General features: G+C 42.7%; 45 protein-coding genes and 1 pseudogene (1 of these 46 running past the window's edge). 13 read left to right on the forward strand and 33 right to left on the reverse strand.

Annotated features, from left to right (window positions below; translation table 11 throughout):
- Positions 1-24: 24 nt before the first annotated feature.
- Both QVP90_RS06645 and QVP90_RS06650 read right to left on the reverse strand, forming a co-directional pair.
- Positions 25-360, reverse strand: a complete 336-nt coding sequence (locus QVP90_RS06645; protein ID WP_224206334.1) for a DUF4907 domain-containing protein — start codon at positions 358-360, stop codon at positions 25-27.
- Positions 347-1,387: a Kelch repeat-containing protein gene (locus QVP90_RS06650; protein WP_406566619.1), complete on the reverse strand. Its 1,041-nt coding sequence runs from the start codon at positions 1,385-1,387 to the stop codon at positions 347-349. The genes QVP90_RS06645 and QVP90_RS06650 overlap by 14 nt, the downstream gene beginning before the upstream one ends.
- A gap of 222 nt (positions 1,388-1,609) precedes the next feature.
- Between QVP90_RS06650 and QVP90_RS06655 the strand changes: the two genes are divergently transcribed.
- The 3 genes from QVP90_RS06655 to QVP90_RS06665 all read left to right on the forward strand — a co-directional run bounded on the left by QVP90_RS06655 (position 1,610) and on the right by QVP90_RS06665 (position 5,403).
- Entirely contained in the window at positions 1,610-2,932 is a 1,323-nt protein-coding gene (locus tag QVP90_RS06655; protein WP_021935987.1) for a DUF4270 family protein, read from the forward strand.
- 19 nt (positions 2,933-2,951) lie between these two features.
- Positions 2,952-4,151, forward strand: coding sequence for a hypothetical protein (locus tag QVP90_RS06660; RefSeq protein WP_021935988.1), 1,200 nt, complete (start codon positions 2,952-2,954; stop codon positions 4,149-4,151).
- Positions 4,152-4,215: 64 nt separating this feature from the next.
- Positions 4,216-5,403 carry an aminopeptidase C gene (locus QVP90_RS06665; protein WP_007481432.1) on the forward strand — a complete coding sequence of 396 codons (1,188 nt, stop codon included), beginning with the start codon at positions 4,216-4,218 and terminating at the stop codon, positions 5,401-5,403.
- Between the two features lie 97 nt (positions 5,404-5,500).
- Here the strand turns inward: QVP90_RS06665 and QVP90_RS06670 are convergent, their stop codons facing one another.
- From QVP90_RS06670 to QVP90_RS06695, 6 genes are all read right to left on the reverse strand, one after another.
- Positions 5,501-6,223 (reverse strand): LytR/AlgR family response regulator transcription factor, encoded by a 723-nt coding sequence (locus tag QVP90_RS06670; protein WP_005929534.1) that lies wholly within the window; start codon positions 6,221-6,223, stop codon positions 5,501-5,503.
- The gene (locus QVP90_RS06675) at positions 6,223-7,461 is read right to left on the reverse strand and encodes a sensor histidine kinase (protein ID WP_021935989.1); all 1,239 of its coding nucleotides are present in this window, start codon (positions 7,459-7,461) and stop codon (positions 6,223-6,225) included. The genes QVP90_RS06670 and QVP90_RS06675 overlap by 1 nt, the downstream gene beginning before the upstream one ends.
- Before the next feature lie 99 nt (positions 7,462-7,560).
- The gene (locus QVP90_RS06680; RefSeq protein ID WP_195333662.1) at positions 7,561-9,426 is read right to left on the reverse strand and encodes a carbohydrate-binding domain-containing protein; all 1,866 of its coding nucleotides are present in this window, start codon (positions 9,424-9,426) and stop codon (positions 7,561-7,563) included.
- Between the two features lie 24 nt (positions 9,427-9,450).
- Entirely contained in the window at positions 9,451-10,191 is a 741-nt protein-coding gene (locus QVP90_RS06685; protein WP_021935991.1) for a DUF2490 domain-containing protein, read from the reverse strand.
- Positions 10,184-10,855 carry a DUF4956 domain-containing protein gene (locus tag QVP90_RS06690; protein WP_021935992.1) on the reverse strand — a complete coding sequence of 224 codons (672 nt, stop codon included), beginning with the start codon at positions 10,853-10,855 and terminating at the stop codon, positions 10,184-10,186. The genes QVP90_RS06685 and QVP90_RS06690 overlap by 8 nt, the downstream gene beginning before the upstream one ends.
- A gap of 185 nt (positions 10,856-11,040) precedes the next feature.
- Positions 11,041-11,799 carry a polyphosphate polymerase domain-containing protein gene (locus QVP90_RS06695; RefSeq protein WP_005929519.1) on the reverse strand — a complete coding sequence of 253 codons (759 nt, stop codon included), beginning with the start codon at positions 11,797-11,799 and terminating at the stop codon, positions 11,041-11,043.
- Between the two features lie 297 nt (positions 11,800-12,096).
- Here QVP90_RS06695 and QVP90_RS06700 point away from each other — a divergent pair, with 297 nt between their 5' ends.
- The 4 genes from QVP90_RS06700 (at position 12,097) to QVP90_RS06715 (ending at position 16,620) form a co-directional block, all read left to right on the forward strand.
- A complete protein-coding gene (locus QVP90_RS06700) occupies positions 12,097-12,780 on the forward strand; it encodes a hypothetical protein (RefSeq protein WP_021935993.1) in 684 nt (227 codons plus the stop codon).
- Positions 12,781-12,948: 168 nt separating this feature from the next.
- Entirely contained in the window at positions 12,949-13,821 is an 873-nt protein-coding gene (locus QVP90_RS06705; RefSeq protein ID WP_005929512.1) for an electron transfer flavoprotein subunit beta/FixA family protein, read from the forward strand.
- A 69-nt stretch (positions 13,822-13,890) separates the two neighbouring features.
- Positions 13,891-14,910: an electron transfer flavoprotein subunit alpha/FixB family protein gene (locus QVP90_RS06710; protein ID WP_005929509.1), complete on the forward strand. Its 1,020-nt coding sequence runs from the start codon at positions 13,891-13,893 to the stop codon at positions 14,908-14,910.
- A gap of 3 nt (positions 14,911-14,913) precedes the next feature.
- Positions 14,914-16,620 (forward strand): acyl-CoA dehydrogenase family protein, encoded by a 1,707-nt coding sequence (locus tag QVP90_RS06715; protein ID WP_005929506.1) that lies wholly within the window; start codon positions 14,914-14,916, stop codon positions 16,618-16,620.
- Positions 16,621-16,722: 102 nt separating this feature from the next.
- Here QVP90_RS06715 and QVP90_RS06720 read toward each other — a convergent pair whose 3' ends face one another.
- The 19 genes and pseudogenes from QVP90_RS06720 to QVP90_RS06810 form a co-directional block, all read right to left on the reverse strand.
- Positions 16,723-17,037 carry a chaperone modulator CbpM gene (locus tag QVP90_RS06720; RefSeq protein WP_005929503.1) on the reverse strand — a complete coding sequence of 105 codons (315 nt, stop codon included), beginning with the start codon at positions 17,035-17,037 and terminating at the stop codon, positions 16,723-16,725.
- Between the two features lie 16 nt (positions 17,038-17,053).
- The gene (locus QVP90_RS06725; protein ID WP_005929500.1) at positions 17,054-17,992 is read right to left on the reverse strand and encodes a DnaJ C-terminal domain-containing protein; all 939 of its coding nucleotides are present in this window, start codon (positions 17,990-17,992) and stop codon (positions 17,054-17,056) included.
- 100 nt (positions 17,993-18,092) lie between these two features.
- Positions 18,093-19,703 carry a PAS domain-containing sensor histidine kinase gene (locus QVP90_RS06730; RefSeq protein ID WP_021935994.1) on the reverse strand — a complete coding sequence of 537 codons (1,611 nt, stop codon included), beginning with the start codon at positions 19,701-19,703 and terminating at the stop codon, positions 18,093-18,095.
- A 184-nt stretch (positions 19,704-19,887) separates the two neighbouring features.
- On the reverse strand, positions 19,888-20,901 hold the full coding sequence (locus tag QVP90_RS06735) for a threonine aldolase family protein (RefSeq protein WP_005929494.1): 1,014 nt from the start codon (positions 20,899-20,901) through the stop codon (positions 19,888-19,890).
- A 145-nt stretch (positions 20,902-21,046) separates the two neighbouring features.
- A complete protein-coding gene (locus QVP90_RS06740; RefSeq protein ID WP_021935995.1) occupies positions 21,047-23,320 on the reverse strand; it encodes a family 20 glycosylhydrolase in 2,274 nt (757 codons plus the stop codon).
- Positions 23,321-23,356: 36 nt separating this feature from the next.
- Positions 23,357-25,964 (reverse strand): annotated as a pseudogene (locus tag QVP90_RS06745) (glycoside hydrolase family 3 N-terminal domain-containing protein).
- A 16-nt stretch (positions 25,965-25,980) separates the two neighbouring features.
- A complete protein-coding gene (locus tag QVP90_RS06750) occupies positions 25,981-28,167 on the reverse strand; it encodes an alpha-N-acetylglucosaminidase (RefSeq protein ID WP_021935997.1) in 2,187 nt (728 codons plus the stop codon).
- Between the two features lie 108 nt (positions 28,168-28,275).
- Positions 28,276-29,109: an endonuclease/exonuclease/phosphatase family protein gene (locus tag QVP90_RS06755; RefSeq protein ID WP_005929482.1), complete on the reverse strand. Its 834-nt coding sequence runs from the start codon at positions 29,107-29,109 to the stop codon at positions 28,276-28,278.
- A 30-nt stretch (positions 29,110-29,139) separates the two neighbouring features.
- The gene (locus QVP90_RS06760; RefSeq protein ID WP_021935998.1) at positions 29,140-30,240 is read right to left on the reverse strand and encodes an endonuclease/exonuclease/phosphatase family protein; all 1,101 of its coding nucleotides are present in this window, start codon (positions 30,238-30,240) and stop codon (positions 29,140-29,142) included.
- 78 nt (positions 30,241-30,318) lie between these two features.
- Positions 30,319-31,614, reverse strand: a complete 1,296-nt coding sequence (locus tag QVP90_RS06765; protein ID WP_021935999.1) for a T9SS type A sorting domain-containing protein — start codon at positions 31,612-31,614, stop codon at positions 30,319-30,321.
- 70 nt (positions 31,615-31,684) lie between these two features.
- A complete protein-coding gene (locus QVP90_RS06770) occupies positions 31,685-33,493 on the reverse strand; it encodes a RagB/SusD family nutrient uptake outer membrane protein (RefSeq protein WP_021936000.1) in 1,809 nt (602 codons plus the stop codon).
- 15 nt (positions 33,494-33,508) lie between these two features.
- Positions 33,509-36,991 carry a TonB-dependent receptor gene (locus QVP90_RS06775; protein ID WP_021936001.1) on the reverse strand — a complete coding sequence of 1,161 codons (3,483 nt, stop codon included), beginning with the start codon at positions 36,989-36,991 and terminating at the stop codon, positions 33,509-33,511.
- An 816-nt stretch (positions 36,992-37,807) separates the two neighbouring features.
- Positions 37,808-40,225, reverse strand: a complete 2,418-nt coding sequence (locus tag QVP90_RS06780; RefSeq protein ID WP_021936002.1) for a hypothetical protein — start codon at positions 40,223-40,225, stop codon at positions 37,808-37,810.
- Positions 40,226-40,348: 123 nt separating this feature from the next.
- Entirely contained in the window at positions 40,349-41,359 is a 1,011-nt protein-coding gene (locus QVP90_RS06785) for a FecR family protein (RefSeq protein ID WP_021936003.1), read from the reverse strand.
- Between the two features lie 69 nt (positions 41,360-41,428).
- On the reverse strand, positions 41,429-42,037 hold the full coding sequence (locus QVP90_RS06790) for an RNA polymerase sigma-70 factor (protein ID WP_025819883.1): 609 nt from the start codon (positions 42,035-42,037) through the stop codon (positions 41,429-41,431).
- 116 nt (positions 42,038-42,153) lie between these two features.
- Positions 42,154-42,459 carry a hypothetical protein gene (locus QVP90_RS06795; protein ID WP_021936004.1) on the reverse strand — a complete coding sequence of 102 codons (306 nt, stop codon included), beginning with the start codon at positions 42,457-42,459 and terminating at the stop codon, positions 42,154-42,156.
- A 265-nt stretch (positions 42,460-42,724) separates the two neighbouring features.
- On the reverse strand, positions 42,725-43,093 hold the full coding sequence (locus tag QVP90_RS06800) for a YkvA family protein (RefSeq protein ID WP_007481396.1): 369 nt from the start codon (positions 43,091-43,093) through the stop codon (positions 42,725-42,727).
- Between the two features lie 8 nt (positions 43,094-43,101).
- A complete protein-coding gene (locus QVP90_RS06805; protein WP_025819878.1) occupies positions 43,102-43,464 on the reverse strand; it encodes a hypothetical protein in 363 nt (120 codons plus the stop codon).
- The gene (locus QVP90_RS06810; protein ID WP_021936006.1) at positions 43,445-44,017 is read right to left on the reverse strand and encodes an RNA polymerase sigma factor; all 573 of its coding nucleotides are present in this window, start codon (positions 44,015-44,017) and stop codon (positions 43,445-43,447) included. The genes QVP90_RS06805 and QVP90_RS06810 overlap by 20 nt, the downstream gene beginning before the upstream one ends.
- A 238-nt stretch (positions 44,018-44,255) precedes the next feature.
- On the opposite strand from QVP90_RS06810, the gene QVP90_RS06815 reads away from it, so the two are divergent.
- Positions 44,256-44,669, forward strand: a complete 414-nt coding sequence (locus QVP90_RS06815) for a DUF6249 domain-containing protein (RefSeq protein ID WP_005929447.1) — start codon at positions 44,256-44,258, stop codon at positions 44,667-44,669.
- A 131-nt stretch (positions 44,670-44,800) separates the two neighbouring features.
- On the opposite strand, the gene QVP90_RS06820 is transcribed toward QVP90_RS06815, so the two are convergent.
- From QVP90_RS06820 to QVP90_RS06830, 3 genes are all read right to left on the reverse strand, one after another.
- Positions 44,801-45,019 (reverse strand): winged helix-turn-helix domain-containing protein, encoded by a 219-nt coding sequence (locus QVP90_RS06820; RefSeq protein ID WP_025819875.1) that lies wholly within the window; start codon positions 45,017-45,019, stop codon positions 44,801-44,803.
- 338 nt (positions 45,020-45,357) lie between these two features.
- Positions 45,358-46,995, reverse strand: coding sequence for a chaperonin GroEL (groL, locus tag QVP90_RS06825; RefSeq protein WP_005929441.1), 1,638 nt, complete (start codon positions 46,993-46,995; stop codon positions 45,358-45,360).
- 40 nt (positions 46,996-47,035) lie between these two features.
- Positions 47,036-47,308, reverse strand: a complete 273-nt coding sequence (locus QVP90_RS06830) for a co-chaperone GroES (protein ID WP_005929439.1) — start codon at positions 47,306-47,308, stop codon at positions 47,036-47,038.
- Between the two features lie 202 nt (positions 47,309-47,510).
- On the opposite strand from QVP90_RS06830, the gene QVP90_RS06835 reads away from it, so the two are divergent.
- Positions 47,511-48,758 (forward strand): DcaP family trimeric outer membrane transporter, encoded by a 1,248-nt coding sequence (locus QVP90_RS06835; protein WP_044094066.1) that lies wholly within the window; start codon positions 47,511-47,513, stop codon positions 48,756-48,758.
- Positions 48,759-49,173: 415 nt separating this feature from the next.
- Here the strand turns inward: QVP90_RS06835 and QVP90_RS06840 are convergent, their stop codons facing one another.
- On the reverse strand, positions 49,174-50,193 hold the full coding sequence (locus QVP90_RS06840) for a lysylphosphatidylglycerol synthase transmembrane domain-containing protein (protein ID WP_021936008.1): 1,020 nt from the start codon (positions 50,191-50,193) through the stop codon (positions 49,174-49,176).
- Positions 50,194-50,204: 11 nt separating this feature from the next.
- Entirely contained in the window at positions 50,205-51,353 is a 1,149-nt protein-coding gene (locus QVP90_RS06845) for a glycosyltransferase (protein WP_005929428.1), read from the reverse strand.
- 144 nt (positions 51,354-51,497) lie between these two features.
- Here QVP90_RS06845 and QVP90_RS06850 point away from each other — a divergent pair, with 144 nt between their 5' ends.
- From QVP90_RS06850 to hydF, 4 genes are all read left to right on the forward strand, one after another.
- Positions 51,498-52,964 (forward strand): monomeric [FeFe] hydrogenase, encoded by a 1,467-nt coding sequence (locus QVP90_RS06850; RefSeq protein WP_021936009.1) that lies wholly within the window; start codon positions 51,498-51,500, stop codon positions 52,962-52,964.
- A complete protein-coding gene (hydE, locus tag QVP90_RS06855; RefSeq protein WP_021936010.1) occupies positions 52,948-54,003 on the forward strand; it encodes a [FeFe] hydrogenase H-cluster radical SAM maturase HydE in 1,056 nt (351 codons plus the stop codon). Before QVP90_RS06850 ends, hydE begins: the two co-directional genes overlap by 17 nt.
- A 10-nt stretch (positions 54,004-54,013) precedes the next feature.
- Positions 54,014-55,444: a [FeFe] hydrogenase H-cluster radical SAM maturase HydG gene (gene hydG, locus QVP90_RS06860; RefSeq protein ID WP_007481381.1), complete on the forward strand. Its 1,431-nt coding sequence runs from the start codon at positions 54,014-54,016 to the stop codon at positions 55,442-55,444.
- Between the two features lie 99 nt (positions 55,445-55,543).
- Positions 55,544-56,731: a [FeFe] hydrogenase H-cluster maturation GTPase HydF gene (gene hydF, locus QVP90_RS06865; protein ID WP_021936011.1), complete on the forward strand. Its 1,188-nt coding sequence runs from the start codon at positions 55,544-55,546 to the stop codon at positions 56,729-56,731.
- Positions 56,732-56,880: 149 nt separating this feature from the next.
- Here the strand turns inward: hydF and hisS are convergent, their stop codons facing one another.
- Positions 56,881-57,671 carry the 3' portion of a histidine--tRNA ligase gene (hisS, locus tag QVP90_RS06870; RefSeq protein ID WP_005929417.1) on the reverse strand. Its footprint extends 574 nt past the window's final position, so only the last 791 of its 1,365 coding nucleotides appear in the window; the start codon falls outside the window, past its right edge; the stop codon is at positions 56,881-56,883.

A 57,671-nucleotide genomic window follows, 5' to 3' on the forward strand; every position in this document is an offset into this window, starting at 1 on the left:
GCTTTCCTGCTGAAAAAACAACTATCATTTCTTTATTCCCAAACTCTTTAAATCTTCTTCCGTCACACTGAAATCTTGCCCCGATTCCAATCGCTCTAATACTAAATCTCCAACTTTAGCAGCCTCATCCGGAGTATTAAATGGTTTTCTTTGTGACAAAACAGGAACAAACGGTTGATAGATAACCGTCTGTTTCCCTTGTTTGATTGTATATCCATATCCCTGATCCTTATCAAGTTTTATCACTTCCAGACAATAACGATTTCTTTTCTCTGCATAATAATAAGACCACCACATTCCAGACAACAAGATGACAACCAATCCGATAAAAAGCAATGTGCGTCTTTTATTCTTCTTCATACTCATATGGAGAAAGTTCCCAAGTATCGTCATAATAAGAACTGCTGGCTTGTCCGGTTACAACAAAACCTCGCGTGCCGGTAGAAAAAGCAACTGCATTTTTACGGACAGAGCCCTCGAAGGCAGTCAAATCTTCTCCTTCCCAAAGATCGGTAGCAGGATCATAAATCCAATAGTTACTCAATAAAGAACCATATTCTCCCGTCACCAAATAGCCTTTACCGTCAATTACAAAACTGACAGCATTAGCCCGGACAATAGAAGTGTAATCATCATCATAATCATCATCACTCGTATCAGCAATATCCCGCAGTTGAGTAAAAACTCCCGTTGAAGGATCGAAGCACCAGAAATCATATACATAAGAGCCGTTATTCACCCCACAGCAAATATATGCTTTGTCATCGATCACGAAAGAAGTACCTCCCTGACGCTTCTGTCCACCGAAACCGTTTACAATCTCCCACTGTTGTCCGGCAGCAGCCTGAGGATCGAAACGATAAAAATCCTTCTGATAATTTCCATTATACCCTGTTCCCACATAACCGTATTGGCCTATACCGAATGCAATGGCACTAATACGCGCACCTCCCTTATAGTCATCTTTTTGCGTCCAGGTATCAGTAGCCGGATCGTATTCCCAGGTATCAGCCAGATAATTCGAACTATTGTCCTGACCTAAAGTGATATATCCTTTCTCGCCTATGGCAAAACCGGAAGCACCGGTTCGCGCTGTTGCCGCATCGGGCATAGAGGCACATTGTGTCCAGTAACCACCCTGAATGTCGTATTCCCATAAATCGGTCACACGCTTATAGGTAGTACCGGTATATCCACCGCAAACATATCCCTTGTCAGCTATTGTAAAACCCGCAGCGCTGCCACGTGCCAGTCCGTCAAAATCGGAACGACGATGCCATACGCCTAACGTATAAGATTCATCATCTCCACAAGCACAGAAAGCAAAGCCCATCATAAAAAGTAAAAACAGCTTTTCAACTATGTTCTTCGCTGAATAACAAGTCATAACATTCATTTCCTATCAAGTTTTAATCGTTAATTATTAGTCCGCAAATATAGAGGCGAAAGTAACAGTGAAGAAAAACTATCGACCAACACCTCCATTTCGACGACTAACAAAAATGAAGTCGATAAATGCCGGACATTAGTCGATACTTTTTGGGAAGGGGCTTCAAATGACCTTGTTTTGCAAAAGAATTTGATCATAAACATACTTATAACAAACCTTATGAGACGACTCATTCTTTTCTTTTCATTTTCATTGTGTCTGCTTATTCTCCTCTCCTGTCGTGACGAAATGTCCACCGCAGGAAGCAAATGGGTGGAAAGCGCATTACGAAACATCATAACAGACACATGCACTGTATCCCTCAGTACGATTCTGAGCGATTCTCTCGCAACCTCCGGCGATAGTATATGTCAGATAGGACACCATAACAGTTCTCTTTGGGGAGACATCCGAAGTTCTTTTTATGTAGAATACGATGTCCACACTTTATCTATAGATGACGAGGCTATTTATCAGTTCGATTCCATCACTTGCCGTTTATATGCTTCGGGAAATTATCTGGGGGACACGCTCTCCGGTGCACAACGCATCTACCTGCATCAACTCACGGAAAATATGGAATTAAACAACAACTATCTATATAGCACCTCTACCGTACCCTACAATCCTACCCCGCTCGCATCCTTCAGTTTCACTCCTCATCCGGGACAAGACAAAGAAGAAATATCCTTCCGCCTACCCGATGAATTGGGTAAAGAATGGTTGACCCTGTTGCAAGAGAATTCCGATAATATGAGCTCACAGGAGAAATTCCGGCTATATTTCAAAGGACTCGCCTTCGTACCCGATGCCGGAGGAACCTGCGTCAATGGGTTTCAGGTAAATGATTCGAGCCTCTGCATTCGGTTGCACTACCATATAATAACAGAAACGGCAAGCGAACAGACTTTGACATTCACCCCAAGCAATACACTGAAATTCACTCAAATCAAACATGACCGAAACGGTACGGTACTGTCGCTACTGCAAAGCGGTACGGATAATGCCCTGTCAAGTGAAAAAACAGATAACCAGAGCTATCTGCAAGGAATGACCGGTCTGTATATAAAAATAGAATTTCCCCACTTAAACAATCTACTTTGGGAAGGAGACCTGGTAACCATCGAGAGTGCAACCCTCCAACTTTATCCGGTGAAAGGGACTCACGGGGATCAGTACCCATTACCCGAAACCCTCATACTCTATACCGCCAATGAGAATGATGTGACAGAAGACGTGATCACCGATTTGTTAGGAACCTCCGTACAAAACGGTAGTTTGGTCACCGATGAAATGGCTCCGGAAAATACTTATTACTCTTTCGATATCACCTCTTTCCTGCAAAATAATCTGGGAGCTATCGGTTACAACCGGAAAAACCTGAAACTTATGTTGCCTGACGATCTGTTTTTTACCACTCTCAAAGGGGTTGTATTCGGAGATATGCAGCATACAACAAATCCGGTAAAACTTACACTCAGATATAAAGTATATAATTACTAATTCCAAAAATCAATCCAGCATGAAAAGAGTTCTTTTTATCCTTGCCTTTTGCAATCCTGCATGGCTGATAGCACAAAATATGACAAATTCCCCCGGATCCATGTTTGGTTTGGGAGAACTTTCTACCGGAGAAGGTGGTCAATATGCAGGTTTTGGCGGTACCGGCATCGCACTACGGGGCAGTTCGTTTATCAACCCCTCCAATCCGGCATCTCTGACAGAACTCACCGAACAGCGTTTTGTATTTGACGCCGGTCTTATGGGTGCTTATAATTCATACACACAAACCGGTGTCACCAACAACTCTATTGTGGGCAATCTGAATAATCTAAGTATCGGTTGCCGGATCATTCCTCGATGGTATGGTGCCGTTTTCCTAACTCCCGTCAGCAGTGTAGGATATGCCATCACTTTGGATCAAGAGATAGAGGGCGCATCCGGCTCTACCATCTCCTCTTTCTTTGAAGGTACGGGATATCTATCCAAAATAGGCTTCAGCAATGCCTTTCTAATCGGTAAAAATATTTCGATCGGTGTAAATCTCTCTTATATCACAGGAACTATCACGCAAAGTGAAACTCAAGGAAGCACCATTATAGAGGAAAGTTCATCCAAACATGCATTTTATGCCGACTTCGGAATGCAATACAAGCTACCTTTAACCCGTGACAAATATTTCCTGATGGGAGTTACCTACGGTTACTCGCAACATCTTACCCAAGACAATGATCTCACCGTAAGCAGCACCTCAAGTACGGAAACAATTGAAAAAAGTCCCAAAGTATACAGCCAATACCTACCGCAATTTATCGGCGTAGGACTCTCTTATAATTCTTTACGCTGGATGGCCACCACTGATTATAAATACGTTGATTGGAGCCGGATGAAATCTTCAAAATCATCTGTCAGCTTTGCCAATCAACACCGTTTGGCTGCCGGAATAGCCTATACAATAAACAATCCGTACAAAAAATCTATAAAATTGCTATTAGGAACAGGATTAAGCAATCCTTACGTTGCCATTAACAAACGAAAAGCAAAAAACTACTATATCAGTACGGGAGCCAATTTTACCACCCGCAATAGTAATATTATCTCTATCGGGTTGAAATACAGCGACCAATTCAAGATTCCTTCGGGATTGCCGCGAGAAAAAGGAGTCAGTCTCTTCTTCAACATCTCTTTTTCCGAACGAACCTACCGGGCAAAACTACAATAATTATTTCTTTTTTAAAGATATTGCTGTATCTTTGTCGCATAAATATAACAAAAACAGCATAATAATGAAAAAGACAATTCTTATTGCAGCAACACTCTGCTTTTGCAGTATGAACATGAAGGCTCAAGACACCACAAAAGAAGAAGGCTTCGTTTTCACTACGGTCAAGGAAAACCCGATTACCTCTATCAAGAATCAGAACCGTTCGAGTACCTGTTGGAGCTTCTCAGCCCTCGGTTTCCTTGAATCGGAACTGCTCCGTATGGGAAAAGGCGAATACGACCTCTCGGAAATGTTCGTCGTTCACCATACAATGACCGACCGTGCACGCAACTACGTTCGCTATCACGGGGACAGTTCTTTCTCACCGGGTGGAAGTTTCTATGACATCATGTACTGTCTGAAAAATTACGGACTCGTACCGCAGGAAGCCATGCCGGGCATCATGTACGGTGATTCATTACCAGTACACAATGAACTGGACGCTGTGGCCGAAGCATATACAAATGCCATTGCCAAAGGTAAACTTACTAAGCTGACTCCGGTATGGCAACAAGGCCTTAGCGCTATTTACGATACTTATCTGGGACAATGCCCGGAAAAATTCACTTATAAAGGTAAAGAATATACTCCGAAAAGTTTTGCAGAATCATTGGGTATAAACCCGGACGATTATGTATCTCTGACATCTTATACCCATCATCCGTTCTATACCCAGTTTGCTATTGAAATTCAAGATAACTGGCGCAACGGACTGTCATGGAACCTGCCACTGGACGAATTCATGGCTGTAATGGACAATGCCGTCAAAAAGGGATACACCTTTGCATGGGGTAGTGATGTAAGCGAACAAGGCTTTACCCGCGATGGTATCGCTGTAATGCCGGATGCTGCTAAAGGTGCTGAACTGACAGGTTCCGATATGGCCCGTTGGACCGGTTTGACAGCTGCCGATAAACGTAAAGAATTAACTTCACGCCCTTTGCCGGAAATGAACGTTACACAGGAAATGCGCCAACAAGCTTTTGACAACTGGGAAACCACCGATGATCACGGCATGGTAATCTATGGTATTGCCAAAGACCAAAATGGCAAAGAATACTTCATGGTAAAGAACTCTTGGGGTCTCAGTGGTAAATACAAAGGAATCTGGTATGCTTCAAAGGCATTTGTTGCTTACAAGACGATGAACATCCTGGTACATAAGGATGCACTTCCGAAAGATATCGCTAAAAAGTTGGGTATCAAATAATATCCTACCCATATATATCCATCAAAGGGGTACAGAAAATCATCAGATTCTGTACCCCTCTTTCTTTAGCTATACAATTCTATTAACCGATAACCGTTTACATCAACTTCTCAATATACTGCGTAAACCGCTCTTTATAATTCTCCCCTACCGGAATATAAGTATTACCATTAAAGATAATACGCAAACGGGAAATTTCCGTAATTTTATGAAGGTTGACAATGTAAGAGCGATGTACACGCATAAATTGTTGAGCAGGTAACCGTTCTTCCAACTTATGAAGACTCATAAGAGTAACGATCGGTTTTTCTTCCCCTTCTACAAAAATACGTACATACTCGCTCATCCCTTCTATATATTTTATCTCCGCAATATCAATACGTACCACCCGGTATTCGGATTTCACAAACAGTGACCCGTTTCTAACCTGAGACGTTGTCTCCGTATCACCCTGATCCATCCGCCGATATTCATATTGCTTACGTGCCTTGTCCGCAGCTTTCAGCAAATCCTGAAACTCAAAAGGTTTTAACAAATAATCTACCGCATCTGCCTTAAACCCCTCAACGGCATATTCCGAATAAGCAGTAGTAAACACAATCAGTGGTTTTACCACCAGCGAACGGACAAAATCAAGCCCATTAAGATCGGGCATATTTATATCCACAAATATCAAATCGACCTCTTCCCGTGCCAATACATCCATAGCTTCGAATGCATCGTGGCAAGACTTCACTAAGGACAAAAAAGGAACCCGGGAAATATATTCCGATAATTGTGCCAACGCCAACGGTTCATCATCAATAGCCAGACATTTCATCATAAAAGAGGTATTATAAGTAAAACACTAAAACAGTCGTCCGTCTCATCAATAGAAAGTGTATAATCGTTTCCAAAAAGTAACCGGAGACGTTTACGAATATTCTCAAGACCGATACCGTGATACTGTCCACCTTCTTTCCGCCGATTACTGTTGCTACATCGGAAAAGGAGCTTGTCTCCATCCAGTTCCATAGAAATATGGATGAACGAATCTTTACGGTAGCTGACACCGTGTTTGAAGGCATTCTCTATAAAAGAGATAAAAAGTAAAGGCGGAATCTGTACTTCCGGCACCTCATGCGGTAAAGAAACTTCAATACCCACCTTATTTATATACCGGAGTTTCATCAATTCGATATAATTATCCAAAAACTGTATCTCACGAGAAAGCAAGATGGTCTTATTACTGGTCTCATACAGTACATAACGCATCAGCTTAGAAAGTTCTACCAATGCTTTTTTCGCTTTCGTTGCATCGATGTCTACCAGAGCATGGATGTTATTGAGCGTATTCATAAAAAAATGGGGGTTTATCTGATATTTCAGATATTCCAGTTCTGATTGCAGGCGTTTATGTTCCAGTTCTTTCAAAGTCTGTTCATCGCGCAGAGATTTAAACATCAATTTGATGGCGATATTGAAACCGACCAGTAGGACGGCCATAGCCATACGTACAAGCGCAGGTCCCGGCAAAGGAAAAGGAGCATGTAAGTCAAAATCATTGGGAGCCCGGCGTTCCATTCTGTCACGCGGTCCCCTCCCTTTGTCCGCACGATCATTTCTTTCCGAAGGATGCTGCATAGAAGACGCAGAATCCTCCCCTTGTAAAAATGGTTCCTGCATCGCAGGGTGCTTCGTTAATGAATGTTCTTCCGGCATCCGCTGCTCCATAGGAGGAGGGTTCTGTTGTTTGAAACGATTGTCATAAGGAGGACGGGCAAGGTGCGGATAAATACCAAAAAGTAAAACAATAATGACAAGCAAAGAAGATGCATATGCCACATATTTTTTACGAAACAGTAGATATGGAACCAAAAGATAATTATTAGCTACAAAAAGTAAGAAGAAAGGAAGCATCATCAGCCAGGCCACCCGAACGAAACTCCAGTTAAACGTAACCTTCGTGCTGGTTGCGGCATTATAGTAGTCACCCACAATCGGCACAAGAAATACAATAAGCCAGATTACGAGATAAATAACCTGCTCCGGTAAATGCTGTCTGTTGATTCGTCTCATCACTTAATAAAATAAGAATGATACAAATATAAGCCCTTTATCCGCTTTCTGCAAAGAGAATAGACAAAGGGCATGTTTTTATCGCTAATCCGGCTGTTATTACCATCCCCAACCGCCGGGTCCCCCACCAGGCCCACCGCCTCCACCGGGATTACCACCACCGGAAGCAGAACCGATCTGAGTAACCATTGAATTAGCAGTAAAAGTTGCCGCTTGCGTACCACCGTCATAAATCGCTCCGGTATACAATCCGTAAAACGAAGAACCATCGGTCACAGAACCACCCGTATAAATGGTATAACTACCGTTTTCCAACTGCGGACTGCTAAAAAGCAATGTCATCTGCTGATAAGTACGCGGAATCATGTAAGTCATCAGATTTGTACCATCCGAAGACTGGATACCGATATATTGCCCCGCCGAACCGGAACCACCGTAAATTACACTTCGTTGGGTACAAGAATTGGCTGTAGGCGTGCTTGTTCCTCCTCCAATACCTAAAACAGTGCCACCCGTTATTTTAAAGGTATTCTGATCACAATCAAACCCGTCTTCGGGCGAGGCCGTACCGGAAGCAACAACCGTTCCACCGGTGATGGTTAACGTTCCATTGGAATCGACACCGTCATTGCCAGTGCTATAACAATAGACACTTCCTCCGTTTATGGTAATATTGTTGCTGGCATTTAAGCAATCGTCATAGGCATATACGGCTATGTCACCTCCATTAATAGTCATCACATTTTTACTTTCGATGCCCTCACTGCCTTCGCCACCGGTCGCTCTCACCCATATGGTACCGCTTTCTATAGTCAGACTGCTTTTACTTTTAATGCCTTTAGCCGAAGAGTCGAGCCGCCCGTATACGTATTGTTTCCCGGTAGTGACAACTCGCAACGTACCTCCATAAAGATATATCTCACCATCGCAGTTCAGGCCTTTCCCGGCCGATCCGCTACTCTTCAGAAGCACAGTGCCGGCAGTCATGGCAAACGTCGTGCCGCCATTGATGCAGGAAGAGGAAGAAATATCGCTATCTTCATAAACAGCATTACCCGTAGTAATAACCGTAGTCCGTCCTCCAGTGACACTTATCGGACCTTTCTCACACTGAATACCATCGTCTGTGGCCGTAATATTCAATATTCCTCCCCCAATAACGACGGCATCGTTGACGTGTATACCGTCTTTCACCGCTCCTACAACTGTCACACGGCTCCCTTGCCGGAACCTGACATAATCGTCACTGCATATACCATGTTTATAATTACCGGTAACACGCAGTTTGCCTCCTCCACTAAAAATAAGCTGTCCTTCGCTGAAGAAGCATCCTTTCATATCTTCGCCATCGGTCAACACATAAGAAGAACCATCAACAAGTGTATTCTCCGTCCCGTCCGGAGAAACCACAAATACTCTCTTTCCACTCTGAATATTGATAGCAGCTCCGGAAGGATTCACAATATTCACCCCGTTCAGAGTCAACTTGAACTTATTGTCGCTATATACTTTAAATGAGCCATCGGTGGTTACACCGGAAAGTATATATTCTACTTTCTTCACAGTAGAAGTTACCACCACATGCGCCCCGTCCTGAGAGATATCAACCCCTTCAACATTGCTTATCACCGTTGCTGATGTGCCGGAATAAGCTATTTCGACCGTAGAAGAAAATTCCGAGTTCTCAATGAAATCATCATAGTTCTCATTATTCTTGTCCGCTACAATGGTTTCATCTATATCATCACCACTCATATCCGTATCGTCGATGACAACCTCAAAATCAAATAACGTGCCTGTCCCGTCAAAGGAGCCACTTCCCCCATCCGATGTATCCGTACCATCCGGAAGTACCGGCTGACCGCTTTCGGTTTCAGTCCCCCAGTCGGCAAACGGATCGGTAGAGCAACAGGTAGATACGGCCAACCATGCAGCTATACCAATGAACAATTTTATCTTTTTCATTTCTATCATCATAGTTACTTCTCCTTAAAACTTAAACGAATATCCCACTCCTATCACATGTCCGTCGGCCTCATCTTCATCCGCCTCATTCTGATAACGGTAGCATAAATCAAACGTATTCTTCTTGTTCAATTTGTAAGATGTCCCAAGCGTCCAACGTATCTTCTTGAACCCCTCACCATTCAGCGAATGATACCATTCACAGGAAGTATAGGGTTTAAAAGGGCTCTTCCTTATATCATATTCCACCTGCAACCGGGAACGAAGAACATGAACGGACTTTGCCGGAATTTCTTCATTCTCTTTCCGTATCTGTTCTTCAAGATTATACTTGGGTACGGAAAGTCCCACCCGATAGGTATATTGATACCGTTCACGCAGTGAGAATTCAAACCTGTTCCATTTGTAACTTCCCGTCAATGCCACGCTCACGCGATGTCTGGGCGACCCGTATTCGGGAATATAGTTTTCCTTCTTGGTCGTTTTATCCGGATGATTATAATAAATATAGGTATACCCAGCACTTGCTTTCAGAAAAGAAAACAGCTTGTAAGAAAGTCCTGCCGTCCCTCCCCAGCGATCTATTGTCCTCATGTTATCGCGTAAACGAAATTCTCCTTCAAGAGAAGCATCCAGCCCCGGAAAGATTTTCTTTTTTACTTCCGCGTTCGCCCATAATCCGAGATCATCACTCTGTGCGCACAATTGCCCCACACCGGTACACAAAAAAACGATGACTATCCCTACAAGCTGCCACCTACTCATCGTCACGTGGTATTTTGATAAGCGCATCGATCGTATTGACTTCATCACTCACCGGTTCATAATAAAGTTTCAGTATAGCCGAGTCGCGCAAGAAATCGATATGCCCCACCTCCACACGGATAATATCGAGTCCGGTACGTTCCCGCAAATCTTTCAGTAATTCATCTTTTCTATCCGGATGAATCAATTCGATACGGTCATATTGCACCAGTTTACAGGAAACATGACGTAAATACCGGTTACTCTCACAAAGCCAGATGCTGAACACAAAAAGGAGGTTCGTACCCAACAGCTCGGCATAGCTGATTTCAACCGCCAATGCATTAATTACCGAGATGGCTATGATGACAAAAAGATAGGTCATTTCACGTACCGGCATGGATTCCGTACGATAACGGATAATACCGAATATGGCAAAAAGCCCCAATGCAAAACCGATCTTCAACTTAACGCTCCCCAACAAGAAAATCATCAGGAAGATGCTGATACTGATCAGTGTAAAGGTGAAGTAATAATCGCGCCGCTTGCTCTTAGGATAATAAAAGCAACGAAGAATAACGGAAACCACCAGCAGATTGAATAAAAAGCGCAACAACAGTTGCAGAAAACCAATCCTGTCCATCAACGGAGTTTCAATAAAAGAGAGTTCACTTAGTTCATTCATACGCTTACTATATTTCTTATTATTTTCAATATAATATACTCATTGTCAGAAATCTATCATATTTATCAATTCATCTTCAGAATTCAGTTCCCTGAACATCCCCATGTTTTGAGCAACAACATCCCCATGTTTTCCAGAACAACATCCGGATGTTTTAAAGTAAAACATGGGGATGTTGTTCCATCTTAAAATACGATTTCCTGTATCCTCCCAACTACTCTTATCTTCTGCTTAAACCTATTATGCTTAACAGTAGGAGAAGTAAGTACTGTGCCCATGCAATATTTACTTATTCCGGAAGGTTGTATATGGAGGTTACGCAAAACTTCACGAATGGGTGAAAAGGTTCTTCCGTCCCGTTTCAACTCAATGATTACCATTCTGTTCAATGCCGCCTCCTTCCCGGTCTGAAGGTTACAGAAACAGATGTCTGTATCAATAGTGAGTCGTTCCGTCATCGCTTTATTGACCAATGTAATCCGATAAAAATTATTTTCCAACCATGGTTTCAATTCCGACAAATGATACCAGGCATGCTTCTCCAAAAACCCTTCTGCCCCGTCGGTATACAAAGAATGTATATTTCCTACCCGGATACGCCGTTTGTCCGTTCTTCCTTTATTATCTTTATTCTTCACTTCCAGAAATGTCAGACCAGAAGATACATACGTACGCACGCGAATCTTTTCACGTACCCGATGCCCATTCTGATGAGCCATATACATATCCCTGCCGGAAGTATCCAAATACACAGTACGATAAGCAATGTTTCGTGTACCCTCCACTTCCTGTACCCGATAATCCGTAACGGCAAATTGTAGGATAAGTGATAATTTATCCAACGAAGTGACAAATTTCGTATCCGTACGGTTCATCAGACGGATACCGCTCATTTCTTCCAAAGAAACAGGTAAAAATGCGGAAAGTGCAGTTTGTATATCCATGTCCCGGCTCCATATTACATTTATATTACGAAAATAGGAATTAGGGAAAACTCCGGAAAAAAGAATCAGCGAACGGGCCTTTTTTATCTGTGAACTCCACGCAAGCTAAAAGTGTTTCAATCGTTTTACCAAATGCGTCCTATCGGATAGAAATATAAATACCGTATTAAGACACATGTTACCGAAACTCGAAAGGTCAAAACAAAAAAACAGATATTTCAAGTGAATGAGAACGACATGTACAATTACTTTCCAAAAACCACTATCTTTGCAGCCTAAACAAATAACTCTGACAAAATGAAAAAACAATATATACTCTCCCTCCTACTATTCATGTACTCTTTCACAGCGTACACACAAGATATTTTTATCAATGCCGATTTTGTGAGCAGCTACATGTGGCGCGGTATGAAATGCGGCAATGCCGCCGTACAGCCCACATTAGGTATAACAATGGGAGGTTTCACCCTCTCTGCATGGGGCTCTACCGAATTCCGTAACGAAAACAATGAGATAGACCTTACGCTGGAATACCAGTTCAAAAGACTGACTCTGAACGTCACCAACTATTTTGAGCAAAGCGAAGAGGAACCATTCGACTACTTCAACTATGCGGCACACAGCAGCGGGCATACATTCGAAGCAGGAGCCGGATATACCATCAGCGAAAAATTTCCTCTTACCGCCTCCTGGTATACCGTTTTTGCCGGTAATGATTATCGCGAAGACGGTAAACGCGCCTGGTCCAGCTATTGCGAATTCTCCTACCCCTTCAGCCTGAAAGGATTCGACCTGTCTGTAGAAGCCGGATTCACTCCGTGGGAGGGCGAATACGCCGACAAGTTCAATGTGAATAATATCGCTCTCAGCATTTCCCGCGAAATACAGGTCAGCAACCGTTTTTCTTTCCCCATTTTCGGAAAGTTAGGCTTCAACCCCTACGAAAGCACCGCTTATTTCGTCTTTGGAATCAGCCTATAATTGCTCAAAAACCTTAATGATGTGCATTTTCTTAACGGTTTTCTTGTCAGAACCAACTGTTTCCGTAAATTTGCACGCTGATAGTTAACCGGATAGTTTGATAGCAAGATCCTTACTACCGACTACTGGCTACTAACTTGTAGAAATACTAATACTAAAATTAATAACATGAGTTTGAAAATTGTTGTATTGGCAAAACAAGTTCCCGACACACGTAATGTTGGGAAGGATGCCATGAAAGCCGACGGAACCATTAACCGTGCGGCACTCCCTGCCATCTTCAACCCCGAAGACCTGAATGCCCTTGAGCAGGCTCTCCGATTGAAAGATGCCCATCCGGGCTCCACCGTTACCATTCTTACAATGGGACCGGGCCGTGCAGCCGATATTATTCGTGAAGGACTTTTCCGTGGTGCCGATAACGGTTATCTGTTGACCGACCGTGCATTTGCCGGTGCCGATACATTGGCCACATCGTATGCCCTGGCCACTGCCATCAAAAAAATAGGTGAATGTGACATTATCATCGGTGGTCGTCAGGCTATCGATGGAGATACCGCACAGGTAGGTCCGCAGGTGGCAGAAAAGTTAGGTCTGACTCAGATTACATACGCTGAAGAAATCTTGAAAGTAGCCGACGGACACATTACTGTAAAACGTCACATCGACGGTGGCATTGAAACGGTAGAAGGCCCGTTGCCTATCGTGATTACCGTTAACGGAAGTGCTGCTCCCTGCCGTCCGCGTAATGCCAAACTCGTACAGAAGTACAAACATGCCAAAACAGTCACCGAGAAACAACAAGGCAATCTGGATTACACCGACCTTTATGATAAACGCGATTATCTGAATCTCGTAGAATGGAGTGTAGCCGATGTAAACGGTGACCTTGAACAATGTGGTCTCAGTGGTTCACCAACCAAGGTGAAAACCATCCAGAACATCGTGTTCCAGGCAAAAGAGAGTAAAACGATCACTGGCAGCGACCATGATGTAGAAAACCTGATTGTTGAACTGTTAGCTAACCACACCATTGGCTAAGAAGTCGGAATACAGTAGAAGTGTTTTTACTACTTGCTGCTATATTCCAACTACTAACTACTTAAAAATATGAATAACTTATTTGTATATTGCGAAATAGAAGAAGGTATCATCGCGGATGTAAGCCTCGAACTTCTGACCAAAGGCCGCTCGTTAGCTAACGAACTGAACTGCGCACTCGAAGCCGTAGTTGTGGGAAGCGGTCTCAAAGACATTGAAAAACAAATCCTGCCGTATGGCGTAGACAAACTCCACGTATTCGACGGTGAAGGACTTTACCCTTATACTTCTCTTCCACACACTTCTGTCCTCGTAAATCTGTTTAAAGAAGAACAACCGCAAATCTGCCTGATGGGCGCTACCGTTATCGGTCGCGACCTCGGACCACGCGTATCTTCCGCACTGACCAGTGGTTTGACAGCCGACTGTACTTCACTCGAAATCGGTGACCATGAAGACAAAAAAGCAGGAAAAGTTTATAAGAACCTGTTATATCAGATCCGTCCGGCTTTCGGCGGTAACATCGTTGCTACGATTGTGAATCCGGAACACCGTCCGCAAATGGCGACTGTCCGCGAAGGTGTGATGAAAAAAGCAATCCTTTCTGCCGATTATAAGGGAGAAGTGATCCGTCATGATGTGAAGAAATATGTAGCCGATACGGACTATGTAGTGAAAGTAATCGAACGTCACGTAGAAAAGGCAAAGAACAATTTGAAAGGTTCGCCGATCATCATTGCCGGTGGCTACGGAGTAGGCTCCAAAGAAAATTTCGACTTGTTGTTCGAACTCGCCAAAGTGCTGAATGCCGAAGTAGGTGCCAGCCGTGCCGCAGTGGATGCCGGTTTCATCGACCATGACCGGCAGATCGGTCAGACCGGTGTTACGGTTCGTCCGAAACTGTATATCGCTTGCGGTATCTCAGGACAAATCCAGCACATCGCCGGTATGCAGGAAAGTGGTATTATCATCTCCATCAACAGCGATCCCGAAGCACCGATCAATACGATTGCGGATTACGTAATCAACGGAAGCATCGAAGAAGTCGTGCCGAAGATGATCAAGTATTATAAACAAAATAGTAAGTAAGAAATGGCTAACTTTTATTTAGATACGCCGGAACTCAAGCATCACTTGAGCCATCCGCTGATGAAGAGAATCGTTGAGCTGAAAGAGCGCAACTATGCAGATAAAGATAACTTCGACTACGCTCCGGTAGATTTTGAAGATGCAATGGACAGCTACGACAAAGTGTTGGAAATTGTAGGTGAAATATGTGGCGACATCATCGCTCCCAATGCCGAAGGCGTTGATCACGAAGGACCGGTATGTGCCAATAACCGTGTGACCTATGCCAGCGGTACTGCTGCCAATCTGGAAGCCTGCCGCAAAGCCGGTTTGATGGGTATGGCTATGCCACGCCGTTTCGGCGGCCTGAACTTCCCGATCACTCCGTACATCATGGCTGCCGACATCGTAAGCCGCAGTGATGCCGGATTCGAGAACCTTTGGGGATTGCAGGATTGTGCAGAAACAATTTATGAATTCGCAAACGAAGATCAGAAGAAACGCTACATCACCCGTGTGTGCCAAGGTGAAACCATGTCTATGGACTTGACCGAACCGGATGCCGGTTCCGATCTTCAGGCTGTCATGCTGAAAGCTACCTACAGTGAGAAAGACCAATGCTGGTATCTGAACGGTGTGAAACGTTTTATCACGAACGGTGACTCTGATATCCACCTCGTACTGGCACGCTCGGAAGAGGGAACTCATGACGGCCGTGGCTTGTCCATGTTCATTTATGACAAACGTAACGGCGGTGTTAGCGTTCGCCGTATCGAAAACAAAATGGGTATCAAGGGCTCTCCTACTTGCGAACTCGTATATAAGAATGCCAAAGCAGAGCTTTGCGGTGACCGGAAATTAGGACTTATCAAATATGTAATGGCCCTGATGAACGGTGCCCGTCTGGGCATCGCAGCACAGTCGGTAGGTATCCTGCAGGCCACTTATAATGAAGCATTGGCCTATGCAAAAGATCGTAAACAGTTTGGAAAAGCAATCATCGAGTTCCCGGCCGTAGCCGAAATCCTGTCTTTGATGAAAGCCAAACTGGATGCTACGCGCGCTTTATTGTACGAGACTTCCCGCTTTGTCGACATCTACAAAGCATTGGATGATATTGCCAAAGAACGTAAACTGACTCCGGAAGAACGTGCCGAACAAAAGACCTTTGCCAAACTGGCAGACAGCTTTACCCCACTGGCTAAAGGTATGGGTAGCGAATTTGCCAATCAGAATGCTTACGACTGTATTCAGATACACGGTGGTTCCGGTTTTATGAAAGACTATGCCTGCGAACGTATCTACCGGGATGCACGTATCACTTCTATCTACGAAGGAACTACCCAGTTGCAGGTAGTAGCAGCAATCCGCTACGTAACGACCGGTGCTTACCTCAACCGCATCAAAGAATATGAAAATGCAATAGTAGCTCCGGAGATGGAAGGCTTGCACAATCGCCTGAAGAGTATGGCGAGCAAATATGCAGCTTGTGTAGCGCAAGTTACAGAAGCCAAAGATCAGGAATTACTCGATTTCTGTGCACGCCGCCTTGTAGAAATGGCTGCTTACACCATCATGGGACACTTGATGGTACAGGATGCTTCTAAAAACGCAGAACTGTTCGGTACATCTGCACAAGTATTTGTCCGTTATGCCGAAAGTGAAGTAGAAAAGCATATCAACTTTATCCGTAAATTCGATAAAGACGATCTGGCTTACTACAGAAAATAAGCGGTAAACCGATATTATCCAATATAAAAATGCCCGGCCTCATCAACAAGCCGGGCATTTTTCATATTAAATAGGTAATCATTCCGCCTTTCCTGTTTCTTTTCACCATTCCGTTTCTTCCAGCTCATGCTTTCTATAAACAAGAAGCTGGTTACGGAGCGAGTTCATTTCCCGACGCATCCCCTCCATTCTCTCCAGAAGATGATGGATAGCATCGATACCTTCCATATTGATAGATAAATCGTAATACATCCGACTGTAGCGTTCCACCTCCGGAAGTTGTGACACGAGCAGATAATGTTCATCTCCTTCGGTCCGGATTTCAATCAACCCTTCTTCTTGCAACAAATCAATAAACGAGGGCTCGATTTGACATTTGTGACAATATTCACTGACTATAATTAATTCGGTCTGCATAGTGCTGATTCTTTTTTTAGTTCATACTCTGTAATTCCCGGAACAACTCTTTCTGCCTATCTGTCAGATTAGTAGGCGTTTTGACATTATAAGTCACAATTAAATCGCCAAATTGTCCTTCTTTCTTATAGACAGGAAAACCTTTTCCTTTCAACCGTACTTTCGTACCGTTCTGCGTTTCCGGTTTTACTTTCAGTTTCACTTTGCCATTCAACGTATCTACCTCCTGTTCACCTCCCAATACGGCCGTATAAAGATTCAACGAAACATCGATATAAAGGTCGTCACCCAGACGTTTGAACACAGGATCTTCCGGAATCACAAACGTGATGTATAAGTCTCCTGCAGGACCTCCGTTGATACCTTCGCCACCGTAACCTTTTAATTTGATCACCTGTCCATTGGCTACACCTGCCGGAATGGTAATGCGGACGTTCTTCCCATTCACTGTCAACACCTGTTTATGGGTCTCGGCAGCATCACGAAGAGACAAATGCAGTTCTGCGTTAAAGTCCTGTCCACGGAAACCGGCACTGCTACGCCCTCCTCTGGCACGCCCTCCAAACATGGATTCAAAGAAATCAGAAAATCCTTCACCACCTGATCCGGAAAAGCCTTGCCCGTCGGACGAATACCAATATCCGTTCTCATCACCTCCTCCGAAACCGGAGAATCCACCGCCGGCACCTGCTTGCTGCCGCGCCCGCTTCTGCGCTTCAAACTCATCGGCATGCTTCCAATGCTCACCGTATTCATCGTACTTCTTACGTTTTTCCGGATCGCTCAACACTTCATTAGCCTCGTTTATCTCCTGAAACTTATCCTTTGCGCTCGGGTCGTTCGGATTTAAATCCGGGTGATACTTACGGGCCAACTTACGAAAAGCCTTCTTTATATCATCTTGAGAAGCACTTTTGTCAACTCCTAAAATTTTGTAATAATCTATATAGGCCATGCTTTTATATTTTAAACGTTTCACTACTATAAACGTTCACAAATAACACGCCAACATAGTATTTAGGTTCAATTTTTAAGAAATCTTCATACTCCCATTCCTAAAGCAAAGCCACCGGCATCCGAAACCAAAAACAGGAACCTTTGCCCTCTTCCGACTCGGCACCGATCGTTCCTCCCAAACGCTCTACAATGACACGACAAATAGCCAGCCCCAATCCGGTACCCTTCACAAAAGTATTCAGCTTCACAAACCGTTCAAACACCTGTTCTATTTTATCAGTAGCAATACCAATGCCGGTGTCTTTACAAAAAAAGTATATCTCATCTTTTGTTTCATCCAACCGATAGCCTATAGATATGGTTCCCCGTTCGGTAAACTTCATGGAATTGCTAATAAAATTAATCATCACTTGTGACAGACGAAGACGATCCGTCATTATTGTACACTCCGGTACTCTTTCCGTAAACACAATCTTCACATCTGCCGAGTGCTCTTTTTGATTCATCTGCTGACAAATAGAGTCTAACAGTTGATTTACATCAGTCGTGGAATAAGAAAAGTCCATAGTACCCGCCTCGATCTTCGACAAATCGAGAATATCATCTATCAGTTGCAAGAGCAGTTCGTTATTCACTGCAATTATCTTCATGTATTCCTGCTTCTCCTCCGGATCATCTATTTGGGAAATCATATCGGAAAACCCCACAATCGCATTCAGAGGGGTACGGATTTCATGACTCATATTGGCAAGGAAAGCAGACTTCAGCCGATTCGATTCTTCTGCTTTCTCCTTGGCTTCCCGCAGTGCCTGGTCAAGCTTTAATTTCTCCGTTATATCTTCAAACCGTAACAAACCGCCTATCACCTCCTTATTATCATCAGCATACACAGGAGTGCCCGTTACCTCAAAATCAACATCCTCCACCCGTACGGTGTGGCGCACAATTCTTTTCTGCTCGATCGCTTCTTTGAAAGCACAATGTTCACAAGGTTGGTCTCGCAAAGCACTGGTCCGATAACAGATCATTCCGGGGGTGTAATGCCGTCCGGAAACCAGATTTTTCAGATGCGTCGTCTCTTCCCATTGTACCCTATAATCTTTATCAATATAAATCAATCCGAAATCAATACTCTTCAATGCCAAGTTCTGTTTTTTAATGGCACTTTCCAACTGGTTTTTGGCAATCAGCAACTCTCTTTCATATCTTTTTAACTGACTGATTTCCCATCGGGTTACCAACAACCACTTACCGGACACCCCACGGGAAAATATGGATTTCATCACAATCGTATCATGATCGACTCCATCGGTAGTGACATAGTGTTCCTCTGCACGATAAGGCTTACCTATTTTGACCAAATCTTCATCAACAGCCCGGTAATACCGTCCCCGCTCCTTGCCGTAGATGTCATAATCACTACGTCCGACAGCATCTTCACACTTAATGCCCGACTGTAACTCGGATTCTTTGTTCCAATAAGCATATTTGAATTCATTTTCAATATCCTTTACCATCACAGGAAAGGGAAGATTATCGAGTATGTCAAACAGAAAACGGTGATAATCCCGTTCTTTTACCCCCTTACTTCGCAACTCATGAAGTTTATACAATAAACATACGATTACTACCCCCATTAGAACCAGCAATCCATAAAGCCATAAATGAGTCATCACAGCCTCATTCCCCAAAGATACATTGTGAGTCATAAATCAATGCCGTATTTATGCGGTAAATATATGCATTAAGTTCAGAATATTTTCCAAAACGTCAAGTTATATTTTCCAAGTATTTCAAAACTTAAGATTTCAATCCGAAATTAATTATCATAAAAAAAGGTTCGCACCTGTGAAAGTCCGAACCTTTATTATTTTATCCTTAAACAAAAAAATATCAGGAATTCAGCAAAAGAATAAAACGGTCGATATCATCCTCTGTCGTGTCAAATGAAGTAACCAGGCGAATCTCATTGTTCTCCTCATTCCAAAAATAGAAAAAATAAGATTCAAGCATTCTGTCTATCACAGAACGGGGCATAGTAAGAAACAGTTGATTACTTTCCACCTTTTGAGTAAAACAGACACCGGGATAATCTTTCAAAGCATCATAGAGCCTACGCGCCATACGATTGGCATGAGATGCATTTTTCAACCAAAGATCATCCGTGAGATAAGCGGTGAACTGGCAAGAGAGATAACGCATCTTCGAAGCTAATTGTGCCGACTGCTTACGGATAAACCGCGCTTCCTCTTTCAAGGCATCATCAAAGATGACCACGCACTCTCCCATCATCAGTCCATTTTTGGTACCGCCGAAACTAAGCACATCGATCCCGCAATCTACCGTCAACTCTTTCAGAGAAAGACGAAGGGCGGCACAAGCGTTGGCAATACGGGCACCATCCATATGGACACGCATCCCGTATTGATGGGCCAACAAAGTAATTGCTTTCAGCTCATCGGGAGTATACACAGTGCCTAATTCGGTACACTGGGACAGATAAACAGCTCCCGGCTGGGAATGATGTTGGTCGCCAAAGCCATGAAGATATGGACGAATCAACTCCGGAGTGAGCTTTCCGTCCGGAGTTGCCACCGGCCGGATCTGACAACCGGTCATCTTTACGGGAGAGCCGCATTCATCCACATATATATGTGCAGTCTCGGCACATAGGATAGATTGATAAGGACGCGTCATCAACTGCAAGGCAACGACATTGCTGCCCGTACCGTTAAAAACAAACAGGGGCTCACAGTCGGCCGTAAATGTTTCTCTGATTTTCCGGACAGCTCCTTCCGTCCAAGGGTCATCACCATATCCCAATGCATGATTCTGATTCGCCAAAGCCAGTGCTTCCATCACCAAAGGATGTACACCGGAATTATTATCGGATGCAAAACTTCTCATATTTTCCTTCAATTGATTTTCCTATGCAAAGGAACGGAATTCTTTTTAAAAGAAACAACCCGAAAAGAAATTTATAAAAAAAGAGAGCCGGTTTCCACATCCATATGGAATCGGCTCTCCTGTTTGTTATCCTGAATACTAAAACTTAATGAAACAAAGTTACCGGAGTTTGAAAATCTTCTCCTTTCCCGGCCATTACAAAACCTTTATTATTCCAAATACGCGGATATCCGCCAATATTATTGTTAATAAACAACAATCGGAAAGCGTGTTTGCCCTTCTCCAAAGCAAGAGATGTACGCGTGTGTGAATGACGTACCAATTTACCGTCATTACTCAATACCACTTTACCGTCTATCTGCAACTCGTCCATCTCGGTAGATACATAATAGACTCCGTCTTGAGGCACATCAAAATATCCGGTATAGCAGAATGCCCCCTTATCTTCTAAAACTGGTTTCAAATTGAAATCGTCTACTATCTTTTCATCCTTCCAAGCAGCGTTTTCCGTATCTTTCACAAAATAAAAATCACCCTCTGCATACATCAAAGACACTCCTGGTTCAGTCCTCTCTTTGTAAGACGGCCATAAGGGTTCTTTCACTACTTCTATCGTACGCACTCTGCTCATTTTGCCCGAAGAAAGAAGGGTTGCAATACGTATAGTCTGATTGCCGTCTACAACAATGGGAGCGCTGTAGCGTTTGGAATGAACCGCCGGTTCGCTTCCATCCAGTGTATATACCATCGGAAGATTGCGGCTATTCGAGAAACTAAGCGTATCCGGACCGACAATTGCCACACGATCGGCCATCGGCCCTTCGGGCAATGGAATGTGATAATGAATATGATGTTCGTCCAAGCGTACCAATTGATTATCCAGACGACGTTCAAAAGATGCATAATCTTTTCTATCGGCAGGTGTCCAGGTAAGTTCCGCTACCGCCAACAGTCTCGGATAAAGCATGTATTCCGTATGATCCGGATTGACGGCATATTCTGCCCACATATTACCCTGTGCTCCTATCACATGTGAGCGTTGTTCCGCCGGTATTTTTTCGGACGCAGGATTGTAATGATAGGTTTTGCTCAGCAAAGTCTTAAAATTAATTGTAATAGGCTCCACTTCGATATTCCCCTGCCCAAAATCCAAATACAACCATTTGGCAGGTGTCATTATCACATCGTGCCCCATGGAAGCGGCCTCGATACCACCTTCCTCCCCACGCCACGACATTACGGTCGCCGTAGGTGCCAGTCCGCCTTCAAGAATCTCATCCCAGCCTACCATGCGCTTGCCATGTGCCAACACTACTTTCTCGATCCGGTGTACAAAATAACTCTGTAACTCATGGGCATCTTTCAACTTTTCATCCCGCATGCGCTTCCGGCACTTCGGACAAGCATTCCACCTCACTTTGGGACATTCGTCTCCTCCTATATGAAAATATTTACCTGGAAATAAAGATGCGACCTCATTGATTACATCTTCCAAAAATTTAAAGGTCTGTTCATTACCTGCGCAATATACATCCTCTTCCACCCCCCACTTGTTTCTCAACTGGAAAGGACCACCGGTACATGACAATTCCGGATAAGCCGTCAGAGCGGCCAAAGCATGTCCGGGTAATTCGACTTCCGGAATGACCGTTATAAACCTTTCTGCCGCATAAGCAACCACCTCCTTAATCTGTTCCTGTGTATAAAAACCTTTGTGTATACTTCCGTCAGCATTACGACGCACTGAACCCACTTCGGTAAGGCGGGGATATTTCTTTATTTCAATCGTCCACAGATGATCATTCGTAAGATGCCAATGAAAACGGTTCAGCTTAAACATAGCCATGATATCCAACTGCTTCTTGACAAAAGCCACATCATGAAAATGCCGGCTGACATCCAGCATCATCCCGCGATAGGAATAAGCCGGTTCGTCTTCTATCTCGACACACGGCATAGCCCATACAATATTATTTATAACCTGTCCACTCTCTATCTCGGCAGGCAAAAGTTGCATCACCGTCTGCATCCCATAAAAAATTCCTTGCGGGGACTGTGACCGTACCCAAATTCCTTCAGGAAGCACGGCTAATTTATACCCTTCCTCTTTCAGGTTTAAAGTAGTATCCAAAGCCAGACGAATATAATTCCGTTCTGCTTCCTGTCCGTCAGCAAGTTGATAACCGGTAGATTGCTTTATCTTGTATTTAAAATAACCGGCAACCGCATCGAGCGTATCATTATCGATAATAAAAAGCGTGTTAGGATTTAAAACAAATTCTCCCGTCTGTTGAGTGATTCTCTCAGGTTCGGGAATTATGTGAAGACCTTCATTATAAGGTTTCACAACCATCTTCTCCCCACAAGCAAAAAACACCAAAGAAAAGAGTGGTATCAGACAAAAAGGCTTGATTCTCATATATCACAGATTTAATTAATAATTATTTTTTCAGTTTCAATTGTCACCATAGTTCATACGCACATTTACAACCTCTTGATTATCGACCGGTACTTCCAGATTCTGATATCCCTTTTTACTAAATATCAATACTTCCTTATTCCCTACATCCATCCGATAGCAGCCCCTGTCATCGCTCTTCCCAAGAAGTTCTCCCGTGCTCTTGGCATAAATATTTACCTTCCCTATCAAAGTGGCCTGTACATCCCTTACTTCTCCATGAACGGAAATCGTCTTACTGCTCTTTAGTATTTTTTGTTCTTCTACCAAAGCGGTGGATACAAATTCACCGACGGAGACTACTTTCGATTGAAGAATATTGTCTGACGCAGCCCCCACCTGTAACTCAAACTCTCCCGGTTCAACTACCCTTTTATTTCCGGCATTTACAATATAAAGATCGTTCACTGCGACTTTCAGTTTCACCGTTTCTGTTTTTCCAGCCTCAACATCCACTTTCTTAAAATCCCGCAGTTGCTTTACAGGAGTTACCACGGTACTAACCTTATCATTCACATACAACTGCACGACCTCTTTCCCTTCTCTCTTTCCTGTATTTTTAATATCGACATCAATGTATATCGTATCATTGAGTCCATAATGTTCTTTGTCTGTCCTTAGATTCTTATATACAAAAGAAGTATAAGTCAGCCCATGACCAAAAGCCCAAAGAGCGTCCGGAGAGGAAAACACATAATCTCTTCCCGGAGATTCATAGCTTCCGGGATTTTTGTAAAAGCCCTTGTCGGAAGGAAGATAATTATAATATACCGGCAAATGTCCCGTAGTCTGAGGATAAGAAAAAGTCAGTCTTCCTGATGGAGAAATGCTTCCAAACAAAATATCCGCAATCGAATTTCCTGCTTGTTCTCCTGCATACCATTGTGTCAAAATAGCCGGAATATGTTTCTTCTCCCAAGATATGGCAAACGGTTTTCCGGTTACCAATACCAACACTACCGGCGTTCCGGTCTCATACACTTCTTTAATCAACTGCCCCTGTACTCCCGTCAGGTTCAGATCATTCAAATCAAAACCTTCACCACAGGTAGAACTTTTATAATCACGTGCAAGGGCCGCACTGGCGCTTCCACAAAACAGAATCGCCACTTCACTCTTCCGTACCGCTTCTACGGCCTCCTTTATTCCACCGGCATTCAATGAAACGAGATCGCATCCTTTCGCATAACGGACAGTAGCCTTACCGCCCAATAATCGCCTGATTCCCTCCAACGGGGTAACGCCGTCTTTGTTATTACGACTCCATGTATAATCTCCGAATTGTACCTGGTCTGCATTAGGGCCGATCACCGCAACAGACTTCAACTTATCGGCATTCAAAGGCAAAAGCCCATTCTCGTTTTTCAACAGGACAACCGATTCATCCGCTATCTCTTTCGACAACCGTATGCTTTCTGCCCCATGCATCTCACTATGAGAATACTGTTCGCCATAAGGGTCTTCGAAAAGTCCCATTTTAAACTTGGCGTACAATACCCGGCGAACAGACTCATTCAAAACCTCTTCATCCAACTTCCCCTTCTGTATCAGGCCGGCCAACAAAGGATAACAATTACTGGAAGCCTCTACATCGAGCCCGGCAGTGAAAGCCTGCATAGCCGCTTCTTCCGAATTATGCGCCACGCAATGAAGAGTCTTCAACATTTCAATGGCTCCCCAATCCGAATATACATACCCTTTAAATCCGAACTGTCCGCGCAATACCTCTGTCAATAAATAATGCGAAGCAGAATTCGGCACATGATTCCATGAATTATAAGTAGACATAACCGCCAACACAGGAGTATTACGAATCACCATCTCGAACGGTTTCAAATATACCTCATGCAAATCCCGAAGCCCACATTCTACAGAAGCCAGATTCAAACCGCTCAACGGATTACCATGAGGGCCATAATGTTTCAGCATCGGAGAAATACCGTTGTCCATATACCCTTTTACTTCGGCAATGCCAAACAACCCGCATAATACAGGATCTTCTCCGAAAGATTCTTCCACACGTCCCCACCGCAAATCTCTTACCACGTCGATGCAGGGTGCCAATACCTGATGCATTCCCTGTGCATGAAGGTCTTTCGTGATCATTGCCGCTTTCCGGTAAGCAAGTTCAGGGCGGAAAGTACTCCCCATGGCTATATTCTGAGGATAAATAGTAGATCCCTCGTGTACCGAACCATGCAATGACTCCGCAACGGTAAACACCGGTATCCCCAAACGCGTATTCTCAACCATAAATTTCTGTATCAACTGCATATTCTTCTTACAGTTAACTCCTGTCAATGGAAATCCTTCTACAAATCCCCAGCTCACACCGCCGGTAAATTTCCCGAGCTTTTCCATATCCAAGTCCTGACCATTGAATACATTCCATGAATGGATATGCCTGATTTGCGCTATTTTTTCTTCCAGAGTCATGCGTCCCAACAAATCATCCACCCTTTCCGATATCGGAAGANNACAAATCATCCACCCTTTCCGATACCGGAAGAGAGCTTTGCCTATAAGGCAATTGCTGGGCAAATATCATTCCCGGTAAAAGTAAAAAACCGGAAAGCAATAATTTCAATCGATTTCTTTTTATCATAATGTATTTGTTCTCGTTATTTCAGATATGCCTGTTCTATTTTTTTATAATAGCGTTTATGAAGTTCTTCGACAACCGGTATCGTCCCTTCCGGATTCACTTTGGAAAGATAGGTAGAGTTTGCCAAAACCCACTTCTCTTCCATCTCTGCAAAATCCGGATAAGGAAGTTTCTTACCATACAGTAAACTGGCTTTATAGGTTACATAAGCCTCCCAACGGGGAAGATAAAAATCACTCAACAGCCCGCTCCACTCCTTATTGGCATAATCATGCAGATCCGAATCCCTGTCGGTCCATGTCGTTACCAGCCTTTTGGCATTCGTAACGAAGCGTCTTTTTTCCTCAGGAGTACAACCTGCATTTTCGGCTTCCGTCAACCAAGTGCCAAGCATAAATTCCTTGCGGGTGGACAGCAGGCGGTCTTCATCCTTTATGACATCCAGAAATTCAGTGCTATATTTCATAAAGCCATTCTTATTCTTTTGATGAAATGCCTCTACCATTTCTTTATGCAGATACTTGGCATAATCGGATAGAACCTGCCGGGTGACATCGACAAGATCATATTCATAGGTATCGCAATGGTTAAATCGGTTTCTCGACTGATACAAAAACTCCCATGCCTCTACCATCTTTACAGGTTCGTAAAATATCCTGGCATTGCCCCACGTAGACACATGATCGATCGTATCTGCAGGACGGGCGCAAATATAAGATTCTACCGGTCCGCCCAACTCATTATGGCATTCATAGACGGTTTCGGATAATATTTTCCACGCTTTATCACAGTTCGTATCTTCCATGCCATACCTATAATAAGTATAATTGGTCAACCACTGGGGAATCTGGATACTATCCGTTCTCCATGCCATATCATACACCATATCATAAACTACCGGAACCGTTCCGATACCCTCAGGAGCAGTCCCTATACCGCAAATATTTCTCCCCATCGGATGTTCTTTTGCAAAGACGGCTCCCGAAGCATAACTGCTCATTTTTCCATGTAGCCCGGTTTTTCCTCCGAAGTTAGGTAAAGCGCACCATATCCACCGGTGATCCTGATGCCCTTCCGGCTTATGAAACATGGAAGTAGTGACTCCTCCCCACTGGGGACGTTCGCAGGCCATCAGATCCAATATGATTGTCTCACCGGGATTCAACCCGTCCATCAAGTCTTTTACCGGGTTATGCTGCCATCCCTGTAAGACCCAGACCGCTTTCGGGTTTACTTTCCGCATGGCCTGCAATATTTTCTGCGCGGCAAGTTTTACATGAATGCCTTCCGAAGTGCCACCCTCATGAAAAGGATCACCGCCAAAAAATTCCGCATCTCCAAATAATTTTTTCTGTTCTTCGTAATAAATAGCTGCCACTCTATCAAAAAGCGGGTCTGTCGGATCTAAAAAGGCCGGACGCTGATAAGCTTGCCACGTCCCCTGTTCTTTGATACGGGCATCGGGATATTTCTTTTTCAAAACATTGGGAACCATTCCATAAAATCCTTGAAATACCGGTTTCATCCCTAACTCCCTCATCCGCTTCAACATTTTCTGTTGCAGGTCCGTCTGTCTTGCAATAAATTCCGGACTCACGGGCCCGCCGAATCCTTCCAGATTTCCCATGAGCCACCATGCTTCATAGCCTGCTCCCGGAAGGAACGCAGCTATATCCGTTTCACTGAAATTCAATCTTCTAAGCGTATTCTGCCATACGGCATATTCTCCGTACACAGCCATCAAGGGCATGTTGATCCCTTGAAGAGCCATCCGGTCAATCTCTGCCTCCCACCGTTCCCAATCCCAGAAAGCCATGGAATAGCTATAAGTACAATAATTCAAATAATAGCGGTAAGGAAAAGAAGCGTCAATCCTGATCTTTTCTTTCACCGGAGGCAACGGCTCCGGCAAGTCGGACAAATTATTACCGCACCACGAAACAGAACGGTGACAATAGTTCCTAAGATAATGATTCAACCCACGTGCCATCGAGATGCCATTATTCCCTCTGATGATAATCTTATCTTCTGCAGCCTGCTCCAATTCAAAAAAATCAGAATCGGAAGGGAGCTGTTCAAAGACAAAAGAGGAGTTATTTGCCGGTAACAGACGTTCAGCCAACCCATATACCGGCTGGTCGGGTTTAGAAATCGAACATCCACAAAACAGGATGGATGTGAAGAATAATAGTACTTTCCGCATTAGAACATTTTTTATGAATTCAATCCCAATAATCTCTTTACAGTATGTCTCTTACGAGAGAGAGAAATTCGCAAGGGGGAAGAGACCATGCTATAAGAAATCAAACATTTATAATTTTACGTCAACAAAAACCGGATAATGATCCGAAACTGCACTTGTATCTACTTTTTTACCATCAATGGAAAGGCTGCGCACTATGTATGACTGGCCAACCTTAACCTTCGAAGCCTTTTTATTATCAAGTAAAAGTACATAATCGATCAAAGCTCCGCCATCCGTTCTTCCCGGAATGGAGTTACCGATCGTATCACTTATGATTTTAAACTGTTTCATCCACACAGGAAATGATATTCCGCCTTTGGGCCAACGATGAGAATCATTCAAATCACCGGCAAGAAAAACCGGTTTTGTTTCGTCTTTCACTAAATCACATACGGTTACAGCCCCTTCTTTACGCTTTTCATCATTAAGGTCGGAATGAGTACCGATAAAAACAAAATTCTTGAATTTTATTTTCACGGCAACCCTGGCCTCATCTCCCGGCAAAGGAATTACTTCAATGTTTTTGACAGACCGCTTTTTCCTGACCAGCACTCCACAGCCTATACTGCCATGATCGAATGAGGCGGCATTTCCATACACCGGTGTATATTCACTTCCTGTCGCATCTGCAATATCTTTCAACAGGTACCGCCCTCCCCGATGCAACGAAGCGCTATCGAGCTCCTGCAATGCTACAATATCGGCATCCAGAGCTTTAATTATCCGGGCCAGATTATGTACATTTTCTTCCGATATCGTTCCCGGGTCTGCGGCTCCCTTACAATAGTGCGTATTATAAGTTAACAAACGTATGGTACCTCTTTTCTTTTCATATTCCTGAGCAACCACACCAAAACAAAGGAATGACATTACAAATGTAAAAAATATTTTTTGAAACATGACCGTCGTTAGTTGTTTATTATCACTTGGTTATTCTTTTATCACTTTCCTCACCAAAGATTTACCGGCAGAAAATCCTTTTACGATATACACGCCTTTTGATAATCCGGATACATCCACTGCTGTTACATTTTCTCCTTTCATGCCCGCCATCTTCTGTCCGGTCAGTGCATACACGTCTATCTGCTCTAACGGCATCTCTCCCTGTATGCAGAATCTCTCTCTGACGCCATCAAAATAAACATTAAAATCCGGTTCTCCTTCTACATTTTCAATCGACGTAGAACCCGGAAGCCTGATATCGACAAATACAGGATAATGATCCGACACATTCTGCAGATTGACGATAGCGCCGTTGATCTCTATGGATCTCACTATATGTGTCTGTACCACTTCAATCCTCGAATTATTATAGTCATGGAAAAGAACATAGTCGATAAGCCCCTGGTCAGCGCCTTCTTCACCGTGCGGGCCGTTCCATACCGTATTACCTTTCGTATCACTGGCTATCGTAAACTTTTCCATATAAACGGGAAAAGCAATACCGCCATTTCCCCAACGGTGGCAATCATTCAAATCGCCAGCCAGAAAAACTGGTTTACGAATATAATCCAGTTCGTTATTGATAATATTTGCCCCTTGTATCCGCTTTGTGTCATTAAGGTCGCCATGAACACTTATGAAAACAAACTTATCCAAATCGGTTCTCACCGCTATGCGTGGCTCGTCGCCGGGCAAAGCGATCTTTTTTATTTTACTTATGGGATAAATCGTTTTTATAAGACTTCCGCAACCGACACTCCCACCGTCCCACTTGAGCGCACTGCCGTACACGGGTGTGTAATTCAGTCCGGTCGCTTTGCCTATTTGCTCCAGTAAATAGCGTTTTCCCCTGCTATTTGCCGCACTGTCAAGTTCCTGCAACGAAACCACATCGGCATCCAATGTTTTAATGACCGAAGCCAACAGTCTCGTATTGGCATCATTAATACTGCCGGGATCAGTCCCGCCTTTACAATAATGAGTATTATAAGTTAAAATCCTTATTACATTCCCCTCTTTAGGGCATGTCTGAGCCGCCAATTCCAGACATAAACATAAGAATCCCCAAAAGATTATATATTTTCTCATAACACATTTTCGTTTTTCAATAGCCAACAGGAAGCATAATTCCTGCCGGCCATTAAACAATGAATACTTGAAAAGTAATTACTTCTTTATTATTTTGACAATATCCTCGCTTGTTGAAGTGGTTACCTTTACAAAATACAGTCCCGGAGTCAAATCAGACACATTGACTATTGTCTGAGAACCGTTTGCTCTCTTCACACAAGCGCCGGTAGTTGAGTAAACATCGATGCTTCGAACATCCGAAGCAACAACAGAAAGTTCATTCACAACAGGGTTCGGGCCGACTTTTATCTTCACACTTTCCGTTTTATTCACACCTGTAGAATAGCTGTCCACCACCTTCACCCAGACTGTATTCAAAGCTAATGCCGGATAGGCAGCATTCTGCATTTCACAACGATATACTTTTCCCACACACTCGCTTCCAAAACAAAACCAACCGGTAGCATCGGCGGAGGTCGGGGTTATTACATCGCCATCTTCATTCTTCCAGGTATAAGTCGTCAGCTTGCCCTGCACATCGTATTCTGCCGACAGATCGATATCCTCATCCACTTCTATCTCATATTCTCCCTCGTCATTTTTCAAACCTATAGGAAGGCCGCCCAACGTATTCCACTGAGATTTATAACCGCTACCCAATACTTTTCCTGTAGCCGGATGCAAAGGCAATGTGGAATATGTGAAACAGTTGTCCTCCAGATTTAATAGCCAGTCCAGGAATTCTGTTTGCCGACAATCATTGCAGACGAAAGCTGTCTCATCTGACAGAATATTCCTATACCCGGCAAGTTGACGGCACTTTCCGGTAGAACCGCTCAAATCAATTTGCTTCACAAAAGGATTACGTCTGATATGAAGATAACAATCATTCTCTGCATTGGTCATTGCTATTTTTACTGTATCCATTTGGGTATTCGAAACGTGTACGGTTGTCGCCTTGAAATCTCTCAGAACCAACTTTCCTTTTAAATTCTCAACAACCGGCAAAACCGGATACCACTTATTGTCTCCCTCCGTATTTGTCCAGGACAAGCTGCTGGTTTTACCATTAAAAGGAGCCGCAGCATTAACACATACCCCAAACAGCGTTTCGGCATATGTAGCCGAATAGGTATGCCATATTTTGCCTTCCGCATTCTTCCAGGTATTCATATCATTCCATGAGAAACCGTCTCTATGAATATCTATTCCCATAACTTCGGCGTTACATTTTCCCTCAATAACCGAAGGTTGCTTGAAGAACGCCGCATAATCCGCCGTTTCATCCGCGTTGAAATTCCAGTTTTGTTCTTGTGCGAAACCTAAAGTACTTGCAAATGCGAGTACTGCAATAGCAAATACTCTCTTTCCGATCAAAGTAATACTTTTCATAAGTTCAAATAATTAAGTGTTAAACATTTGTAAGATATTTATAGCAGGGGCATCAATAGCCCCCTTTATTTCAGAAGTCAAGCCCGTCTTCCCAATTTGGATTCTGAGTAATATTTCCATTGGTCAATACCCGTTCTTGAACAGGTATGGGATACAGATAATCTCTGTCCTCTCTCCACACTCGAGGTTCGTCTTTCACATCATGAACGATGATATTTCCTTTCAGTCCGTCTGTGAAGCGGAATTCATCTCCTAACTTATAGAACTTCCGGATATTTTTAACAAGTGTTCCCGTAGGTTTCTTTCCTGTATAAATACAGATATCCACTTTATCCTTATCACGCAGTGTCCCGTCATTCATATCAAACACACCAAACCGATTGTCACCCTCGCCATGTTCTAATCCGGGGAAATACATTCCTAAATAAGGTTGTTCAAATATTTTCCCCTCTTTCCATCTCATGACATCATAATACCTGAAACCCTCAAGAATCAACTCCACAGTACGTTCACGGCGAATTTCAAGAATAACCCCTTTATTAACACCTGTTACATTAGCATATCCGGTTTCTATATTGCTCAAATAAGGATCCGGATTCGCATTGGCTTCCGCCATATCGATGTTAGGCATTCCTACACGATCACGAATTTTCTTAATTGAAATATCCAGATCACTTTGTGTTAAGGTTCCACGCTCGGCTTTTGCTTCGGCAAAGTTCAGATAAACCTCGGCAGTTCTAAACAAAATATAATCATTGGAAGATCCCATATAGCCGTCTCCACTGGCATCTGTCACCCATTTTATGATCTGGTATCCAGTAGTAGACGAGCTAAAATTGGGAGATTCGACCGTAGTACTGTTAATACGCGTGTAGCCCGGTCCTACTACCGTCTGCGTCAGACGAGGGTCACGATTTTGCATTTCATCATAATACTGCATAGTCTGATACCCTTCTTTATCAGTAAACCGGCTTCCATCGGTCATCAAATAACTGTTGACAACTTTCTTATTCATACCGGGACGTCCATACGTAGGCCCCATCGTATTATAATTGGCTTCATGCATAACCGCCTTTCCCTTGTCATAGTCTCTTGCCAGAATGACTTCCTGAGAAATCGCATCCATGGAAGAGAACAGGTCACGATAAGGTTTCTCACCATCTTTATAAATAGAGTAAGGGCTGTTTGTTATAAAGTCTTCTGAAACAGAAATACATTTATCCAGATAGGTTTCATAACCCGCTATGCCATGATATTTCCGAAATGTACCCTCAAAAAGACAGATCCTCGATTTCAGTGCCATTGCCGTCCATTTGGTCACCCGGTAGAGTTCCGCCGCATCAGAAATATGCTTGATTGCATAATCTATATCTTCAATGATTTTTCCCATAACAAACTCTCTGGTATCCCGGGGCTTCATCAAATCTTCATCATTCGATGCCATCGCTTTATCGTACCAGGGAACATCACCGAATCGCTTTACTTTCTCAAAATAAAAGTACGCTCTGAAAAAACGTGCAATACCGTCATACTGTTCCCGAACAGTCGTATTGGAGCAACGTTGAGAATGTTCCAGATAAAAATTTATATTACGCAAATATCCCCAATCCCATCCGCCACCGGTAGTAGGGATCGTTCGTGAACCGATGATCGCTTCCGGCAAAGTAAACACGCACACAATATCATCGCTCTCCCCATAACCGGAAGAAGCACCCGGAAACATTCCATAAAAATTATTCGTCGCACTCTTTAACTCCATTTCATTATTATAATAAGTTTCCGGAGCCAGAGAGTCAAGTGGAAATCTATCTAACATATCAGCGCAACTTGTTGTACCCAACAATAACATTGCTATATATTTAACTCTTTTCATTTTCATACTTACTGAAGGTTATTAAAAAGTTACATCTAAGCCAAAAGAGAATGTTTTAGCATAAGGATATACCCGGGCATCGGCATCGGCCGAGAATTGTTCCGGATCTATATATTTGGTTTTCAATTTCGTCCATGTCAACAAATTATCACCACTGAAGTAGAACCTCACACGCTCCATTCCTACCTTCGTAGTCCATTGGACAGGAAGCGTATATCCCAACGTCAGATTTTTCAAACGGCAATAAGCAAGATTCTGCAGATAACGGTCATTGACTTTTGCTAATGAACGGTCGCCCTGTGCCGCATATCCACGCATTCTCGGGAAATAAGCATCCGGATTCTCTTCCGTCCAGATATTATCGACCCAATCAATTGGAGTGAATGAGGCATACGGACGGGCAAACCCTCCCCAAAAAAGCATAGCATTACCTCCCGGATAACGATTCTGCCTGCCTACTCCCTGGAAGAAAGCAGAACAGTCGAAACCGTACCAGTTGAAGCCCAGATTTCCACTGTATGTATAGCGTGGTCTTGAGTTACCTATAATGCGCATATCTCCACGGTCGTCCGCTGTTTTTTTACCGTCATCAATCCTCCCGCTTCCATCAAGATCGGCAAAAATCATATCACCGGCTTTCAAACCTTTATTTTCTCCAATAGCGGTTTCTAAGATGTTCTTACAAACATAGCTGTGATCTATCGCTTCCTGATAAGCTTTTGCTTCCTCGTCCGTACCGAATAAACCGGTAACATGGTATCCCCATATTTCTCCGATTTCCATGCCTACATAATAGTTGGACTTGCTAAATTCTTTCAACGGGTTATCGTATTTCGTTATATGCGAACGACTGTCTGCCAGACTGAGTGACACATTGTAACTAAACGGCTTATCCAACAAGGTGAAACTGTCATTCCAACTCAACGTCATTTCAAAACCTTTTGTACGAAGATCTGCAGCATTCTCTTTAGGTGAAGTAGTCCCATAAACACCCGGCAAGGCTTTACCTGCAATAAGCATATCTCTGGTATCACGGATAAACACATCTGCACTATAAGTCAACCTGTTATTGAAAAATCCCAAATCGATACCCACATTCTTATGTATAATGGTTTCCCAAGTCTGGTCTCCTGCCGGAGGAGGGGTTACACTGGCATAGGTCAATCTGTCACCATCCAGCAGATATCCGTCATAATATGCCATAGTCAGTGTCTGAAGATAAGGATAACAATCCGTTACTGCCTGATTTCCCAAAGAGCCGATAGAACCTCTTATTTTTAAATTAGACACCACATTCCGAATCGGCTCAAAGAACTTTTCTTCACTTGCACGCCATCCGGCGGAGAACGACGGGAAAGTACCGGAACGCTGTCCTTTCGGAAAACGCGAAGAAGCATCCCAGCGAACATTAAACTCTGCCAGATATTTTCCCTTCCAGTCATAACCGAGACGACCGAAATAACCAAGTAAAGCCCATTCATTCTGGCCGCCTTCCAAAGTTACATCCTTCGAGATATCCCCTAAATTAAAGTCGTTCAAATTATCCGACTGGATATTCAATTTTGTTGCATAGATTCTCTTATAAGCATTCTGCTCATAGTTGAAACCGGCTACAGCACGCAAATTGTGTCCGCCAAAAGATTGTTCGTAATTGAAATAAGCATCTGCACTATGGTAGTAAACTTTCTCGTTCAACTGACGCAACTTATTTTTAAACAATGAACCATCGGCATCCTCAAGAACTCCGGGATATTGTGAGAACTGGGATTTTGCCGTACGCTCCATATAATCAACCGTATTATACTTAAAACTGTAGTTGGCATTAAAAGATAGCCCTTTATATATTTTAAATGTAGCACCTACGGTATAAGTCATCTGCTTTTTATCTTCCACCGATTTAGAATTACCATCAGCAGTCATTATATGGACTCCATCAGTAGGCTGCTGGCCAATAATCGGGTTACTGAATACGTGTGTTCCGTCCGGATTATAAGGCATCAGGAATGGCATTGCATGGAAAGTATAATTAGGTAAATTGTTTCCGTGGCCTAATCCCGGAGCCGAATATTTGGAAGAGAAGAAACTGGTTGCAAAATTCAATGACAACCAAGACTTAACCTCGGCATTCAAACGGGCTCTCAGATTCCCAGTCTTATATTTATCCGGATTTTGTGCATAAATACCGGTCTGTGTATTGAAATTTCCACTTACCAGATAATTTATTTTATCAGTTCCGCCCGATATACTCACATTATTGTCCCATGTAGGGCGACTTGATTTTATCAAATAGTTATACCAGTCGAAATTAGCATAATACATATACTTATCCACACCGTCGCGATTCTGCACAACCGTCCACGGGCGTTCCGGATTCTCGGTTTTGTCATAACGACGGGCCTCGAGTTCTTTATAGTCGTCCTCCGTATACCGGGTATAAGAGTTTCCATTATAAGATCTCATAAAGCCATCCACTAACTTGGCCGCATCATATCCGGAAGTTATAAAATCGGTTTTCGTTGTTTCAGTAGAGAAACTGAACCTGCCATTATAATTTACCTGCATTTTTCCGGCTTTCCCTTTCTTCGTAGTCACCAATACTACTCCAAAAGGTGCTCTGGCACCATATATGGCAGCAGAAGAAGCATCTTTCAAAACAGAAATAGACTCAACATCACGTGGATTCAGATTATCAATGCTACCCTCAATGCCATCGATCAATATTAATGGTTTGGACTCCTGATTGATAGATGCAAAACCGCGAATATTCATACTGGTTGTCTCACCCGGCTTTCCGGAACCAAAAGATATATTCAAATTCGGAATTGCACCCTGAATGGCTTGTCCTAAGTTAGCTACCGGACGATTCTCAATCGCCTTCGAATCGGTATAACCGATCGCTCCTGTCAGATTGACTTTTTTCTGCGTGCCATAGCCGATTACTACCACTTCTTCCAGTGCCTTGCTATCTTCAGTCATCCTAATGTTAATATTCTGTTTTTCTTTCACTTTTACGGTTTGTGGCTTATACCCGATATACGTAAAAGTAAGGGTATGGCCTACCGGTACCTTTACACGATAAATTCCATCAATATCGGTTATTGTGACCCCTACCCCGTCCACTGCGACATTCACACCAATCAGAGGATCACCGGCATTATCCACCACTTTGCCACTCACATCCAAGTCGTTTCCCACCTGTTTTACAACCTGCGCTTTAGAAAGAATGATGTGATTGTCTTTAATTTCATAGCTCAGTTTTTGTCCTTCAAGGATAAGTTTGACAGCCTTTTCCAAAGGTTCGTTTTTAAAGTTCAACGTAATACGCTGATTCATGTTGACATCATTTACATTAAAGAAAAAAGACTTTCCGGTCTGTTTTCTTACAGCTTCAAGAGCTTCCTTAACCGTCACATTCTTTAGGTTAAGCGATACATTTTGCGCCTGGATGAAAGTGCACCAACAGAACAACAATAATGTAAACAGTCTCAATTTTCTTTTCATCATAAGAATTAAATAAGATTAATACGGATAAAATCAGTTAAGTAGGAATTTCAAAACATTGTATACATAGATTAAATATTCCGGTTTATATGAAAGACAGGTAAAAGAGAAATGTGTGTAGTCTGATTTTTACTTTTTTTCTTAAAACTTCAATATATCAATCTGGCAAAATGATATTTCCAATCCCGTACAATCCTTTTATTGGGAAAAATGATGTATAGAGAGGCAATTACGTCTTTATTTTCCAATCGTCTCTTTTCAATTTATCAGGTTCAGAGTCAACTACAGAATACATTCCTTGCACTTTCAGATATTTACTACACAAATCAACACATATCTCGCACTATATAACACTTTTTGCTACTTAATAACGAATCAAAATCAGATAGGAGATAGGGCAAAAACATGATTTTTGAGGAAGCAATATACCCGCTTTACAGAGCTTTTGTCGCTCCTCGTAGAGTCTTATGCCGTTCCTCTACGAGTCTTTTATATTTTCTCGTAGAGGAACCGTACTTATTATATAAAGATAGTAAGGTCAAGGTATGTAGAAAACAACATATTCATTCAAATTAAGTGAATATATGCAGAAAAGAGGGAGTCATATATTGAATTATTATACAATCCATTTTCTATTTGAAATAAATTTGCAGAATAGCATGTCAGAAAAAAGACAATATAAAATCAAAAGAATAGTATAATCCGCTTTTTAGTAACACTTTTTTCAAACAGCTACCTTGAATTTCTCTAACTATGGTTCCAGTACATTTATAAAAATTAGAATAGATAACAATAAAACCATCTACCTCAACGATTTCTCTATTTTATCAATGAAGGAATATTTCCAATCCATCTCATCCCTGCCGGACAACTTTTACGAATACGATTACCCGGTAAAACAACTTCTACCTCCACATCACCGGATAAATTAAGATGTATTCCCACAACCGTTTCTTCATCGGGAGCAATGCAAAGAATCCCCTCTTCATATTCGGCTGTACAATTCCAACACCGAACCCGGCCGGCTCCATCCGCCACAACATAGGCAGAGGTCAAAGCACATTCTTCCATTACCTTAAAGATCTCCTGTATGGTGTTATCACCCGCACCACCCCGCTCACCAAATGCACAAACGGCATTCTCATTATCCGGTCTCAGCCAGGGACTGATCATATCCAAATACTGTTCTCCGACGATGGAATCCACCGGATGCCAATCATGTTGCCTGTCGGTCCTTTCCATACAAACCTTACCTTTGATATAAGGATCGGGAAGAAATCCCCACCGCAAATGCCCGTTCAATTCCATAAATTGAGCACATGCACCTAACGTATCCATAAAATCGGATAGATAACGGACTTCTCCCGTCAACAGGTAAAGGTAATAACACGCATAGATCTTCCATGCCGTCCAGCCGTGAGGAGAATTCATTACCTGATTCGGTACAAAATAAACATCAAGGGCCTCCCAATAACGCAAAGTTCCCCCTCTCATACGACAATCCGGAATTAACTGCTGTTCCAGACATTGATGCTTGCCCATCAGATAAGCAGCAGCAGAAGTATATCGCTCCCGTCTTGCAGAATCACCTTCCAACAACGCCCGCAGCGCCAATTGCAAGGCACTGCAGGTTATCATTCCATCTTCAAAAGTCATATCTCCTTCTGTCTGAATATCATCGAGTCGAAGCAATAAATCATCAATCGCCCTTTCTGCCGATTCTTTATGCCGTACATAACGCTCTTTCCACAAAGGGGAGCCGATAAGCCCTCTTTCGGCTGCCACCAATTCAAGCATCGATTTGGCCGGATAAATAACAGCCGTATAATGGGTCCCCTTGGAACGGTACGCACCGTCTGCCGACTGCACTTTCTCCGAACATAAATAATCGCCCACATGAGCCGCCTTTTCAAGATAACCGATATCGCCTGTAGCCTCCCATAAATCAACCAGCATTCCAACGAGCGTAGAGAAATTCTGTACCCTGTCCGGTGCGGCTTCAGATTTAGGAATCCAAGTCAACGTATCGATAAAGAAAGGAAGCGTACGGTTAAAACGTTTCTCAAGTATACTATCCACAGAAGTCTCCGGAAAATGGCGAGCGCCCAGAAAAGCTGTATAATATCCATAAAAAGCTTCACATCCATTTGAAAAAAGAGGTGGATTCCTTGCCACAAAATCACGGGCATTCTTCATATACCAAGACCAGGGATTGCGTATGTAAATACCGGCTTCTGCTGTTTTTCCATTGATAGCCGTAGCCGTAATCCGATAAAGCCCTTTCTGTGAAGAAGGAGAAAATAAAGCAGAATATACATTATCAGCTACACCATCAACCGGCAAAACAGACTGCGTACCATCGGGTGCTTTTACGATCAGTTTTTCCAAACCGCTCTGGCTATGGATAAGTAAACGACTCGTTTCGTGTCCGGCCATCGTATATTTCTCACATTCAATCATCGGAGCCTGTATCCATTGAGATAGCTTTTCTTTCACTCCGGCAAGCCGGTCGACCACTCCCAAATGTAATGTCCATTTTCTTGTTTCATGTGGTTTCAGTGAAATATTGTTCTGGGGATGCCGCTCTGGCAAAGGCAGGCAGTGCAACAAATCGAGACTCCCTGTCTTTATCTGGTGCCCCCACTTCCACTCCATCGATCCTTCATATACATAATTCAATGTATAAGAAGCTACAGGTTCTTCGACCCCGATTCCCATAATGATCTGACGTGGAGACATAAAATATCCCCAAGCAAAATCCTTCTCACAACGCAGCAAAGTAGGAAAAAACTTAGTATCCCAATCCGGATATGTTTTCATCTCCGAATCAACTCCTATAAAAAGCCGGGAATATTCAGGTCTAAAAACATCATCTCCCCGATTAGATATAGTACATTCAACAATCAAATGATCGTATGCTGCCTTATATCGAAGTGTGTAATAAATATCACCCTGATGAGCTTCGAACACATAAAGCTGCTTTTTCGAAGGACACAATTGCATGCCGCTCCATGCCGGCCCTGCCAAGCTGTCATCTCTGAAAGGAATCGTTTCCCAAACATCTCCCATCAATTGTCGGAACTGTTTTATGGTTCCTCTATCCGGATGAACAGATACCTCCCATCCGTGTTTCTCACCTCCTATCGTCAGATATTCAGTTGACGAGAGAGTAAAGGGATAGATTATAAACAAAAATACAAAACAATGAAAATGAATGAATTTGCGCTGATCTTTCATGAATAATTCTATTTAGGAAATTGCACACCGACTGTATCAGAACAATACAGCCCCGACAAATTCCGGATAAACAAATATCTATGTGTTAATTAATCAGCATAAAGGCAGACAGAGAAAAAAGCATTAATGGAAAATGCGAATTTCACTCTTGTCCATATCGTAATGATAATTAAATTTATTCGTAGCAGACATAATATCCATAATTTGCACGATATTGTCCGCTCCGATAGTTATATCACCATAAAAAATCAAATGCTTCAAATCATCATTGTCAAAATGAATGGTGACATCAAATGCCCGTTCCAAAATTTTAGCTATATTACCTAATTTCTCCTCATTAAAGAATACATTATTATCAATCCACGCATTCATATATTCAGCATTGATATCTTTGACGGTCAAGACTCCACTCCTTTTATTACAGGTTATCAATTGATTGGGTTTCAACAAAATAGATTTATCAAACCTACTGTCACGAAAATCAACGGAGCCTTCCAATAGAGCTACCCGGATTTCATCATCTTCCTGATAATTCTGCACATTGAATTTAGTTCCCAATACTTTTACCTTCGCTTCACCCGAAACCACCACCAACGGAAGCTCCGGATTCTTACTGATTTCGAAATACCCTTCACCTTGCAATGACAAATCCCGATTCGTTATTCCAAACTGATTATTATAGCAAAGTGTGGATGCAGCATTCAGCCAAACGATACTGCCATCCGGAAGATTAAATTTCAACTTGGCCCTTCGGGGAGTTTCCAATGAATAAGTCATCAATTTTTCAGAAGATGAGGTACTCAATAAATAATTAGTTCCTATACCTGCCATAAAAATCAGACAAATACATGCCGCATAATAAAGAATCCTCCTCAAAGGAATCATCTTATTCTTGCTTTTTACAGTTCTATCCACTTTTTCCTTAAAATTTTGATATGCAAGCTCTTTATGATAACGCTTTTTATCGGTAGAAGCAACGGAAAGCAACCACGCTTCTTCATACTGCTGAAAGTATGCTTTATTTTCGGCAGACTCCTTTACCCATTTCCGCAAGACCTGCAAATCTCCTGAAGAAATGGTTCTCTCTAAAAAAGAGAGTATCAAACTATCTATATTTGTTATATTTCTTTCCATATTCTATAACTTAAGACAATCCGTTTGCACTTTTGTGTAGTCTAATATGACGATTTTATTTCAAAATCATTAAAGTAACGTTAAAAACACCAGAATTGACAGTATATAGTCTTTCAACTCTAACCGTAGTTTCCCTAATGCATTCTTCATGTGATATTTCACTGTATTAACCGAAATATTCAGTTCACTCGCTATTTCTTCGTATTTCATACCGTCAAACCGGCTCATTTTAAATACAGCCCGGCATTCGGGAGACAATTCATTAATTATCGAATTTATTTTATTCTCCAACTCCTGTTCCAGCAAGCTTTCTAACGGATGCTTGTTCTCTATGAAAAATAATTCTTCTATTGCCGCTTTATCCTCATATTGATTAATACTTATTTCCCGTTGAATATATTCCTGCTGCAGATAATTAATACAACGATTCTTCACGCTCCTCACTAAATAAGAGCGCAGAGAATACTTAATATCAATATTGTCTTTTATTTCCCACAAATTATAAATGATATCTCCCACTATCGTTTCCGAAATGTATTCATCTCTTAGATAACTGTCAGCAACCATACATAAGAAATCATAGTATTTATCAAAAATAAAACGAAAGGCATATTCATTTCCTTCTCTCAAATAGATCATGACATTATTATCCGTAATAATATCATTTTTGTTACTCATAGTCATAGTTAATCTCCAGGTACACCTGTCATTTAGTCAAATTAAGTAAAAGATTTAATTGTTGTATTTCAAAGATAAACAAATCCAATCATACTAATAACAAAAAGTCTAATTATTTACTTTTTCTGATTAAAAAGCCAATCCATAAAGTCTGGATAATTAAAAGCCGGATACCATGAAAAATGATCGTACCCATAGAACTCAATATATGAAACATAATAATGATACTCATACATCATCTGCATACACTGCCCAATACTATCCCGCTTATTACCCGGATCCTGTAATTGTGAACCGCTAAAAAGCTGTTTGAACCCACTATCGATAACATTATCCTGACAGAAAGTCAAAGGAGAATAACCCTGCAAAACGATGATAAAGAAAACGATATATAGTTTCCTGTAACTACGATTGTTTTTCATAATAGGACATAATTTGTTTAAGGTATTGGTACCTCCCCAACAATCAGACAGTCAATATGAAAAAACGGGTAGTGTCATATCTTGATTTTTCCATATCCTTAAAAGATATTAACAATACATTTTAAGAAAAATATAAATCCTATTTATCCAAACATCTATTAAGAGCCGGTTTAAATTTTCCTCTCAATAAAAAAGAGGCAGCACAAAATTTTCTATCTCATCAGAAAATCATGTGCCGCCTTTTCTTTACTTTATTGGTGATAAACTAAAGTAATATTTCATATTTTAATTCAGGAAACCATTTTTCCAGAATATTATCTACTTTGGATTCTATTTCAGGGGTTATGTGCTTTTTCACTTTCTTATATGCTATCGTTACAGCTGTTATTTCATCTATCCAGCCCAAAACAGGGAATCGCCGGGCAGATATCAAATCAACAGGTAATATTAAATAAGAGAGTGCAGAAACAACCAAAAGTTTATCTGACAAGGGTGTATCAGGACTCTTCAATACATAATAAAGAGAAAGCACAGGACGCATGGAAGTACGTCCAAGAGTTTTCCCCCAATCTTTTATCTTTTCTAAAAGCTGGTCAAAATCCAACTTACTAACAAATCTGTCTATCTCTTTCATATGCGATACTATTTATATATTGATTTTTTTCTCCTGATCCAATAATCTATCCCTAAAAGCCCCAAAGCCAATAACGCAATATAAGCATAGAAAGCTATTAACGGGAAAGAGGTTGAAGACAGCTTCAAATGAAGCATAAAATCCGATGGACTGAAATCTAAATAAAAAAACAAATAGTAGACTAAAGTACCCAACATCACAAACAAAGCAGCCAATAAAGAGAAAAGCAGATTCCTCTTTTTCCGTCTTTCCTGTTTTACTGCCTCTACGCGTATCTGTTCCATCATACGAAAAGTGAAATTGGAAGACAGACTTCCGGATTTTCTCTTTTCAAGCACTTGTTTCAATGTATTATCGATTTTTGTTTCCATAACGGTTCTCCTCATTCATTAATAAATAGATTTTCTTACGCGTCCGATGCAACTTCACTTTTACATTTCCAGACGACAACTTTAAAATCTCACTAATCTCTTCCATTGATCTTTCCTCATAATAAAAAAGGGTAATTAACGCTTTCTCTTCTGCAGTCAAGCGATCAATCGCATGTATTAGTTTCGCTATCCGTTCTTCATCATCCGTCAGACAAAGTATATCGTCTGCTTTATCGTCAGGCACATTGTTAATGGTATTTTCATCCACATAGAAAAACTCCTGCTTCTTTTTACGAGTTGCGGATATGGCCGTATTATAAGCAATCCGGTAAATCCACGTAGAAAACAAACACTCTCCTTTATAATTACTCAGGTTCCGGAAAGCTTTTAAGAAAACATCCTGTACAAGCTCCTCCGCATCTTCAGAGCAACCGACTATTTGCACGATCAACGAATAGAGCGGACGACTGTAACGATCGAGTAAAACAGAAAAATACTCCGTTTCTCCATCCAAAATCCGTGCAATATACCGTGTCTCTTCGTTTTGTACCATGATATCCGGTTAGACGCAGTTTACAGAAAAAGGTTACAGAAATAACCTAAAAGTCTGTCTGAATTTTCCCTTAAAAGCTTTATCAGCTTCTTTTGAGCAAAATTAAAACAGGACCCATACCTTTTAGGATACAGGAATCATCCCGATAAATAAATTCAATTTTACTGTAACCTTTTTCACTGTATCGCGTCAAACAGTACAAAGAACGAAATTATTCACTTAAAAACATACGATTATGATGGATTTTATTATGGTTCCACTCATCATGGGAATTATTACATTAGGAATTTATAAACTGTTCGAACTATTTGCATGCAGACGAGAACGCATGGCTATCATTGAAAAATTGGGCGATAAGATTTCAGCAGCCGATTGGAAAGGAAAGTTTTCCCTACCCATTTACAACCATTATTCTTTTAGTACATTGAAAGGAGGCTGCCTGATGTTAGGTATCGGATTGGGGTTATTGATTGGCTTTTTTATTTGTGCATCTGCCATACCCGATTATCTTGCTACCAGTGACCTCAGTTGGAATGCGAGACAAATAGTCGGCATCGTTTATGGCTCCAGTGTTCTGCTTTTTGGAGGTGCCGGCCTGATTACCGCTTTCCTCATCGAGAACAAAATGAATAAAAAGAAAGAAGACCGATAAGAATCGGAAAATATATAAAAAATTCTTCGCTAAGAACCTTACCCCTACTACAACACAACATCGGTAGCAGGGGTAAAGTCTTTTTAAAGAGACTTTCTGTACCCTCTTATTTTCTATCTAAAAAGCATCAATTAGCCGATATACACATTTACACACAGAAAAACATAAAGTTCGTCTTCTTGTTGTTCAAACTCAATTTTATCTTCTCTGGCTAACCAACCTAAAGCTGCCCCCAACTCTTTATCTTTGAGCCCGGATTTCCTTTTAAGGCTCCCGTAGCTCCATTTGTCATTGTTGCTTAGCAACTGCCAAACTTTCCCGGCATTCAAGCCAATTTCCATCTTATCCATAATTTAATACAATAATTTAAAGGTTGTAATACAATCGGTTACCATTTCATCGATTAAAGTTAACAAAATTGCGCAAACATTGTTACTGCAAAAGCAATAATTTTCTATTTCACACAGCATTTTTAACATAATGACCGTCTTACAACTCAATATATTACTGTTCTTAGCATACGTTAAACGGGATACTTTTTTTCATTATAATATGTTAGCCAAAGTTAGTATAAAACGTGTTTATACGGCAATAAGAAACAACTTGAAGAAATAGTGTAACTACTAAAAAAAAGAAAGCCACTTCAAACAAACTGAAGCGGCTTTCCTCTTAAAATTATGGGATAATATTACATCATTCCACCCATTCCTCCCATTCCGGGAGCGCCCATCGGCATTTCGGGTTTATCTTCCTTTTTCTCTACAATTACACATTCGGTAGTAAGGAACATACCGGCAATAGAAGCAGCATTTTCCAAAGCTACACGAGCAACCTTAGCAGGATCGACTACACCGGCAGCATGCAGATTCTCGTAAACATCCATACGGGCATTATAACCAAAGTCACCTTTGCCTTCACGAACTTTCTGAACTACTACAGCACCTTCCTTGCCTGCGTTAGCTACAATCTGACGAAGCGGCTCTTCAATGGCACGCTTGATGATTTCCACACCGGTTGTCTCATCGGCATTATCACCCTTCATACCTTCCAGAACATCGATAGCACGAATATAAGCTACGCCACCACCCGGAATGATACCTTCTTCGATAGCTGCACGAGTAGCACGAAGGGCATCGTCTACGCGATCTTTCTTCTCTTTCATTTCTACTTCAGAAGCAGCACCTACATAAAGAACAGCTACACCACCAGACAATTTAGCCAGACGTTCCTGTAATTTTTCACGGTCATAATCCGATTTAGTAGCAGCAATCTGAGCCTTAATCTGATCGCAACGTTCCTTGATGTTCTCTTTTGCACCGGCACCGTTTACGATAGTCGTATTATCTTTAGAAACCGTAACCTTATCGGCTGTACCCAACATTTCGATAGTAGCCTGTTCCAGTTTCAATCCTTTTTCTTCGCTGATAACCACACCGCCTGTCAAGATAGCGATATCTTCCAGCATTTCTTTTCTGCGGTCACCGAAGCCCGGAGCTTTCACTGCACAAATCTTCAACTGAGAACGCAAACGGTTTACAACCAATGTGGTCAATGCTTCACTGTCAACATCTTCTGCAATCACCAATAAAGGACGTCCTGTCTGTACAGCAGGTTCCAAAATAGGCAAGAAATCTTTCAGATTAGAGATTTTCTTGTCATAGATCAGAATGTATGGTTTCTCCATTTCACATTCCATCTTCTCTGTATTGGTTACAAAGTAAGCAGATAAATAACCACGGTCGAACTGCATACCTTCTACCACACCGATAGTAGTGTCAGTACCCTTCGCCTCTTCAATAGTGATAACACCGTCTTTAGAGACCTTGCGCATTGCATCAGCAATCAGTTTACCGATTACCGGATCATTATTAGCAGAAACAGTAGCTACTTGCTCTATCTTGTCATAGTTGTCACCTACCTTTTCGGCCTGATTCTTAATAGATTCAACCACCTTGGCAACAGCTTTGTCAATACCGCGTTTGATATCCATAGGACTTGCACCGGCTGTTACATTCTTCAAACCTTCAGCTACGATTGCCTGAGCCAAAACTGTTGCAGTCGTTGTTCCGTCACCGGCATCATCACCTGTTTTAGAAGCTACCTCTTTTACCAGTTGGGCACCGGTATTCTGATAAGCATCTGCCAATTCGATTTCTTTAGCCACCGTCACACCGTCTTTAGTGATGTGAGGAGCTCCGAATTTCTTTTCAATAATGACATTACGTCCTTTCGGACCCAGTGTTACTTTTACTGCATTTGCCAAAGCATCGACACCTTTTTTCAATTGGTCACGGGCATCGATATTGAATAATATTTCTTTTGCCATCTCTATTTACTATTTAATAATTTACAATCTACTATTTTAATTAACCCAAAACAGCGAGAACATCGCTTTGACGCATGATAAGGTATTTGCTACCTTCCACCTCGAGTTCTGTTCCGGCATATTTTCCATAAAGAACCGTATCGCCTACTTTCAATACCATTTCTTCATCTTTTGTACCGTGACCTACTGCCACAACTTCACCTTTCAAAGGTTTTTCTTTTGCTGTATCCGGAATAATGATACCGCCAATTGTTTTCTCTTCTGCAGGTGCAGGGAGTATCAGCACTCTGTCTGCCAATGGTTTAATGTTCATAGTTACTTTTTTGTTTTATATGTTATACATAATTATATTATTAATCTGTCCGTTTCAAACGAACGAAAAACAGATTGCGAAAACCGTGCCAAAATCAAAATTTGTTTGTTTGTCAGCGAAAGACTGACAAAATGACGCAGATGTGGCTGACGAATTAGGAATAAATTATGTACCTTTGCACGTCATTTACGCACACATTCATATGAAAAAGAAATTACTACTCGCAATTTGCCTTTTGGTAACAATGAACGGCTTTGCCCAAAAGAAAGATTTCAAATACAAATTCTATGGGCAAATCCGTACGGATTTATTTTACAACAGCCGCGCCAATAAAGAAACGGTGGACGGATTATTCTATATGTATCCATTGGATAAACTCCCGGATGCAGATGGAAAAGATTTGAATGCTACAGCCAACGGCAGTTTCTATGTTTTATATACTCGTTTGGGAGTAGACGTGGCAGGGCCGAAATTGGGAAATGCCAAAACATCCGCCAAAGTGGAAGTCGATTTCAGAGGTTCGGGAACCACTTTTTCCACTGTACGCGTACGCCATGCCTATCTAAATTTGGATTGGGGCAAGTCGGCCCTCCTGATGGGACAGACCTGGCATCCCCTGTTTGGTGATGTCTCCCCACAAATATTAAACCTCTCGGTGGGGGCTCCTTTCCAGCCATTCAGCCGGGCACCGCAAATACGGTATCAATACACTAACAAGAATCTTCAATTGACAGGTGCTGCCATTTGGCAATCGCAATACTTGTCAGTGGGTCCGGATAATGTAAAAAGCCAGAATTATATTAAAAACAGTTGCATCCCGGAGATTTATGCCGGAGCAGATTACAAAGGAAAAAACTGGTTGGTAGGTGCAGGTATCGAATTATTATCCATCAAGCCCAGAACAGAATCAAAAGTGGAGACACCGGAATCGACACCGGAAAAAAAACACTATAATACTTATAAGGTAAACGAACGTATTACCACCCTCTCATACGAAGCACATCTGAAATACAGCAATGCAAACTGGCTTATTGCTGCAAAAAGCGTATTAGGAAGTAATCTGACACAAACCTCCATGTTAGGCGGTTACGGAATAAAATCCAAAGACGCAAAGACCGGTAAACAAGAGTATGCATCTATCTTAAACTCCAGTTCATGGGTGAATGTGGTATATGGCAAAAAGTGGAAACCGGGAGTTTTCCTCGGATATATCAAGAATTTAGGGACCGGGGATTCTGTAACCCAATTATACGGTACAGGAACTGATGTCGATCAACTCACGACCGTGGGAGCTGAGTTGACTTACAATGTAGCTCACTGGAAATTCGGACTTGAATATACATTCAGTTCAGCCTGGTATGGTTCGATGGATACTTCAAACGGAAAAATCAAAGATACCCATTCCATCAGCAATCACCGTGTTGTGGGAGTAGCCATGTTTATGTTCTAACTACAATTCAACATACTCGATATATATCAACCGACAAAGGGGAAAGCATAAAAAACACATCCTATGCTTTCTCCTTTTATCAATTAATCCGAGAAAACGGGGCAATCCGAGAAAACCTTTCGAAGAGAAAACATACGTTTTATAAATATGAAGCACATAGGTAACAGCTATTATATTCTATCGAGTTGCAATCTCTATCGTCCGGTTTTGGTACTTCTTTGTAAAATCGATAAGCGAACTACCCATATAGAAAAGGAATACCAAACTTATAATGGCCATCAATGTACTCACCATAGCAAAATGACTTTTTCGTACCAAATCGTTTTTACCCATCGTAATTTCTTTCTTTGATTATTCATAGTACAAAAATAAAGCCGGAATCTTACATCTTCCTTACAGAAACGTGACAGTTCGCTTACATTTTCAACTTTCTGAGCCAACCGGGTAATATACAGACTCCGATAAAAAGATACATGTAATAGGTTATCATCCGCCAGATAAAAGCAACAAGCAAAGCCATTCCACCGATAGTAAAAAAGTCGGCATAATATACCCGAAACATATATTCGCTTACACCGCTACCACCCGGTGTGGGACTGACAGTCATCACAATCCAGAGAATAAGCTGCCTGACAAAAGCCAATAATTGATGCCCGTTTGTCGTGAAAGCAACCAGCAATGCATTGACCACCAGATAGCGTGACATCCATGAAATGCAAGTCATCCCAAAAACCTTTAGCCAAAAAAGCAATGAACGATGACTCATCTCATGAGAGCTGATGACAAGATTATCAGTCAGCGTCTCGACAGCTCCTTTCCAACGGTAAAGCAGTGGAATACGGAAAACCGCCAGTAACAAACGTTTCACCCATTCAGGGCGGTGAAACAAAGCCACATATAATAATAACGTCCAAAAAACAATCAAAGAATAAACGATAAAAAACAATGCTTTAATTCCTGAAGAGATGACACCGATACTGCCAAAAAGTTCGTCAAAAGAAAACAAAAGCAATGCAACAGGACAAGCAAATACAAAAAACAACTCATCTAAAAAAATACAGGAAATCATCAATGCCGTACTTTTTCCGGCATCAACCCCTTCTTTATTGAGAAATAAAACAATGAGACTTCCCCCGCCCACAGCCGAAGGGGTAACAGCCGAAGTAAACTCACAAAGCATGTTCACATTAAAAACCTGACGCCAGGTAAGCGTATCGTCGCTAAGCCAACGCAAACGTACCATTGCCCCAAAATCTCTACCGAATATAAATAAAAAAGCCAATAAGATTCCTCCACACATCCGCCAGGAAAAATGAAGTCCGGAAAACAACTCCGGATTAAAATCCCTATAGAAAAGCCAACTTACAACAACCAATCCTATAAGAACAGGCAGAAACACATAAGAGATTTTAAAGGTTTTTATCGTATTACCCATCACGTCGTCTTTCAATTTCCGCTGCGATGGATAAGGTTAACATACCGATCGTATACCTCTTCTGCCACATCTTCCCATGAGCGGGCTATACTGTGTGAAGCCGCCTCTCCGGCTTCCGCTATCAATTGTGGGGTCTCTAATAACTGACTGATACGGGATGCATATGCCGTAACACTGTTATCACTCAAGAATCCATTGACAGAATCATGTATTACCTCTGCCGAAGTGGAACCTTTGATCAGTAACGAAGGAGTATGCAATGCGGCTGCTTCACGAACAACTAACGGAGCGTTATCATATAAAGAAGGAAAAAGAAACAAATCTGCTGCCGCATAATACAACTTCAACCGCTCACGTTCTGTTATACTTCCCATGAAAATCACCTTATCCGTTAGATACAAATCCTCTGTTTTCCTCCGCAGTTCGGAAGCAGCATATCCCGAACCGATAAAATACATCCGAAAAGGAAGTGTTCGGATTTCAGCCAAGGCCTCCAACAAAAATTCCAGATTCTTTTCCCAGATATGCTGTCCCACGAATAAAAACATAAATTCATCGGAAGGTAACCGCAGTTTATCCCTTGCCGAACGCCGTAACTGTTCCACTGGGATATTCCCAGCAAAGTCACTGCCATTATCAACGACTTCCACTTTACCTTTATACCCGTATTCACGCAAAGTTTCTTCTACCGCCGCCTGTGGAATCCATACTTCATCTGCCATTTCATAGAAACGAATAATGCTTCGAATCAGATAGTCAACCAGAGCTTTGCAAGGAATGACCCTCTCAAAATCAGAACGGTACTTAGAATGAAATGTAGCTACCAAAGGAATATGCTGCGTTTTGGCTATTTTCAGAGCAAGCGAACCGGATGAAAAAGGACAATGCGCGTGCACCAGTTCAAAAGAGAGTTTATTGATTCGTTCGTGAAAAGGCCAGTCAATACGTGGAAACCCCAACCGATACGGTTTACGCATAGGAATGGGAACAGAAGAATAACGATACACCGGATATGCCTCTTTATCTTTTGCAGCCGGTGTTTTAGGAGTCACAACACAAACATTGCCGGCTTTTTTATGAAGCCAATAAGCATAATTCTGTGTAGTAAGCGATACCCCATCCATAATCGGAGGGAAACAATCATTAAAAAGCCCTATCATAATAATTTATTCGGTTGAGTGCAAAGAAACACATGGGATATTACAATTGTTTGAAGTTGGCATGACAATCATCTTTAACGAATATTAGTTTTTCAGCAAACTGTTCATTATCTTTGCAGTCCCTAACAACCCTAAAAAGACATTATGGCATTTACTAACAACGTTATGATTGTCCGCCACAAACTGCTGGCCGACCTCGTAAGACTATGGAAGAAAGATGAATTAACAGACAAAATCGACCGGCTTCCCATTGAATTGAGCCCCCGTAAATCAAAACCATTGGGACGGTGCTGCATCCACAAAGAGCGCGCTGTATGGAAATACAAATGCCTCCCCTTGTTGGGACTGGACATGGCAGATGAAAAGGATGAGTTGACTACCTTGTCCGAATACGCCCGTCAGGCATTAGACCGCGAAACGTGTACTAAAGAGAATATCCTGTGCGTAATAGATGAAGCCTGTTCTTCCTGCGTACAAATCAATTATGAAATAACCAATCTCTGCCGGGGGTGCGTGGCACGCAGTTGCTATATGAACTGCCCCAAAGATGCCATCCGTTTTAAGAAAAACGGACAAGCAATGATTGACCATGACACTTGCGTCAGTTGTGGCATCTGCCATAAAAGCTGCCCGTACCATGCCATCGTCTATATTCCTGTGCCTTGCGAAGAAGCTTGTCCTGTCAAGGCAATCAGTAAAGACGAACGGGGTATCGAACACATCGACGAGAGCAAATGCATCTATTGCGGAAAGTGTATGAACGCTTGTCCGTTCGGTGCCATTTTCGAAATCTCACAAGCCTTCGATGTTCTGCAACACATACGTAAAGGAGAAAAGATGGTAGCGATTATTGCTCCTTCCATCCTCGGACAGTTCAAAACCGATATAGAACACGTATACGGCGCTTTCAAGGAGATCGGTTTCACAGATGTGATCGAAGTGGCACAAGGGGCCATGGATACCACCAGCAATGAGGCTCATGAGTTACTGGAAAAGTTGGAAGAAGGACAAGCATTTATGACAACTTCCTGCTGTCCGTCGTATATCGAATTGGTAGAAAAGCACATTCCCGATTTAAAACCTTACGTATCCACCACCGGCTCGCCCATGTACTATGCAGCCCGTATTGCAAAAGAAAAGCACCCGGATGCAAAAATCGTATTCGTCGGTCCTTGCGTGGCAAAACGTCAGGAGATACGTCGTGATGAAGCAGTAGATTTCATTCTGACATTTGAAGAAATAGGTTCCATCCTCGACGGTATGGATATCCGGTTGGAACAGGCTCAACCTTTCTCTCTGGCATACACTTCCGTGCGCGAAGCACACGGATTTGCCCAGGCAGGTGGTGTAATGGGAGCGGTAAAAGCTTACCTGAAAGAAGAAGCCGACAAGATCAACGCCATCCAAGTGTCCGATATAAACAAAAAGAATATCGCCTTGCTCCGGGCATGCGCCAAAACGGGCAAAGCCGCCGGACAATTCATCGAGGTAATGGCTTGTGAAGGCGGTTGTATCACCGGACCGAGTACGCACAACGATATTGTTTCCGGTCGCCGGCAATTGGTACAGAGCTTGCTTAAACGCAAAGAATCTTATGAAAATATGGGTTGACCGTCTCAAACAAGAACATACCCTCCCGCCCGAGGAATACAAGGCACTACTGACCTGCACCCATGTCGATGTCACCACATATCTGCACCGACAGGCACAGAAAGTGACACAGGCACGTTTTGGTAATAATATCTATATCCGTGGACTGATTGAAATCAGCAATTGCTGCCGGAACAATTGCCATTACTGTGGAATACGAAAAGGAAATCCACAAGTAGAACGATATCGCCTCAGCCGTGAAACGATCCTCGACTGTTGCACGCAAGGATACGAGTTGGGATTCCGTACCTTTGTAATGCAGGGAGGAGAAGATGCGGCACAATCGTCCGAATGGGTAGAAGAGACCGTAGCCGCCATAAGAAACCGCTTCCCCGATTGTGCCATTACCCTGTCTTTGGGAGAAAAGACCCGGGAAGAATACGAGCGTTTTTTCCGTGCAGGAGCCAATCGTTATCTCCTGCGTCACGAGACATTTAACGCAGAACATTACAAGCTGTTGCACCCGGCAGAAATGTCACAACAAAACCGGATACAATGTTTGCATTGGTTAAAAGAGATAGGCTACCAGACAGGGACAGGAATAATGGTAGGCAGCCCCGGGCAGACGACCGATCATCTCATCGAAGACATCAGGTTCATCGAATGTTTCCGCCCGCAGATGATCGGCATAGGTCCTTTTATCCCTCATCAGGATACACCTTTCGGCACATCCGCGCCGGGAAGCATAGAGCAGACTTTACGGTTACTCTCCATCTTCCGGCTGATGCTGCCCGATGCACTCATTCCGGCTACTACGGCCTTGGCCACCCTTGCACCCGACGGGCGCGAACGAGGTATACTGGCAGGTGCCAATGTAGTGATGCCTAACCTCTCGCCTTGCGAAGAACGAATAAAATATGCATTATATAATAACAAAGCTTCTCTCGGTGCCGAAGCTGCCGAAGGTCTTGCCATGCTGAACAAGCAGTTACAGGCTATCGGTTACAAAGTACTTCCCACACGAGGAGATGCCCCAAACGGTGATAACCCGTTTAAATAATTAAAAAATAATGGAAACCATACCTTACCTCCCCCATTCCTCCCGAGCTGATGAATTCATCAATCATCAGGAGATATTGGACACACTGGAGTATGCCCGCGAAAACAAAAATAACCGGACGCTGATAGAGCGACTCATAGACAAAGCCGCCCTGTGCAAAGGACTCACCCACCGGGAAGCCGCTCTCCTGCTGGAATGTGACCAGCCGGATCTGACAGAACGTATCTTTCACTTAGCCAAAGAGATTAAACAGAAACTCTACGGTAACCGCATCGTGATGTTTGCGCCACTCTATCTCTCCAACTATTGCGTAAACGGCTGTACCTATTGCCCGTATCATCTGAAGAACAAAACGATTGCCCGTAAAAAACTGACACAAGAAGAAATTCGTCGTGAAGTAATCGCCCTACAGGATATGGGCCATAAGCGTTTGGCATTGGAAGCCGGTGAACACCCGATACTCAACCCGTTGGAGTATATTCTCGAATCCATCGAAACGATATACAGCATCAAACACAAAAACGGAGCAATCCGCCGGGTGAACGTCAACATAGCCGCCACTACGGTGGAGAACTACAGAAAACTGAAAGATGCAGGTATCGGAACCTATATCCTCTTTCAAGAGACTTACCATAAAGAGAACTACGAAAAGCTCCACCCCACCGGACCCAAAAGCAACTATGCCTGGCATACGGAAGCTATGGACCGTGCCATGCAAGGAGGAATAGACGATGTGGGCATCGGGGTCTTGTTCGGACTGAATACTTTTAAATATGACTTTACCGGACTGCTAATGCATGCCGAACATCTTGAAGCCGTATTCGGAGTAGGACCGCATACGATCAGTGTTCCACGCATTTGCCCGGCTGATGACATCGATACTGCCGACTTCCCCAATGCCGTGTCCGATGATATATTCCGCCGCATCGTAGCAGTGATCCGCATTGCCGTACCTTATACAGGAATGATTATTTCTACCCGTGAATCACAAGAGTCTCGGCAACAGGTTCTTGACATAGGTATTTCACAAATCAGTGGCGGCTCGCGCACCAGCGTAGGCGGTTATGCGGTGCCGGAACCTTTATCCGAAAATTCAGCGCAGTTTGATTTGAATGATACCCGTACACTGGACGAAATCGTGAGCTGGCTGCTCGACTTAGGATACATCCCCAGTTTCTGCACTGCCTGCTATCGGGCCGGAAGAACAGGCGACCGGTTTATGTCACTGGTTAAATCAGGCCAGATAGCCAACTGCTGCGGACCGAATGCCTTGATGACTTTAAAAGAGTATCTGGAGGATTATGCCTCTCCCGCCACCCGTATCAAAGGCGAATCGTTGATAGCTGCCGAAGCTGCCGGAATACCTAATCCGAAAATCAAAGAAATAGCCATCCGGAACCTGAGCGAAATAGCTAATGGGAAAAGAGACTTTCGGTTTTAGTGTAGCACCCGGTGCTACCCTGTATTGTCCTTGCAAGAAATATTTCCCGAACGGAAAGATACATCGGACCGACAATCATCATTTTATAATTCAATCAGTATGAGCTTTCAGAAAACTCCTAATTCCAACCGACTGCATATCGCTCTTTTCGGGCGGCGAAACAGTGGCAAGTCCTCCTTGATCAATGCACTGACAGGACAGAATAGCGCCCTTGTATCCGACACTCCAGGCACAACGACCGATCCGGTGCTTAAAGCAATGGAGATTCACGGCATCGGCCCCTGCCTTTTCATCGACACGCCCGGATATGACGATGAAGGCGAACTGGGGAAGATGCGTATAACCCGTACTTTGCAGGCTATTGAAAAAACAGACATTGCCCTGTTGCTCTGCCACCCGGATATGAAAGAAGAACTTCACTGGATCAAGATACTCAAAGAAAAGAATATTCCGGTAATTTTGCTACTAAACAAAGCGGACATACTGCATGATACGGAACAGGAAGCACAAAGCATCAAAGATAAAAGCGGACAGTATCCCCTCATCGTAAGCGCAAAGACACATCAAGGCATAGCAGAAATTTCGCAAGCCATCATACGGCATCTGCCGGAAGATTTCGATGCACAAAGTATCACGGGGAATCTGGTTTCGGAAGGGGATCTCGTTCTACTCGTCATGCCGCAAGACATACAAGCACCCAAAGGGCGCCTCATCCTTCCGCAAGTACAGACACTCCGAGAATTGCTTGACCGGAAATGCCCGGTGATGAGTTGCACTACTGACCGGCTGAAAGCCACCCTACAAGCACTATCACGCCCTCCTAAACTGATTATCACCGATTCGCAGGTATTCAAAACTGTCTACGAACAGAAACCGGCAGAAAGCATGCTGACCTCTTTTTCCGTGCTATTCGCCGCTTATAAAGGGGACATCGAATACTACACCGCCAGTGCGTCGGCCATTGATAAACTGACTGAAAAATCTCATGTGCTGATTGCCGAAGCATGTACTCATGCACCATTGTCAGAAGATATCGGCCGTGTAAAACTTCCCCGCCTTTTACGCAAAAAAGCAGGAGAAGGATTACAAATAGACATCGTATCCGGCAATGATTTTCCAAAAGATCTCAAGAAGTATGATCTAATAATCCAGTGTGGTGCCTGCATGTTCAACCGGAAGTATGTCCTCAGCCGGATAGCACAAGCCAGGCTGCAAAAAATTCCAATGACCAATTACGGAGTGGCCATCGCCTGTCTCAACGGAATACTCGATAAAATAGAATGGTAAAAGGAATAAAAAATCCTCCCCGGTGCTTCTGAATTGAACTGCAGTTCAACCTTGCCGGCATCGGGGAGGATCTTCTTCACCACTGAGGAGACAGTGGTCCGGCACCGAAGAAAGATATCTCCGACACCGAGGAGAACGGGGGAGAAAAACTATTTCAAAAGAGCCTTGATCAACTCTTCCCCTGAAACCAACGACTGCTCACCGGTCTCCATATTTTTCAGCATCGCCTTGCCCTCATTCATCTCATTTTCGCCCACAATAGCTACAAACGGAATATTCTTGGCATTGGCATAGCTCATCTGCTTCTTCATTTTTGCCGCATCCGGGAAAATCTCTGCACGTATACCGGCCAAACGTGCTTTGGCCAATATCTCCATAGAGAAAGCCGCTTCCTTCTCACCGAAGTTTACAAACAACAGTTGCGTGCCGTTCACCGCTTCCTTCGGATAAAGTTCCAATTGATTCAACACATCAAAAATGCGGTCGGCGCCAAAAGAAATACCTACTCCCGAAACGCCTGCCATACCGAATACTCCGGTCAGATTATCGTAACGGCCACCACCGGTAATACTACCGATCTGCACATCCAACGCTTTCACTTCAAAGATAGCACCTGTATAATAATTCAAACCACGCGCCAGTGTCAAGTCGAGTTCTATTTCATTCTTCAGTCCCATAACCGCAAGTGTATTCAATATGAATTCACTCTCTTCCACTCCCTTAATACCGGTCTCGCTGCCCGCCAGCACATTCTTCAATGTAGCCAACTTTTCGGCATTGGTTCCACTCAACAGAATAATCGGTTGTAATTTGGCAATCGCCTCATCACTGATTCCCTTCTCTTTCAGCTCGGCATTCACATTATCAAGACCTATCTTATCCAGCTTATCGATAGCCACCGTTATATCTACTATTTTATCAGCCTCACCGATGATCTCGG

It is taken from the genome of Bacteroides sp. CAG:189 (assembly GCF_000432295.1).
GTDB lineage: Bacteria > Bacteroidota > Bacteroidia > Bacteroidales > Bacteroidaceae > Bacteroides > Bacteroides salyersiae.

Excerpts from the sequence above, each read along its gene's own strand:
- QVP90_RS06670 (WP_005929534.1), bottom strand. The coding sequence starts at position 6,223 with ATGAAATGTCTGGCTATTGATGATGAACCGTTGGCGTTGGCACAATTA.
- QVP90_RS06660 (WP_021935988.1), top strand. The coding sequence starts at position 2,952 with ATGAAAAGAGTTCTTTTTATCCTTGCCTTTTGCAATCCTGCATGGCTG.
- QVP90_RS06685 (WP_021935991.1), bottom strand. The coding sequence starts at position 10,191 with ATGAGTAGGTGGCAGCTTGTAGGGATAGTCATCGTTTTTTTGTGTACC.
- QVP90_RS06765 (WP_021935999.1), bottom strand. The coding sequence starts at position 31,614 with ATGAAAAGTATTACTTTGATCGGAAAGAGAGTATTTGCTATTGCAGTA.
- hydG (WP_007481381.1), top strand. The coding sequence starts at position 54,014 with ATGGAAACCATACCTTACCTCCCCCATTCCTCCCGAGCTGATGAATTC.
- QVP90_RS06675 (WP_021935989.1), bottom strand. The coding sequence starts at position 7,461 with ATGAGACGAATCAACAGACAGCATTTACCGGAGCAGGTTATTTATCTC.
- QVP90_RS06780 (WP_021936002.1), bottom strand. The coding sequence starts at position 40,225 with ATGAAAGATCAGCGCAAATTCATTCATTTTCATTGTTTTGTATTTTTG.
- QVP90_RS06705 (WP_005929512.1), top strand. The coding sequence starts at position 12,949 with ATGAGTTTGAAAATTGTTGTATTGGCAAAACAAGTTCCCGACACACGT.
- QVP90_RS06810 (WP_021936006.1), bottom strand. The coding sequence starts at position 44,017 with ATGGTACAAAACGAAGAGACACGGTATATTGCACGGATTTTGGATGGA.
- QVP90_RS06755 (WP_005929482.1), bottom strand. The coding sequence starts at position 29,109 with ATGTTTCAAAAAATATTTTTTACATTTGTAATGTCATTCCTTTGTTTT.
- QVP90_RS06725 (WP_005929500.1), bottom strand. The coding sequence starts at position 17,992 with ATGGCCTATATAGATTATTACAAAATTTTAGGAGTTGACAAAAGTGCT.
- QVP90_RS06665 (WP_007481432.1), top strand. The coding sequence starts at position 4,216 with ATGAAAAAGACAATTCTTATTGCAGCAACACTCTGCTTTTGCAGTATG.
- QVP90_RS06770 (WP_021936000.1), bottom strand. The coding sequence starts at position 33,493 with ATGAAAATGAAAAGAGTTAAATATATAGCAATGTTATTGTTGGGTACA.
- QVP90_RS06720 (WP_005929503.1), bottom strand. The coding sequence starts at position 17,037 with ATGCAGACCGAATTAATTATAGTCAGTGAATATTGTCACAAATGTCAA.
- QVP90_RS06760 (WP_021935998.1), bottom strand. The coding sequence starts at position 30,240 with ATGAGAAAATATATAATCTTTTGGGGATTCTTATGTTTATGTCTGGAA.
- QVP90_RS06710 (WP_005929509.1), top strand. The coding sequence starts at position 13,891 with ATGAATAACTTATTTGTATATTGCGAAATAGAAGAAGGTATCATCGCG.
- QVP90_RS06790 (WP_025819883.1), bottom strand. The coding sequence starts at position 42,037 with ATGAGTAACAAAAATGATATTATTACGGATAATAATGTCATGATCTAT.
- QVP90_RS06690 (WP_021935992.1), bottom strand. The coding sequence starts at position 10,855 with ATGAATGAACTAAGTGAACTCTCTTTTATTGAAACTCCGTTGATGGAC.
- QVP90_RS06645 (WP_224206334.1), bottom strand. The coding sequence starts at position 360 with ATGAAGAAGAATAAAAGACGCACATTGCTTTTTATCGGATTGGTTGTC.
- QVP90_RS06805 (WP_025819878.1), bottom strand. The coding sequence starts at position 43,464 with ATGGAAACAAAAATCGATAATACATTGAAACAAGTGCTTGAAAAGAGA.
- QVP90_RS06740 (WP_021935995.1), bottom strand. The coding sequence starts at position 23,320 with ATGAGAATCAAGCCTTTTTGTCTGATACCACTCTTTTCTTTGGTGTTT.
- QVP90_RS06750 (WP_021935997.1), bottom strand. The coding sequence starts at position 28,167 with ATGCGGAAAGTACTATTATTCTTCACATCCATCCTGTTTTGTGGATGT.
- QVP90_RS06815 (WP_005929447.1), top strand. The coding sequence starts at position 44,256 with ATGGATTTTATTATGGTTCCACTCATCATGGGAATTATTACATTAGGA.
- hydE (WP_021936010.1), top strand. The coding sequence starts at position 52,948 with ATGAAAATATGGGTTGACCGTCTCAAACAAGAACATACCCTCCCGCCC.
- QVP90_RS06700 (WP_021935993.1), top strand. The coding sequence starts at position 12,097 with ATGAAAAAACAATATATACTCTCCCTCCTACTATTCATGTACTCTTTC.
- QVP90_RS06680 (WP_195333662.1), bottom strand. The coding sequence starts at position 9,426 with ATGAAAAAGATAAAATTGTTCATTGGTATAGCTGCATGGTTGGCCGTA.
- QVP90_RS06775 (WP_021936001.1), bottom strand. The coding sequence starts at position 36,991 with ATGATGAAAAGAAAATTGAGACTGTTTACATTATTGTTGTTCTGTTGG.
- QVP90_RS06795 (WP_021936004.1), bottom strand. The coding sequence starts at position 42,459 with ATGAAAAACAATCGTAGTTACAGGAAACTATATATCGTTTTCTTTATC.
- QVP90_RS06735 (WP_005929494.1), bottom strand. The coding sequence starts at position 20,901 with ATGAGAAGTTTTGCATCCGATAATAATTCCGGTGTACATCCTTTGGTG.
- QVP90_RS06820 (WP_025819875.1), bottom strand. The coding sequence starts at position 45,019 with ATGGATAAGATGGAAATTGGCTTGAATGCCGGGAAAGTTTGGCAGTTG.
- QVP90_RS06715 (WP_005929506.1), top strand. The coding sequence starts at position 14,914 with ATGGCTAACTTTTATTTAGATACGCCGGAACTCAAGCATCACTTGAGC.
- QVP90_RS06730 (WP_021935994.1), bottom strand. The coding sequence starts at position 19,703 with ATGACTCACAATGTATCTTTGGGGAATGAGGCTGTGATGACTCATTTA.
- QVP90_RS06845 (WP_005929428.1), bottom strand. The coding sequence starts at position 51,353 with ATGATAGGGCTTTTTAATGATTGTTTCCCTCCGATTATGGATGGGGTA.
- QVP90_RS06655 (WP_021935987.1), top strand. The coding sequence starts at position 1,610 with ATGAGACGACTCATTCTTTTCTTTTCATTTTCATTGTGTCTGCTTATT.
- QVP90_RS06800 (WP_007481396.1), bottom strand. The coding sequence starts at position 43,093 with ATGAAAGAGATAGACAGATTTGTTAGTAAGTTGGATTTTGACCAGCTT.
- QVP90_RS06835 (WP_044094066.1), top strand. The coding sequence starts at position 47,511 with ATGAAAAAGAAATTACTACTCGCAATTTGCCTTTTGGTAACAATGAAC.
- QVP90_RS06850 (WP_021936009.1), top strand. The coding sequence starts at position 51,498 with ATGGCATTTACTAACAACGTTATGATTGTCCGCCACAAACTGCTGGCC.
- QVP90_RS06695 (WP_005929519.1), bottom strand. The coding sequence starts at position 11,799 with ATGGATATACAAACTGCACTTTCCGCATTTTTACCTGTTTCTTTGGAA.
- QVP90_RS06840 (WP_021936008.1), bottom strand. The coding sequence starts at position 50,193 with ATGGGTAATACGATAAAAACCTTTAAAATCTCTTATGTGTTTCTGCCT.
- QVP90_RS06650 (WP_406566619.1), bottom strand. The coding sequence starts at position 1,387 with ATGACTTGTTATTCAGCGAAGAACATAGTTGAAAAGCTGTTTTTACTT.
- QVP90_RS06830 (WP_005929439.1), bottom strand. The coding sequence starts at position 47,308 with ATGAACATTAAACCATTGGCAGACAGAGTGCTGATACTCCCTGCACCT.
- groL (WP_005929441.1), bottom strand. The coding sequence starts at position 46,995 with ATGGCAAAAGAAATATTATTCAATATCGATGCCCGTGACCAATTGAAA.
- hydF (WP_021936011.1), top strand. The coding sequence starts at position 55,544 with ATGAGCTTTCAGAAAACTCCTAATTCCAACCGACTGCATATCGCTCTT.
- QVP90_RS06785 (WP_021936003.1), bottom strand. The coding sequence starts at position 41,359 with ATGGAAAGAAATATAACAAATATAGATAGTTTGATACTCTCTTTTTTA.